Annotated in this window: 53 protein-coding genes, 1 pseudogene and 1 other annotated feature (2 of these 55 running past the window's edge); of the genes and pseudogenes, 14 read left to right on the top strand and 40 right to left on the bottom strand. The window is 33.9% G+C overall.

Features of this window, described 5'->3' with window-relative positions:
* Positions 1–553: the 5' end (the start) of a helicase-exonuclease AddAB subunit AddB gene (addB, locus tag THEWI_RS01315; RefSeq protein ID WP_014062135.1), read on the bottom strand. The gene continues 2,909 nt to the left of window position 1, outside the view; only the first 553 of its 3,462 coding nucleotides appear in the window; the start codon lies at positions 551–553; the stop codon falls past the left edge of the window.
* 190 nt (positions 554–743) lie between these two features.
* Between addB and THEWI_RS01310 the strand changes: the two are divergent.
* The 3 genes and pseudogenes from THEWI_RS01310 (at position 744) to THEWI_RS01300 (ending at position 4,724) form a co-directional block, all read left to right on the top strand.
* Positions 744–2,175, top strand: a pseudogene (locus THEWI_RS01310) (ISLre2 family transposase).
* Between the two features lie 290 nt (positions 2,176–2,465).
* On the top strand, positions 2,466–3,461 hold the full coding sequence (locus THEWI_RS01305) for a sodium:calcium antiporter (protein WP_014062133.1): 996 nt from the start codon (positions 2,466–2,468) through the stop codon (positions 3,459–3,461).
* Positions 3,462–3,545: 84 nt separating this feature from the next.
* Positions 3,546–3,600, top strand: a sequence feature (sodium ion sensor (DUF1646 type); this cis-regulatory element may regulate processes involved in with the transportation of sodium ions).
* Between the two features lie 74 nt (positions 3,601–3,674).
* Complete coding sequence (locus tag THEWI_RS01300) at positions 3,675–4,724, top strand: DUF1646 family protein (protein ID WP_014062132.1); 1,050 nt, start codon at positions 3,675–3,677, stop codon at positions 4,722–4,724.
* Between the two features lie 2 nt (positions 4,725–4,726).
* On the opposite strand, the gene THEWI_RS01295 is transcribed toward THEWI_RS01300, so the two are convergent.
* From THEWI_RS01295 to THEWI_RS01260, 10 genes are all read right to left on the bottom strand, one after another.
* Positions 4,727–5,455, bottom strand: a complete 729-nt coding sequence (locus THEWI_RS01295; RefSeq protein ID WP_014062131.1) for a fumarylacetoacetate hydrolase family protein — start codon at positions 5,453–5,455, stop codon at positions 4,727–4,729.
* Between the two features lie 41 nt (positions 5,456–5,496).
* The gene (locus THEWI_RS14545) at positions 5,497–5,643 is read right to left on the bottom strand and encodes a hemerythrin domain-containing protein (protein ID WP_244262274.1); all 147 of its coding nucleotides are present in this window, start codon (positions 5,641–5,643) and stop codon (positions 5,497–5,499) included.
* Positions 5,644–5,696: 53 nt separating this feature from the next.
* Entirely contained in the window at positions 5,697–6,872 is a 1,176-nt protein-coding gene (locus THEWI_RS01290; RefSeq protein WP_014062130.1) for an ABC transporter permease, read from the bottom strand.
* Entirely contained in the window at positions 6,869–7,561 is a 693-nt protein-coding gene (locus THEWI_RS01285; RefSeq protein WP_003869075.1) for an ABC transporter ATP-binding protein, read from the bottom strand. Before THEWI_RS01285 ends, THEWI_RS01290 begins: the two co-directional genes overlap by 4 nt.
* A gap of 3 nt (positions 7,562–7,564) precedes the next feature.
* Positions 7,565–9,376 carry an efflux RND transporter periplasmic adaptor subunit gene (locus THEWI_RS01280; RefSeq protein ID WP_014062129.1) on the bottom strand — a complete coding sequence of 604 codons (1,812 nt, stop codon included), beginning with the start codon at positions 9,374–9,376 and terminating at the stop codon, positions 7,565–7,567.
* A gap of 90 nt (positions 9,377–9,466) precedes the next feature.
* Positions 9,467–10,837 carry an MATE family efflux transporter gene (locus THEWI_RS01275; RefSeq protein ID WP_014062128.1) on the bottom strand — a complete coding sequence of 457 codons (1,371 nt, stop codon included), beginning with the start codon at positions 10,835–10,837 and terminating at the stop codon, positions 9,467–9,469.
* 1 nt (position 10,838) lies between these two features.
* On the bottom strand, positions 10,839–12,008 hold the full coding sequence (locus THEWI_RS01270) for a DNA polymerase IV (protein ID WP_014062127.1): 1,170 nt from the start codon (positions 12,006–12,008) through the stop codon (positions 10,839–10,841).
* A gap of 17 nt (positions 12,009–12,025) precedes the next feature.
* Positions 12,026–12,496, bottom strand: coding sequence for a tRNA (uridine(34)/cytosine(34)/5-carboxymethylaminomethyluridine(34)-2'-O)-methyltransferase TrmL (trmL, locus tag THEWI_RS01265; RefSeq protein ID WP_014062126.1), 471 nt, complete (start codon positions 12,494–12,496; stop codon positions 12,026–12,028).
* Positions 12,497–12,588: 92 nt separating this feature from the next.
* The gene (locus tag THEWI_RS15200) at positions 12,589–12,702 is read right to left on the bottom strand and encodes an OadG-related small transporter subunit (RefSeq protein ID WP_014062125.1); all 114 of its coding nucleotides are present in this window, start codon (positions 12,700–12,702) and stop codon (positions 12,589–12,591) included.
* Between the two features lie 99 nt (positions 12,703–12,801).
* Positions 12,802–13,911 carry a sodium ion-translocating decarboxylase subunit beta gene (locus THEWI_RS01260; protein ID WP_014062124.1) on the bottom strand — a complete coding sequence of 370 codons (1,110 nt, stop codon included), beginning with the start codon at positions 13,909–13,911 and terminating at the stop codon, positions 12,802–12,804.
* 339 nt (positions 13,912–14,250) lie between these two features.
* Here THEWI_RS01260 and nikR point away from each other — a divergent pair, with 339 nt between their 5' ends.
* The 7 genes from nikR (at position 14,251) to THEWI_RS01225 (ending at position 18,191) form a co-directional block, all read left to right on the top strand.
* Positions 14,251–14,676 carry a nickel-responsive transcriptional regulator NikR gene (gene nikR, locus THEWI_RS01255; RefSeq protein ID WP_014062123.1) on the top strand — a complete coding sequence of 142 codons (426 nt, stop codon included), beginning with the start codon at positions 14,251–14,253 and terminating at the stop codon, positions 14,674–14,676.
* A gap of 12 nt (positions 14,677–14,688) precedes the next feature.
* Positions 14,689–15,381 carry a cobalt transporter CbiM gene (cbiM, locus tag THEWI_RS01250; protein WP_006569315.1) on the top strand — a complete coding sequence of 231 codons (693 nt, stop codon included), beginning with the start codon at positions 14,689–14,691 and terminating at the stop codon, positions 15,379–15,381.
* A complete protein-coding gene (locus THEWI_RS01245) occupies positions 15,378–15,695 on the top strand; it encodes a PDGLE domain-containing protein (protein WP_014062122.1) in 318 nt (105 codons plus the stop codon). The genes cbiM and THEWI_RS01245 overlap by 4 nt, the downstream gene beginning before the upstream one ends.
* The gene (gene cbiQ, locus THEWI_RS01240) at positions 15,688–16,503 is read left to right on the top strand and encodes a cobalt ECF transporter T component CbiQ (protein ID WP_014062121.1); all 816 of its coding nucleotides are present in this window, start codon (positions 15,688–15,690) and stop codon (positions 16,501–16,503) included. Before THEWI_RS01245 ends, cbiQ begins: the two co-directional genes overlap by 8 nt.
* Before the next feature lie 11 nt (positions 16,504–16,514).
* The gene (locus tag THEWI_RS01235; protein WP_014062120.1) at positions 16,515–17,243 is read left to right on the top strand and encodes an energy-coupling factor ABC transporter ATP-binding protein; all 729 of its coding nucleotides are present in this window, start codon (positions 16,515–16,517) and stop codon (positions 17,241–17,243) included.
* Between the two features lie 179 nt (positions 17,244–17,422).
* Positions 17,423–17,653 (top strand): hypothetical protein, encoded by a 231-nt coding sequence (locus THEWI_RS01230; RefSeq protein WP_014062119.1) that lies wholly within the window; start codon positions 17,423–17,425, stop codon positions 17,651–17,653.
* On the top strand, positions 17,634–18,191 hold the full coding sequence (locus tag THEWI_RS01225) for a DUF6036 family nucleotidyltransferase (protein WP_014062118.1): 558 nt from the start codon (positions 17,634–17,636) through the stop codon (positions 18,189–18,191). The genes THEWI_RS01230 and THEWI_RS01225 overlap by 20 nt, the downstream gene beginning before the upstream one ends.
* Before the next feature lie 53 nt (positions 18,192–18,244).
* Here THEWI_RS01225 and feoB read toward each other — a convergent pair whose 3' ends face one another.
* Together feoB and THEWI_RS01215 are read right to left on the bottom strand one after the other, a co-directional pair.
* Positions 18,245–20,215 (bottom strand): ferrous iron transport protein B, encoded by a 1,971-nt coding sequence (feoB, locus tag THEWI_RS01220; RefSeq protein ID WP_014062117.1) that lies wholly within the window; start codon positions 20,213–20,215, stop codon positions 18,245–18,247.
* 18 nt (positions 20,216–20,233) lie between these two features.
* Positions 20,234–20,476: a FeoA family protein gene (locus THEWI_RS01215; RefSeq protein WP_014062116.1), complete on the bottom strand. Its 243-nt coding sequence runs from the start codon at positions 20,474–20,476 to the stop codon at positions 20,234–20,236.
* Positions 20,477–20,722: 246 nt separating this feature from the next.
* Between THEWI_RS01215 and THEWI_RS01210 the strand changes: the two genes are divergently transcribed.
* The 3 genes from THEWI_RS01210 (at position 20,723) to THEWI_RS01200 (ending at position 23,935) form a co-directional block, all read left to right on the top strand.
* Positions 20,723–22,126, top strand: coding sequence for an ISLre2 family transposase (locus THEWI_RS01210; protein ID WP_041589287.1), 1,404 nt, complete (start codon positions 20,723–20,725; stop codon positions 22,124–22,126).
* A 157-nt stretch (positions 22,127–22,283) separates the two neighbouring features.
* The gene (locus THEWI_RS01205; RefSeq protein ID WP_014062114.1) at positions 22,284–22,772 is read left to right on the top strand and encodes an Lrp/AsnC family transcriptional regulator; all 489 of its coding nucleotides are present in this window, start codon (positions 22,284–22,286) and stop codon (positions 22,770–22,772) included.
* On the top strand, positions 22,769–23,935 hold the full coding sequence (locus THEWI_RS01200; RefSeq protein ID WP_014062113.1) for an aminotransferase class I/II-fold pyridoxal phosphate-dependent enzyme: 1,167 nt from the start codon (positions 22,769–22,771) through the stop codon (positions 23,933–23,935). Before THEWI_RS01205 ends, THEWI_RS01200 begins: the two co-directional genes overlap by 4 nt.
* A gap of 77 nt (positions 23,936–24,012) precedes the next feature.
* Here the strand turns inward: THEWI_RS01200 and THEWI_RS01195 are convergent, their stop codons facing one another.
* The 27 genes from THEWI_RS01195 to THEWI_RS01070 form a co-directional block, all read right to left on the bottom strand.
* Positions 24,013–24,885 (bottom strand): DUF1028 domain-containing protein, encoded by an 873-nt coding sequence (locus THEWI_RS01195; RefSeq protein ID WP_014062112.1) that lies wholly within the window; start codon positions 24,883–24,885, stop codon positions 24,013–24,015.
* A gap of 24 nt (positions 24,886–24,909) precedes the next feature.
* Positions 24,910–26,793 carry an OPT family oligopeptide transporter gene (locus THEWI_RS01190; RefSeq protein WP_014062111.1) on the bottom strand — a complete coding sequence of 628 codons (1,884 nt, stop codon included), beginning with the start codon at positions 26,791–26,793 and terminating at the stop codon, positions 24,910–24,912.
* Positions 26,794–27,019: 226 nt separating this feature from the next.
* Positions 27,020–27,472, bottom strand: coding sequence for an Lrp/AsnC family transcriptional regulator (locus THEWI_RS01185; protein WP_014062110.1), 453 nt, complete (start codon positions 27,470–27,472; stop codon positions 27,020–27,022).
* Between the two features lie 256 nt (positions 27,473–27,728).
* A complete protein-coding gene (gene nagA / locus THEWI_RS01180) occupies positions 27,729–28,877 on the bottom strand; it encodes an N-acetylglucosamine-6-phosphate deacetylase (protein ID WP_014062109.1) in 1,149 nt (382 codons plus the stop codon).
* A 35-nt stretch (positions 28,878–28,912) separates the two neighbouring features.
* The gene (locus THEWI_RS01175; RefSeq protein ID WP_014062108.1) at positions 28,913–29,881 is read right to left on the bottom strand and encodes a GNAT family N-acetyltransferase; all 969 of its coding nucleotides are present in this window, start codon (positions 29,879–29,881) and stop codon (positions 28,913–28,915) included.
* A 41-nt stretch (positions 29,882–29,922) separates the two neighbouring features.
* Positions 29,923–31,500, bottom strand: a complete 1,578-nt coding sequence (nagZ, locus tag THEWI_RS01170; RefSeq protein ID WP_014062107.1) for a beta-N-acetylhexosaminidase — start codon at positions 31,498–31,500, stop codon at positions 29,923–29,925.
* Between the two features lie 689 nt (positions 31,501–32,189).
* Positions 32,190–33,107 carry a Gfo/Idh/MocA family protein gene (locus tag THEWI_RS01165; protein ID WP_014062106.1) on the bottom strand — a complete coding sequence of 306 codons (918 nt, stop codon included), beginning with the start codon at positions 33,105–33,107 and terminating at the stop codon, positions 32,190–32,192.
* Positions 33,108–33,124: 17 nt separating this feature from the next.
* Positions 33,125–34,327, bottom strand: coding sequence for an ROK family transcriptional regulator (locus THEWI_RS01160; RefSeq protein ID WP_014062105.1), 1,203 nt, complete (start codon positions 34,325–34,327; stop codon positions 33,125–33,127).
* A 195-nt stretch (positions 34,328–34,522) separates the two neighbouring features.
* The gene (locus THEWI_RS01155) at positions 34,523–35,866 is read right to left on the bottom strand and encodes a GH1 family beta-glucosidase (protein ID WP_014062104.1); all 1,344 of its coding nucleotides are present in this window, start codon (positions 35,864–35,866) and stop codon (positions 34,523–34,525) included.
* A gap of 32 nt (positions 35,867–35,898) precedes the next feature.
* The gene (locus tag THEWI_RS15740; RefSeq protein ID WP_341853090.1) at positions 35,899–36,276 is read right to left on the bottom strand and encodes a fibronectin type III-like domain-contianing protein; all 378 of its coding nucleotides are present in this window, start codon (positions 36,274–36,276) and stop codon (positions 35,899–35,901) included.
* Positions 36,231–38,150 carry a glycoside hydrolase family 3 protein gene (locus THEWI_RS01150; protein ID WP_341853089.1) on the bottom strand — a complete coding sequence of 640 codons (1,920 nt, stop codon included), beginning with the start codon at positions 38,148–38,150 and terminating at the stop codon, positions 36,231–36,233. Before THEWI_RS01150 ends, THEWI_RS15740 begins: the two co-directional genes overlap by 46 nt.
* Before the next feature lie 30 nt (positions 38,151–38,180).
* Positions 38,181–39,023: a carbohydrate ABC transporter permease gene (locus tag THEWI_RS01145; RefSeq protein ID WP_014062103.1), complete on the bottom strand. Its 843-nt coding sequence runs from the start codon at positions 39,021–39,023 to the stop codon at positions 38,181–38,183.
* A 32-nt stretch (positions 39,024–39,055) separates the two neighbouring features.
* Positions 39,056–39,967, bottom strand: a complete 912-nt coding sequence (locus THEWI_RS01140) for a carbohydrate ABC transporter permease (RefSeq protein WP_014062102.1) — start codon at positions 39,965–39,967, stop codon at positions 39,056–39,058.
* A gap of 85 nt (positions 39,968–40,052) precedes the next feature.
* A complete protein-coding gene (locus tag THEWI_RS01135; RefSeq protein WP_014062101.1) occupies positions 40,053–41,486 on the bottom strand; it encodes an ABC transporter substrate-binding protein in 1,434 nt (477 codons plus the stop codon).
* Between the two features lie 152 nt (positions 41,487–41,638).
* Complete coding sequence (gene xylB / locus THEWI_RS01130; RefSeq protein ID WP_014062100.1) at positions 41,639–43,141, bottom strand: xylulokinase; 1,503 nt, start codon at positions 43,139–43,141, stop codon at positions 41,639–41,641.
* A 14-nt stretch (positions 43,142–43,155) separates the two neighbouring features.
* Entirely contained in the window at positions 43,156–44,472 is a 1,317-nt protein-coding gene (gene xylA, locus THEWI_RS01125) for a xylose isomerase (RefSeq protein WP_014062099.1), read from the bottom strand.
* Between the two features lie 32 nt (positions 44,473–44,504).
* Entirely contained in the window at positions 44,505–45,533 is a 1,029-nt protein-coding gene (locus THEWI_RS01120; RefSeq protein ID WP_014062098.1) for a TIM barrel protein, read from the bottom strand.
* A 202-nt stretch (positions 45,534–45,735) separates the two neighbouring features.
* Entirely contained in the window at positions 45,736–46,389 is a 654-nt protein-coding gene (locus tag THEWI_RS01115) for a potassium channel family protein (RefSeq protein WP_014062097.1), read from the bottom strand.
* 15 nt (positions 46,390–46,404) lie between these two features.
* Positions 46,405–47,739: a TrkH family potassium uptake protein gene (locus THEWI_RS01110; protein ID WP_041589167.1), complete on the bottom strand. Its 1,335-nt coding sequence runs from the start codon at positions 47,737–47,739 to the stop codon at positions 46,405–46,407.
* 209 nt (positions 47,740–47,948) lie between these two features.
* Positions 47,949–49,112 (bottom strand): SIS domain-containing protein, encoded by a 1,164-nt coding sequence (locus tag THEWI_RS01105; RefSeq protein ID WP_014062095.1) that lies wholly within the window; start codon positions 49,110–49,112, stop codon positions 47,949–47,951.
* 22 nt (positions 49,113–49,134) lie between these two features.
* The gene (gene pfkB, locus THEWI_RS01100) at positions 49,135–50,064 is read right to left on the bottom strand and encodes a 1-phosphofructokinase (protein ID WP_014062094.1); all 930 of its coding nucleotides are present in this window, start codon (positions 50,062–50,064) and stop codon (positions 49,135–49,137) included.
* Positions 50,061–50,915, bottom strand: a complete 855-nt coding sequence (fba, locus tag THEWI_RS01095; protein WP_014062093.1) for a class II fructose-1,6-bisphosphate aldolase — start codon at positions 50,913–50,915, stop codon at positions 50,061–50,063. Before fba ends, pfkB begins: the two co-directional genes overlap by 4 nt.
* A gap of 132 nt (positions 50,916–51,047) precedes the next feature.
* Positions 51,048–51,497: a PTS sugar transporter subunit IIA gene (locus tag THEWI_RS01090; RefSeq protein WP_014062092.1), complete on the bottom strand. Its 450-nt coding sequence runs from the start codon at positions 51,495–51,497 to the stop codon at positions 51,048–51,050.
* A 1-nt stretch (position 51,498) separates the two neighbouring features.
* A complete protein-coding gene (gene agaD, locus THEWI_RS01085) occupies positions 51,499–52,281 on the bottom strand; it encodes a PTS galactosamine transporter subunit IID (protein ID WP_244262342.1) in 783 nt (260 codons plus the stop codon).
* Between the two features lie 7 nt (positions 52,282–52,288).
* Complete coding sequence (agaC, locus tag THEWI_RS01080) at positions 52,289–53,083, bottom strand: PTS galactosamine transporter subunit IIC (protein WP_003869003.1); 795 nt, start codon at positions 53,081–53,083, stop codon at positions 52,289–52,291.
* A 14-nt stretch (positions 53,084–53,097) separates the two neighbouring features.
* Complete coding sequence (gene agaB, locus THEWI_RS01075) at positions 53,098–53,571, bottom strand: PTS galactosamine transporter subunit IIB (protein ID WP_003869002.1); 474 nt, start codon at positions 53,569–53,571, stop codon at positions 53,098–53,100.
* Positions 53,572–53,745: 174 nt separating this feature from the next.
* Positions 53,746–56,493 carry a sigma-54-dependent transcriptional regulator gene (locus THEWI_RS01070; RefSeq protein WP_014062091.1) on the bottom strand — a complete coding sequence of 916 codons (2,748 nt, stop codon included), beginning with the start codon at positions 56,491–56,493 and terminating at the stop codon, positions 53,746–53,748.
* A 228-nt stretch (positions 56,494–56,721) separates the two neighbouring features.
* Here THEWI_RS01070 and THEWI_RS01065 point away from each other — a divergent pair, with 228 nt between their 5' ends.
* Positions 56,722–57,671: the 5' portion of a transposase gene (locus THEWI_RS01065; protein WP_014062090.1), read on the top strand. 328 nt of this gene lie beyond the right edge of the window; 950 of the gene's 1,278 nt are visible here — the first part of the coding sequence; the start codon lies at positions 56,722–56,724; its stop codon lies off the right edge, out of view.

Genomic DNA, 57,671 nt, shown 5'->3' with positions numbered 1-57,671 from the left:
CTGCTAAAAGAGTTAACTCATCCTCTTGGTCTATATAATTTTGGTGTAAACTCTCTTCAAATTTAGAATATATTAAACTTATGTCTTTTAGTTTTTCTCTTAATCCTAAATTATCTATTGTTTCAGTTATCTCTAATAACTTTTCAGGAGTCACTTCAAATCTTTTAAGCTCTGTTATAACTTCTGAAACTTTTTTGATAAAACCCTGCTGCCTGGAGGCTTTGGAATAAACCTTAAGGTCTTTTTGTATGTCTTCTATTATTTTATAAATAAGCATTGACCTCCCACAAGATTTCATGTGCTGACGGGTAAGGCCTCCAACTTCTGTAAATACCCTATTTACCAAAGTCTTAAAACTTAAAACTTGCGCCCTCATTTTTTCGTCTTTTTCAATTGTATTTAAAAGATATTTTTCTGCCTCAAAGGTAAATTGTTCGGGGACAAGTAGTATAAGAGGGTGGGATTTTCCATCATTCAATTTTCTCTTTATATCATTAAGGCAAAAGGCAGTCTTGCCTGTACCTGCTCTTCCATATATAAATCTTATGCTCATATCGTCCACTCCTTTAAGCGAAAGGACATCTAATATAAATGTTACCACATTATTGATGTTTGGTGAAGAGACGGCAGTGTAAAATTTAAGTAGGTGAAATGAAGCAGGAAAAAGGGGGTCAAATGTAGAAAAAAGACCTCACCACCAAAACACAATCAAAAACAAAATGAAAAGGAAGGTGAGGTCTGATATGTTAGATATTCGACACATAGTGGGTGCAATCCTGCTTTTTGCTAATGGTTTAATAAAAATAATAAAAGAAAGCAAAGACTTTTATGAACTTGAAGAAGGTATACATGAGCTTACGCAGAGAATTTCCAATCAAATTTTTGCATGGGCTTTAGAAGAAATAGATACTCGTCTTATGAAGGAACGTGATCGTAACATATGGGAAGTAGTAGGATTTAGGGCGAAACAGGTTGTTAGTACATTTGGAGAATTTATTTACAGGAGGCGTCTTTACAGAAATAAACAGACAGGAGAGACAAAGTTTTTGCTAGATGAGTTATTGGGTTGGCCATCCCGTTCCCAAATAACGCCAAGGTTAAGAGAGATAGCTGTAAAACTAAGTACAGAAATGCCGTTTAGGCGCGCAGCAGAGATATTAAGTTATCTTTTCCCTGGCATTAGTCCAATGACAATTTGGAAAGCAGTACAGGAATTAGGGGAAATTTTAAAACAAGATAGTGAAGAAAGAAGGAAAGAAGTTTTTGAATATGGAGAGGTTCCTAAAGGAGAGAAGGTTACAAAGAGACTGTATATCGAAAGTGACGGGGTGATAATAAGACTACAAAGAGCAGATAAAAAGAGGGGAGAAATAAAGCATTTAATAGCCTATGAAGGCAAAGAGAAGATAGATAAAGAGCGATATAGATTGAAGAACAAGCTAGTAGTAAGTGGATTAGGTAATAGTGAAGAGATATGGGAAGAGACTTATGCAAAAGTGGGATGCAAATGGGATATAGAAGGTGTAGAGAAAGTATACATAGGAGGAGACGGAGCAGAATGGCCGAAAGAGGGTTTAGAATATTTTCCTGCTGCAGAGTATAGATTAGATCCATATCATCTTAACAGACAATTAACAGAAGCACTTTGGTATGACGAAGAAACTTATGACAAAGTACGTGAAGCTATTTACCAAGGCGACCTACAAAAAACTGAGGGAACATTAAGGGAGGCGATAAAGAGAGCCAAAGGAGAACGTAAGAAAAAACTTACTAAGCTTTTAAAGTATTTGCTGGATAACTGGGGAGGTATAGTAAATTCTCCTGGAACAGAACGATTAGGAGCCATAGAAGGGCAAATACAGCACAATATAGCTAGAAGAATGAAGCGGCTTGGTTGTAGATGGACAATAGAAGGTGGAGACAGAATGTCTCGCATATTAGCGGAAAAGGCAAATGGGGAATTAGAAAACTATACAATGCGTTGGCCTTTTAAAGCAGGAGAAATTAAAAGAAGTAGTACAATCAAAAACAGGGAAGGATTATAAAGCTGAAGACATAGAGAAATGGTTAAAGGTGTCTCTGCCGATTTTAGAAGGTCCATTTGCAGGAAGGCCATGGATAAAATATGTTTTAAAAGAGATAACACGAGCTAATGGTTTGGCAGTAAGTGTTTAAAGCAGAAGGTTAATAGCCAGTATTTGTCATTTGAAAAGTAATAAAAATTAGGATGTTTGTTGTTTTCTTTCGGAGTAATAATTTAACATAAATAGAACATATTTCATATTTAGTAAAGTGAATTACGTGTTGGTGGTGAGGTAAGTTAGGCAAAAAATTTTTAAAAAATTTACCTACGAAAACTTGACACAGACTGAAGAGACTCAAACTATTGAATTATTTTCTCGTTTTGTGGTACAATACATTACTGTAAATGACCTAAAACACTACCCACAAAGGAGTTGTAGAAGTTGACACAAGATATAGTGATGTTGCTTTTTAGTCTCGCCTTTATACTTCTTTCCTGTATCTTATTTACAAACTCAGTAGAATGGTTTGGAAAAAAGTTAAACTTAAGTCAGGGAGTAGTGGGAAGTATTTTAGCTGCTGTAGGCACCGCACTTCCTGAAACAATTATACCAATTATCGCTATACTTTTTTATGGAGGAAGAGAGGCAAGTCAAATAGCCACAGGTGCTATTTTAGGAGCTCCTTTTATGCTTTCTACCTTAGGATTTTTGATAACAGGTGCTGCCATCATAATTTATTCCCTTTTTGGAAAAAGAACGTTGAAAATGAATGCAAATAAAAAAGTGTTTCAAAGAGATTTGACATATTTTATCTTAGTATACGCAATAGCAATTTTCGCTTCTGTCTTTAATCAAGTTAACGAAATTAGAATATCTGCAGTTATATTGGTACTTTTAGCGTACGCTTTTTATGTAAAACGTACTTTTTCAGATGAACAGCAATTGGATGAAAATATAGGAACTCTATACTTTTCAAAGTTTTTAGGAGTAAAAACTAATTTACTCTGGATAACCAGTCAATTAATTCTATCTCTTTTAGGAATAATTTTTGGCGCTCACTTGTTTGTAGGATATGTAAAAGATTTGTCTCACATGATGGGAATTTCACCTTTAATGCTTTCAATTGTCATAACGCCTATTGCAACAGAACTGCCTGAAAAGCTCAATTCTATTGTGTGGGTAAGACAAAAAAAGGATACTCTTGCACTTGGAAATATAACGGGGGCGATGGTGTTTCAGTCTTCCATACCAGTTACTGTTGGTATACTGTTTACACCATGGAACATCACAGGAATAGCTTTTTTAAGTGCCATGTTAGCTTTAACTTCAGCTATTTTAAATTTAATGTGGATAAATTTTAGAAAGTCAGTTAATCCTTTTGTGCTGATGTTTGGAGGAGTATTATACGGAATATTTTTAATCACTGTACTCCATTAATTTATATCTTCATATATCTTCATCTCTGTTGCTTATATAAATACCTGTATGTTATAATTTTAATAAAGTAAATAAAGTTTTTACGGTTGGCAAGTCTTATGACTTGTTCAAGAATTTTCGGCTTCTTGGGTGGGAAGCTCATCTTAAAGGTGAGTTTTTCCACCTTTTATTTTACAAAATAATACAAATAATAATGTAAAAGGAGGATGGATTGTGGTCATTGTTGCACTCTTAGTAATATTATTAATGATCCTAATTTTGCCTCTTGTAAATAGGCATATAGAACACAACATCGAATATTTTCTTTTTGCAATGGGAGTTGCTGCAGCATTTGTATCAGGAGTATTTTCTTATGACCTGATAGCTCACATATTTAAAAATCATCTTTTGTATTTAATAACAGCAGCCGTATTTTTATCAGGACTTTTATTTGAGATATTTAAAGATAAATTTAAAAAATTTATAGGAACAGTAGTAACTCATATTCCGCTTAAAATATTTGTATTTTTAGTAATTATTATCCTTGGCTTGACAGCCAGTATAATTACAGCCATAATAGCCTCAATAATATTAGTGGAAATAATTCACTCGTTGCCCTTAAAACACAAAGACAAAGTGGTGATTACTGTCATTGCCTCTCTTTCAATAGGCATGGGTGCTGCACTAACACCAATTGGCGAGCCCTTAGCCACAATAGTAACCTCAAAATTAAATGAAAGCTTCCTTTACCTTTTTACTACCTTAGGCATTTACATCATACCAGCTGTATTGGCTTTGGGCTTTTTGGGTTTACTTTATATTAATAAATTAGAGAAAAGTAGTCTCATTATAGAAGAAAATTATGTGGAAGAAGCAGAAGAAATTAAAAAAATTGAAAGATTTCAATTTATCTTTATTCAAGCATTTAAAATTTTTGTTTTTATTCTGGCATTGGAACTTTTAGGTGCAGGATTCAAACCTATTATTGATAATTATATAATTCATCTTGATAGCCGACTTTTATACTGGATAAACATGACCTCAGCAGTTCTTGACAACGCAACACTGGCAGCAGCCGAAATAAGCCCTGCTATGACAACAGAACAAATCCAAGCAATATTGATGGGGCTTCTAATAAGTGGCGGCATGTTGATTCCAGGAAACATACCTAATATCATATCAGCAGGAAAGCTGAATATAAAAAGCCGTGAATGGGCTTTGGTAGGAATTCCTCTATCTTTAATTGGTTTAGTTATATATTTTATCATTCATTTTGTAGTCTGATTTTATTTTACTCTATTTGTTAATTTACCTATTCCCTCTATTTCAATAGTTACAACGTCTCCAGGTTTTAAAGGGCCAACGCCAGAGGGTGTTCCCGTCAATATGACATCGCCAGGGTTTAGCGTCATTATGTGAGATATAAAACTCACAAGTTTTGGAACGCCAAATATGAGATGTCTGGTGTTACTTTTTTGCTTTACTTCATCATTTACATATGTAATTATGTCCAAAGAAGATGGGTCTAAGTCTGTCACAATCCAAGGGCCTATGGGCAAAAAGGTATCAAAAGACTTCGCTCTTGTCCATTGACCATCTTTTGCCTGCAAATCCCGCGCAGTTACATCGTTAGCTATCGTATAGCCAAGGACATAATCTAACGCATCTTTTTCAGACACATTTTTCGCTCTTTTGCCTATTACAACAGCCAATTCCCCCTCATAGTCAACCCTCTCTGACATCTTAGGAATAACTATAAAATCATCAGGGCCAATAACTGCTGTTGAAGGTTTTATGAATAATGTCGGTTCCTCCGGCTCTTTGTCCCCCATTTCCTCTATATGATCCCTATAATTTAACCCTACGCATATAGCTTTTGTAGGTAGACAAGGAGGCAAAAGCTTTACTTCCTCCATCTTATAAGAAATAAAGCTTATGCCATCAAATGTAATTACTTTATCTCCTTCAATTATTCCATAACCGTCTGGCAGTTTATCTGTTCTCACAAGTTTCACAACCAAAAACCTCCTCAAACTTGATTTAAAGTATTTTATAATTATTTTATCATATAATCTGTTACAAAAAAACGGCCTGCATTTACAGGCTCAACTACATTTGGCTTTTTATGTACTCTCCCAATTTTTTTATCTACTTTGCTTATGTGATTTATAAGCCAATCCACCAACGTTTTATTGACAAGCATTTAAAAAGGACAAACTCCCAAGAAAAACTAAGAAATTTGTCCTTTTTTGTATTTTACTCGTATCTTAGAGCTTCAATTGGATTTAAATTGGCAGCTTTATTTGCAGGATATACGCCAAAGAACAATCCTACAATTACTGAGAAGGAAAAGGATATTAATACTGTAGAGAGAGAAGGCTTAGCATTTATATTCATAGCTGAGCCTAGTACCATCGACAATACGTATCCTACTATAATTCCCACTATTCCTCCTAATCCGCTTAAAGTTAATGATTCAATTATAAACTGAAGTAATATATCTTTCTTTTTGGCTCCTAATGCTTTTCTTATCCCTATCTCTCTCGTCCTTTCAGTAACAGATACAAGCATTATGTTCATTATCCCTATTCCACCGACTAAAAGGGATATTCCTGCAATTCCTCCAAGGAGCAAGCTCAATGTAGCAGTAACACTATTTACTGTAGATAAAATTTGTGATTGATCAATTATTCTAAAGGCATTTGTATCGCCTTTAAATATAGTTAGCAGTTTGCTGTTTATTTCGTTTTTAGCGAGTTCCACGGTATCTGGGCTTGTAGCTTCTATATATATTTGTCTTATGTCTCTATTTTTCGCAAAGTAGAACATTGTTTTAAGGGGTATAAATATTGAATCATCATCAGAACCTGCAATTGAAGAACCTTTTTGTGACAAAATACCTACTACCGTGAAGTTTTGGCCATTTAATTTTATAGTCTTGCCAATAGGATCAGTAAAGCCAAAAAGCTCTCTCGCTACATTGCTGCCAAGAACTGCTACCCTGTTCCTTCCTTCATCATCCATTGGCAAAATGAATCTGCCAGCTGCTACTTGTATATCGCGTATTGATTGATAATCTCCATTTACTCCATTTACCGTTGTGTTGTCCACTGAATTATTTCCGTACATAGCCGTTACACTGGTAGATATGACCGGAGAGATAGCAGCTATAAAGCTTGAGTCTTTTAAAACAATGGCTTGGTCATAAGTTAAAGAGCTTTCTCCCCCTCTCCCCATTACGTTTACCATTATGAGGTTTGAACCCATACTCTGTATCTGAGAAGTAATACTTCTTGTAGAGCCCTGGCCTATACTTACTAAGGCTATAACAGCTGTGACACCTATTATAATCCCCAACATGGTGAGAAAAGACCTCATTTTATTGCTTAAAATACTGCGTATAGCTATTTTCAAAGCTTCTACATATCTCACGGTGTTACCACCTCGTTTTCTAAAATACGCCCATCTTTTATTCTTACTATTCTTTTGGCTTGTGCAGCTATATTAGGGTCATGAGTTATAAGTACTACTGTATTCCCTCTCTCGTTTAACTCTTTTATTATTTTCATTATCTCACTACCACTTTTTGAGTCTAAGTTTCCCGTCGGCTCATCTGCTAATATTAGATGGGGATTGTTTGCTAGTGCCCTTGCTATTGCTACTCTTTGCTGCTGACCTCCTGATAATTCATTAGGTCTATGGTGCATCCTTTCCTTAAGTCCTACCATCTCTAAAAGCATCTCTGCTCTTTGCCGCCTTTCTTTCGTAGGTACACCTTTGTATATCATAGGCAATTCCACGTTTTCTAAAGCCGTCATTTTTTGAAGCAAATTGAAATTTTGAAAAACAAACCCTATTTCGCTACATCTTAAATCTGCTAATTGATTGTCAGAAAGTTTGCTTGTGTCTATGCCATTTAAAAAATATTCTCCAGAAGTTTTTACATCTAAGCACCCTATTATATTCATTAAAGTAGTTTTACCTGAACCTGATTGACCGACAATTGATACAAATTCTCCTTTTTCAATGTCAAGGTTTATACCATCTAACGCTCTTACTTCATTTTCTCCCATTTTGTAAATCTTTGTTAAATTCCTTATTTTTATTAAAATGTTATCCATCATTTACCTCCCTGTGGAAGTGTTATTTTGCCCTGTCCCATTAAAGCTTCTGCCTTGGTAACTACCACCTTGATTAGTCATATTCCTGTTAAAATTGCCTTCTGACCTAAAGCCACCCATTATACCAAAAGCACTTGGATTACGGTTATTTGCGTTTGTTGAGGAATTAAGTGTTGGAATTAATACTTTGTCTCCCTCCTGTAAACCGCTCACAATTTCTATAAAGTTGTCGTTGTAAATACCTGTTTCCACAAATCTTATGTTGTTCCTGAAAAAGTTCCCGTTATTAGTGCTATTGTTAGTGCTATTGATATTTTGATTTTTTAAATCGTCTGTATAGAGTATTACGTATTTTCTATTTCCGTTTGTCTGAACGGCTTGTATTGGAAGTATTAAAGCATCTTGTTTTTCTGCAACAATTATTGAAACATTCATTGACATGCCTAACATTAATCCTTCGCTTGGATCGACTTCAATAATTACGTTGTAAGAAGAAACTCCATTTTGTATTGTTGGAAGTTGTGACACTTCTGAAACAGTACCTGTAAATGTTTTGTCTGGTAAGTCATCTGTTGTAATTTGTGCTTGTTGCCCTACTTTTATGTGCTTTATGTCTGTTTCGTCCACTGAAAGGTTAATGATGTATTTGTCGTTGTTTGCTATTACCGCAGTTTCTGGTTGACTCTCATAAGTAGATAATTGCGTTATATCTAAAACGGGCACAAAACTCGATTGCTGTGATTGGCTATTTGTATTGCTTATGTTAGTGCTCGCTACAGAAGTACCTAATATATCTCCTTCGTTTATGTTCTGGCTAATGATCTTCCCATCTATAGGAGAATAAATTTTTAAGTTGTTGATTTGCTGTAAAATCTGATTGTAGTTGTTTTGTGCTTCCATAACTTTTAATTTGTCATTTTCTATCTGCATCTGCAGATTGCTTATGTTGTCTGATGAAAGTTTTATTAAAAGCTGTCCTTTCTTTACACTTTGCCCTTGAGAAATATATATTTTATCTACCGTACCTGATGTTTGCGCTGTGACATTGACTGTGTTTTTGGCAGTTAACGTGCCATCTTCTAATGCTGTTTCTATTCCGTTATCTGTGTGTATTGATACTTGTACCCTCATTCCATCGCTTAATGCCCCCGGATTATCAAGCCCTACTGTCACATAGTAGTATTGCACTGTATTATTAGGAACCGGCTGCTCTGAAACGTATTCAACAGTACCTGTTACAGTTGTAAATGAGTCGTATAAAAAAATATCCGCCTTTTGCCCAACTTTTATATTCTTTATTTGAACACCATTGAAAGGAACTTTTACAGTAACATGGGAGTAATCTGCAATGGTTGCAACAGGTGTCCCAGGTGTGACATTCTGTCCTTCTTTTACAAGTATACTGTCTATAATCCCGCCAGAAGGAGAAGTTATGTTTAAATTTGCAATGCTACTATTGTAGTTCTGTGTGTCTTGATTTAATTGCTGCTCAGCTAAGTTAAGGTTTATTTTTGCTTGTTCCAGCTGATTGTTTAAATCGTCATCTTCAATTTCGTATAATAGGTCTCCTTTCTTTACAGTGTCTCCTACTTTAAAATACACTTTCTTTACTGTTCCACTGCCTTTTAACGTAATTGCTCTTACATCACCATTTAAGTTCCCTGTCCCAGTGACTTTCATAGAAATATTACCACGAGTAACTGTAACATATGAAAGCTGCTGGGGTTGTGATGATTTTGCCCTGTTTACAAAGTAAAAAGTGACAATTCCAATGATTAATACTGCAACAATCACATATAAATATTTCCTCTTCATAAATCCACCTCTTCTAAAAATTGATGTTATAATTAAAATAGCAGAAAAATGTTATGTAAAAATTAAGAATATGTGATAAATTTGTGTACTCTAAACTTTAATATATTTCCATCTACCGGCTTTAAATCTATAGCTATACATTACTGACCTTACAACAAAGTCGATACATATACCAATCCATATTCCATATACTCCCATACCAAACACTTTACCAAGAATATATCCAATAGTCACTCTAAAGAGCCATAATCCAATAAAAGCCGTGAGAACAATATAAGGAATATCGCCTGCAGCCCTTAATACTCCTGCCATGACATTTAATATAGCAAGCAAAGGTTCCACAACAGCAAAAATCCTTATAATATCAGAAGCTATTTTTATTACAATAGGATCAGTAGTATAAAGCGCTGCAAGCTGCCTTGAAAATATAAACATAAAAACACCTATGACAGAAATTACAGCAACAGCAATGTTTCTTGAAACTTTTGCGTATATTTCCGCTAACATAAAATGTTTTGCACCGAGACTCCGACCTACTAAACTGGTTGCCGCTATTGAAAATCCAAATATAGGCATAAAAGCAAGACTATTAGCATTCATACCTATTTGATATACAGCAATTGCAATAGTCCCCATTGTGGAAACGATAACTTGCATTACAAGGAAACCACCTTGCATTATTACCTGCTCTAAAGAAGCTGGTATTCCTACTCGTATAATCCTCATCATCATGTTAAAGTCAAGTCGAATCTTTTCTTTTATATCAAGATTAATTCGCCTTTTGCCAAAATATAAAACATATAATTGCAAAAAACCTCCTATTATTCTTGAAATTGTAGCAGAAAGTGCAGAACCTTTTACTCCTAAAGGAGGTATTAAATATCTACCGTGATAAGTCACTCCAAATACAAGTGTGCTATTTAACAAAAGATTTATCACATTTACTGTAGCAGTTATGTACATTGGGGTTTTGGTATCCCCTGCACCTCTTAAAGCCCCGCCTATGATGATATCAATTATCACAAAAGGTAGCCCAAAAAGCACTATTCTATAGTACATTAAAGCCAATTTAAAAACATCAGTGGATACACTTCCAAAGAAGGTTTTAACAATAGGTACTGCAAAAATATAGCCCAAAGTAGTGAGTCCTATGAAAATAGCAATACTCATAATAAGTGACTGCATAACTGCAAGGCGAGCCCCTTCTTCGTCTTCTTCACCAATAAGCCTCGCTACAATTACTGTGGAACCAGTGGCAAGCCCTGAAAAAATTGCTTGAAAGAAAAAAATAAGGGAATTAATCATCCCAACAGCCGCAATTGCACTGGCACTTATTCGACCTACAAATATAGTTGACACCATTCCAACTGTCATTATAAGCATTTGTTCTGTTATAGAAGGCCAAGCCAATTCTATAATTTCTTTAGCAACATTGCGCTTATGCCTCTCTTTTGCTTCCAATTTAATCCCTCCGTTGCTTCGTTTCCTCATTTAAAAGTTCACTTGCTTTTTTCACTACTTCCTGCCCCATCTTTTTATTTATTTCTCTAACTACATTTTCTGCCTTAATAAATTTAATAACCCTTTTATCCAAAAAGGACAATTGCTCATATTTTACTGCACTCAAGTTAGAAACAGATAGACCAATAAGCCTTATATATTGGTCTAATTTTAGACTTTCAATAATTTCGTAGGCTACATCGTATATGTCCTCACCTAATCGTATATATTTATTTAATGTCTTGCTTTTGGTATGAACTGCAAAATCTGGTGTCTTTATCTTAACAGTAACCGTTCTGGCATAAAGTCTCTCTCTAACTAATTCTTCCGATATTATGTCGGAAAATAATTTCACATAATGAAGTAAAAGCTTTTTGTCCTTTGTATCCTTTTCCAGTGTTTTTTCCTTTCCTATAGACTTAATCTCTCTCATAGTTTCTACAGGCCTCTCATCAATGCCCCTAATTCTATTATATATCTCTAAACCCAATTTCCCAAAAATCTCAATAAGACTTTCCTGTGATAGTTTTAATAGGTCATCTATTGTATTTATTCCCATAGCTTTAAGTTTTTGCTCAGACTTTTCTCCTATCCCATAAACTTTGGAAACAGGAAGTGGTTTTAAAATGTCGGGAATCATATCTTCTGTTATGACCATAAACCCATCTGGTTTATTCCAATCTGAGGCAAGTTTTGCAAGAAATTTATTATAGGAAACTCCTGCAGAAATAGTAAGTCCTGTCGTTTCCTTCACTTTCTTTTTTATTTCCAGGGCAATAATCTCTGGATTTTTGTCAATATATGTAACATCAAGATAGGCTTCATCTATAGAAACAGGTTCCACTAGAGGAGTTATACTGTACAGGATATCAAAAATTTGTTTTGAGACCTCTTCATATCTTTTTCTCCTTACAGAAAGAAAAATACCGTGTGGACATAGCTTTTTTGCCATGTACATCGGCATTGCAGAATGTATTCCGTACTTTCTTGCCTCATAGGAACAAGTTGAAACTACTCCTCTTTCCGACAGACCTCCTACAATAACAGGTTTCCCTTTGTATTCTGGATTATCATGTTGTTCTACAGATGCAAAAAAAGCATCCATATCAACATGAATAATCTTTCGCTTCATAATCATCCCTCAGTTTTTTATTTCATATTAGGAAAACCCAGTTGTCTCAAGGCCTCGTACAGTACTATAGCTACAGAGTTGGACAAATTTAGAGACCTTGTAGATATCACTTCATGCATTGGTATTCGTATACAGTCTTCGTAGTATTTTTCAATCAACCACTTAGGAAGTCCTGCAGTTTCTTTCCCAAAAAGTATATAAGAATTGTCTTCATATTTTACTTCATGATAATACTTTTTAGCCTTTGTGGTAGCAAGATAAAACTTTTTCCCCTTGTTTTGTTCAAGAAATTGTTCGAGATTATCGTAAACAGTAAGGTTTAAAAGAGGCCAGTAGTCTAAGCCAGCTCTTTTTACGTATTTTTCGTCTATACTGAAACCTAAAGGTTTTACAAGATGAAGACTGCTGCCTGTAAGCACACAAGTTCTTGCAATATTCCCTGTGTTTTGTGGTATTTCAGGTTCAACAAGTACTACATTAAGTGGCATCACCAAAACCTCCATGCAGTAACAACTTTACAATTTTATTATATCACAAGAGCTTTATAATTAAAAAAGAATGAAAAATTTTTCCATTCATCTCACTTATTAAATATTTTCACTAAAAATTTAATCATCACAAAAAATATGACTAACATCAAAAAAGTCATTCCTATTCCCACAATAGCAGTTTTAAATACATTAAGTAAGTCCATTTTGTTCACCTCTTTCAAATTTTAGCTCCTCTAATGAGAGTATCTAAAAACCTCTTCCCTGTAGTCCAAACTCTACACTTTTAATTGCATAACTTTCAATTACATAATAGAACTTACAAGTGCTATTACAATACCTCCTGCTATGATAGAACCTAACTGACCTGCAACATTTGCTCCTACAGCCTGCATTAAAATAAAATTTGTAGGGTCTTCTTTTTGGGCCATTTTCTGTATCACACGAGACGACATTGGAAAAGCTGATATTCCAGCAGCTCCTACCATTGGATTGACTTTATTTTTTAAAAACAAATTTAAAAACTTTGCAAACAATACTCCTCCTGCTGTATCAAATATAAATGCTATAAGTCCCATTCCAAATATCAAAAGAGTTGTAGGTGTCAAAAATTTGTCGGCAGTCATAGTAGAACCTATTGTTATCCCAAGTAAAAGTGTCACAAGATTGGCAAGTTCATTTTGTGCAGCTTTTGAAAGCCGTTCTACTACCCCACTTTCTCTTATGAGGTTGCCAAACATCAAAGAACCTACAAGAGGAACACTAGTTGGTACTAAAATTCCTGCAACAAATGTCACTGCTATTGGAAAAAGTATTTTAGCTGTTTTTGAAACTTCATTCATGCGCAAATCCATTCTAATTTTTCGTTCTTCTTCACTGGTAAGCATTTTTATCACAAAGGGCTGGATTATTGGAACTAATGCCATATACGAATAAGCTGCAACTGATATAGGACCCAAAAGCTTTGGTGCAAACAAATTAGCTACATAAATAGATGTAGGGCCATCTGCAGCGCCAATTATGCCTATAGCAGCTGCTTCTTTTAAATTAAAGCCCAGCATATGCGCAAAAATTATAGTTAAAAATATTCCTAACTGCGCTGCTGCGCCAAAAAATATCATTAACGGTTGCTTAAGAAGTGGTGAAAAATCTACCATTGCCCCAACTGCAATAAAAATAAGAATAGGAAAAAGTTCTGTACTTATTCCAGCGTTGTATAGAATTGTAAGAAAACCATTTTCACCTATAGCAGATGAAAGCGGAATATTGGCTAGTATTATGCCAAACCCTATAGGCAAAAGTAACATTGGCTCGTATTCTTTTTTTATCGCAAGATATATAAGGATACCTCCAATGATAAACATTATAATATGGCCTGGTGTAAGATTTAATATACCTTCTATAAAAGCGTTCATTATCTATACTCCCTTCTTTTGTAAATATACATAAAAAAGCAAAACCTCTATAGTGATGAACACTATAAAGGTCTTGCTCAAAACTCCGTCCAGAGTTTCTAACCTGCCGGAGAAAATTTCTCGTGATGACGACAGGTTAAACCACACATTGTGGTGAGCTACTCCCCTTTATTTATTTTATTATATATTAAATCGTTATCACAATCAACTTTCAAGTTCATTTTATAACCTCAACTTTAAAGCAATATTAATTGAAAATTAAACTAAAATTAATTTTTAAATTGACTCCACCATAAAATAGTGCTATTATTTTTAAGAAGATGACACTACTTTAGGGGAGTGATAAGTCTGGAAGAAATAACACGTTTTGGAGTTTCAATGGAATCAAAACTTCTTTATCAATTTGACGAGCTTATAAAGAAAAAAAACTACAACAACAGGTCCGAAGCCATAAGAGATTTAATAAGAGATTTTATAGTGGAAAATCAGTGGGAAGCAGAAGATGCAGAGACCATTGGAACAATTACATATGTTTTTAATCATGAAGTGAGAGAAATAAGTGACAAACTGACAGATATGCAACACAAACATTATCAAAACATAATCTCAACAATGCACGTACACTTGGATAAGCATAATTGCCTCGAAGTAATGGTAGTAAAAGGCACTGCAAAGGAAATTACAAAAATTGCAGATGAAATAATAAGCACAAAAGGAGTAAAGCATGGAAAACTGGTAATGACAACAACAGGGGAAAATTTGTAAGGGGGAATTTTTATGCACATACCAGAAGGATATTTAAGTCCTCAAACCTGCGCCGTTATGGGTGCTGCTATGGTACCAGTGTTGACAGTTGCAGCAAAAAAAGTCAACGAAAGTTTTGACAAAAAGGACGTTCCTGCTATGGCAATAGGGTCAGCTTTTGCCTTTACAATAATGATGTTTAACGTGCCAATACCAGGAGGTACAACTGCCCACGCAATTGGCGCCACACTGCTTGCAATAACTTTAGGACCTTGGGCGGCAAGTATATCTCTTACGATAGCCTTATTTATTCAAGCATTGCTTTTTGGAGATGGAGGAATTTTGGCTCTCGGAGCAAATAGCTTTAACATAGCATTTATAGCTCCTTTTGTGGGATACGGAATTTATAAACTTATGTTGTCACTTAAGTTAAATAAAGTCATATCATCTGCTATAGGGGGATATGTAGGAATAAATGCTGCAGCTCTTGCCACAGCAATAGAACTTGGACTTCAACCATTGCTTTTTCATACAGCAAATGGAACACCACTATACTTTCCCTATGGATTAAACGTAGCAATACCTGCAATGATGTTTGCTCATCTTACTGTTGCGGGCATTGTAGAAGCAGTTATAACTGGCCTCGTAGTATATTACTTACAAAAAGTAGATGAAGAAAATATACTGTATAAATTTTCATACAAACTTAGAGGTGATAATAGATGAAAAAATTCTACATTGCGGCTATAGTCATAATACTCCTTACTCCTCTGGGGCTTTTGGCTCCTGGTTCTGCTTGGGGAGAATGGGGCCTTGATGAAATTAAAAGTATGATAGGATATGTTCCCAAGGGAATGAACCGATTCTCAGAAGTTATAAAAGCAATACTGCCTGATTACAGTATACCTGGGTTTGATAGCAATTTCTTTCAACAAGCTATAGGTTATATTTTCTCTGCAATTGTAGGAATCGCAGCCATTTTGCTGATATTTGCAATATTAGGGAGGATTATGGGGAAACCCCAGAAGAAAAATGGATAATTTTTTAGAAAAGACAATCTTAAGTATACAAAATGCATTTGAAGATATGTTTTATTCTGACACAATTTCTGCTAAGAAAGGTATTATGCAGTCTCTTGATACGAGAATAAAACTTGTTTCTGTTTTTATATTAATCATTATTGTCAATTTTGGAAAGACAATACCTTTTATGACCATATTTCTTACTTATACACTTTTGTTGGCTTATTTTTCTAAAATACCTTTAAAAGCATATGTTGTGAGGGTATCAGCAGTCTCAATATTTTTTACAGGTATTGTCCTAATACCTTCACTTTTTAATGTAGTAAAAGAAGGACAGCCTTTAGTATATTTCACAAAAAATTTTTATATAACAAAAGATGGATTAGAAAGTGCTATTGTTTTTATGATGAGGTCATTTATATCTTTATCTTTTGTGTATATATTAGCTCTATCAACAAAATGGGTAGAAATATTAAAAGCATTGAGAGTTTTTAAGCTTCCCCACATTTTTACTGCTACACTTGAAATGGCCTTACGTTACATCTTTTTGCTTTTAGAAATTGCTACGAACATGTTTCTTGCAAGAAAAAGTAGAAATGTAGGAAAAATTAGCAGCAAAGAAGGAAGAAAATTTGTCGCTTCTGCTATGGCAAATGTTTTAATAAAATCTCAGCAACTGAGTGATGATGTTTATAGTGCCATGATTTCTCGAGGTTACAAAGGAGATTACAAAACACTAACTACTTTTAAAATAACTTTTTATGATTATGTATGGATAATTTTTAATATGTTCTTTTTAATTGTTCTATGGAGTATTCATTTATAAGGAGGTTTGCATTGAACACAGTATTTGAATTAAAAAACGTGTATTACTCTTATATTAAATCAGTACCGGCACTTATAGACATAAATTTTAGTGTGATAAAAGAAGAAAAGTTAATTCTTCTCGGTGCAAATGGCAGTGGAAAATCCACTCTTTTAAAATTGATGGACAATTTAATTTCTCCTGACAGCGGTGAAATATGGGCATTTGGCGAATTGCTGGGGGATAAAAAAACTTTTGATGAATATGAATTTAGAAAAAAAGTAGGCTTTGTGTTTCAGGATTCTGATGTACAACTTTTTAACACTACCGTTTTTGACGAAGTAGCCTTTGCACCACTTCAAATGGGCTTAAAGGAAGGCGAAGTCCAAAAAATAGTGGAAGAATCTCTTATTTCTTTTGGACTCGAAAAATTAAAAGATAGACCCCCTCACAGATTAAGCGGAGGAGAAAAGAAAAAAGTCGCATTAGCATCAGTCATGGTCATAAATCCTGAAGTTTTGCTTCTTGACGAACCTACAAATGGCCTTGACCCACGATCAAAAAGATGGCTTTTAGAAAAATTAGAAGAATTAAATAAAAATGGTACCACAATAGTAATCGCAACACATGACCTTGATATGGCAGCAAAGTTTTCTGACAGGATAATAGTGTTAAACGAAAATCACACAATAGAAACAATAGGCAAACCTGATGAAATTCTTAAAAACGAGGAGTTACTGCTTAAAGTTAATCTTATTTAAAGAATCCCCCTTAATGGGGGGAAATTTTTTATCTTATTTGCCCTATTTTTTCTGCATTATTTTTGTCATATTTCTTGTTTTAACACTGATTTCATTAACTATTTTAACTTTTATTTTACAACAAAGTATACGTTCTACTTAAATAATGCTATAATATACTAAAGGATGGTGAATTCGGCATGCGAAAAGTCAATTTTTATGAATATATTAATAAGACTAAGTCAGAAAAAGAATTGATATATAAAAATATACCTAATGAAAAAACGATAAGAAAAAGATTAAGAGATTCTTCAGAAGAGGAAATCCTACTAAAGCTAGACAAAATGAGGTTTGAAAGATTAATAAAAGAGGGAGTAATTGAAATAATAGGTCCCAGGAGGTATAAGATCAATGTCGAAAGATACAAATAGAGAATCCAGACTTTTCCATGTGCTCGAAGTGATGGCAACAATAACAAAAGAATTATTGAAATATGGAATTAAACCTATAATTGTAGGAGGAACTGCCGTAGAATTTTACACTACAGGAGGATATAATACTATTGATATTGACGTAGTAGCACCAAGACATGATATAATTGCAAAAGTGTTGGATTTATATGGCTTTAAAAAAACAACCGGAAGACATTGGTATAATGAAAAATACGATATAGCTATAGAACTACCCGATAATGTATTAGATGGTTCTATTGATAAAGTGTTGGAAGTTGATATAAATAGTGAAAAAGTATATATAATTGGAATAGAAGATATTATCATTGATAGATTATGTGCCTACAAGTTCTGGGATTCAAAAGATGATGGTATGTGGGCAAAAAACATGTTAAACATACATTGGAATGAGATAGATTTTGATTATTTACACGAAACTGCAATGAAAAAGGGAGTTGGGGACGTACTAAATGTGATAATTAATGCCATAAAAAGCAATAAAACAAATGTGGAGTAGGTTTTATCATTATATATGGCATAATTTTATCACCTATTCACCTTATACCATGTTTATATAAAAGTAAGAATTTGATTTAATATTCCTCCTGCCAATATTGCAACGAAAATGTCAACAAAAACTACCCACCATGTCTTTTTCCAGCCAATTGTTCTTTTTAATGCTGCAATTGTAGCAATACATGGAATATAAAGCATTGTAACAACACCAAAGACAATCATCTGCTTTGGGCTTAAAATCTCTGTTATATGACTTGTCCCAGACAGTGTGAGAAGCATTATAAGTGTGAGCTCTTTTCTCAAAATCCCAAAAATCAATACTATTCCTACTATTGATGGCAATCCTAACCACTTTACTACAATAGGATCCGTTAAATAAGTCACATATTTAAATATACCTGTATATTTAAATATTTCAAGCACAAGACTTCCAGCAACAATTATGGGAAGTGCTACGTACAAAAAGTCTTTTATCCTAAACCATATTTGCTTTAATGTGGGTTTTAATGCGGGCATTCTGTAGCCAGGAAGTTCCATTATCAAATCATAGGGTTTTCCAGGCGCTATTTTATTTGCAAAATACGCTGCTATATAAACTACCAAAACATCTAAGGCAAAAACAGAGAGTGCGTATTGTGGCCCCATGAAAACGCCTATTGTTCCTAAAATTATCACGATCCTTGCAGAACAAGGAACTAAAGTTGACATAAAAGAAGCAATAAATATCTCTCTATCAGTTTCTAAAATTTTTGTCCCCAGTACTGCCGGAACATTACACCCAAATCCCATTAATATTGGAATGAGAGCTTTACCATGAAGTCCTACTTTGTGCATAACTTCATCCATTAAAAATGCAATTCTGGCAAGGTAACCCGTGTTTTCAAGTATTGATAAAAATACATAAAATGGGAGTATATAAGGTAGTACGATGGTTATAGCAGAAATAAATCCTTCAGCAAAACCATTCCATAAAATGTCTTTGTACATATTTGGCATATGCAAATTATATACCAGAGGTTTTAAACCATCAAAAAAGTTCTCCAACACACCAGAAAAATACTCTCCAAATTTAAATATGCCGTAAAATGATATGAATACAATAGCAAACATTGATATATAACCAAATATTTTATGAAGAGCAACATTGTCAATCAAATCAGTCCATGTAATTCTATTGTGAATCTCTGACACCGTCTGACTTGCTATAAAAGAGGCAATGTCATACCTGTCTGCTGTAACTAAAGTCACAAGAGGACTATCTATCTTCGCCTTTAAATCTTCTAATTCTTTTTGAATTTCTTCATAAGCTTTTTTCCCGTTATGCTCTCCTTTTAGTTTTTCTATTATATCGCTATCCTCTTCTATAAGTTTAAGAGAAATCCAAAGAGGATGAAACAAATTTATAATCTCTACATTATATTTTAAAAGGATGTTATAAATTCTCATTACATATTCGCTCACTTCATTTCTGTATTTGAGAATTTTTTCTTGTTTTATGTCATATTCTTTTGCAGTCGTTTCTTTATGTGAATCAACAATTTCCAAAACCTTATCTATCAATTCTTCAAGACCTTTCCCCTTTGTAGCGATAGTTTTTACAACAGGAATTCCCAAAAGTTCTTCAAGCCTTTTTACATTTATATCTATACCCTTTTTAATGGCATAATCCACTTGGTTTAAAGCCATAACCATAGGCACATGAAGCTCTAATAGCTGCACGGTAAAAAACAAATTTCTTTCAAGATTAGAAGCATCCACTACATTTATTACAACATCTGGTTTTTCAAAAGCTATAAACTCACGAGAGACAATTTCCTCTTGAGAATAAGCAGAAAGTGAATAAATGCCGGGAAGGTCAACAATTTTTATAGTTCGTCCTTTAAATCTCAATACCCCTTCTGCCCTTTCCACTGTTTTTCCCGGCCAGTTGCCAATTATCTGAGTCAAACCTGTCAGTTGATTAAATATAACGCTTTTACCCACATTAGCATTTCCCGCCAAAGCTATGACTATTTCATTTTTCATCGCATATCGCCCTTTCTGTTAGATGATTTTTACGTATATTTTTGAAGCAAGACCATATCCAATCACAATGTGGGAATTTCTAACCTCCAGCTCAACAGGCCCCTTTAAAGGACCCTTTCTAACTACCTTAACTTTTGTCCCCGGAACAAGCCCCATTTCATTCAATCTTTGCATAGCTGCTCTTCCGGCTTTTATTAATGCAATCTCTCCTTCATGATTTTCCCTTAGTTCTGTAAGATTTGTAATAGCATTTTCTGCCATTTGTCATGCCTCCATAATTGAAAATAATTATCAATATCTCAATAAAATTGTAACATTATTTATAGCTGCCTGTCAACTCAGAATTCACACATTCGTTAATTTTCAAACCTTTTTATTTGATTTTTTATACTTCAATTTATGATAGTGTAAAATTATCGTAGGATTTTTTGAGTGAAAAAAACAAGAGACAACCCCTGTGATAAAATAGAAATAGGAAACAAAACATCACAGAAAGGGGTGTCTCTTGTGAAAAAATATATTTTTGAAGATATTATACTACAAAATGCTCTAAATTTCACTAGAGAAGTGATAGAAATTTTTGGTGATTTATTAAACGAAGGAATGGATATTACAAGACTTGTAGCAAGAATAAAGGAAATCACGGACAAACTAGGTAGTGAAGTAATAGAAGCAATTATTGAAGAGTTAGATAGGATAATAAAAGAAGACAAGAGAAGGAAAGAAAAATGGATAGTAGAAAGAAAAGATAAAAAGAGGTTAACGACAATTCTTGGAGATATTGAATATGAGAGGACATATTACAAATCTAGGCAGGATGGGAGATATACATATTTGGTGGATGATGCATTAGAGATAGGGCGGCACGATAGGATAGAAAAGGGAGTAAAGATAAAGTTAGTAGAAAACGCGATAGAAGAATCATATGAAAGAAGTAGTAAAAAAGCATGTCCAGAGGAGCTAAGTAAACAGACGGTATTAAACGCAATAAGGGAAATAGGGGAAGTAGAAGTAAAGAGAGAAATAAAAGAGAAGAAAGAAGTAAGGGTATTATACATAGAGGCAGATGAAGACCATGTACCTTTACAAGAGGGTGGAGATGAAACACCTCGATTGGTGTACATACATGAAGGGAGGGAAGAGAGAAACGGAAGAAACGTACTGAAAAATGTGTATTACAAGGCATACGTAGGAGAGAAAGCTGAAGACATATGGATAGATGTAGCAAATTACATAGAAGAAAATTACAAGGAAGAGAAGATAGAGAAGATATACATAGCAGGAGATGGAGCGCCGTGGATAAAAGAGGGATTAGAGTGGATAGTAAAATCAAGGTTTGTGTTAGACAGATATCATTTAAACAAATACGTATTAAAAGCTACATCGAAAGAGCCAAAATACAGGGATAAGATATGGAGAGCAATAAATGAAGGAGATAAAGAAGAACTAAAGAAGGTATTTAATGAACTAATAAAGGTAACAAAGGAAGAGAGAGAAAAAGAGAAGGTAAAAGAGGCGAAGAGGTACATACTAAATAATTGGGAAGGAGTAGAGATATACAGTAAAGACAAAGATGTAATAGGGTGCAGTGCAGAAGGGCATATAAGTCATGTATTTTCTTCTAGATTAAGTAGGAATCCATTAGGATGGAGTAGAGAAGGATTAAAGTTAATGGCGAAATTAAGAGTATTCAGCAAGAATGGAGGAGATTTGAGAGAAATAGAATGGGGTAAGAAAGAGAATATAAATGAAGGGAGCTACAAATTAACGAAGAAGCAAATAAAAGAGGCGGTAAGGAGAGTTAAAACGTCTACAAATGAAAAAATAAATAATATTACAGTTTTGAATATGGGAAAAGTGACGCCAATATACAGAGTTTTAAGAGCAATAAAATATGCACAAGTTATATAAAAAGCATGATAAGCTGAAGGCTGAAATTAACTAAGTTTCAGGGGTTGTCTTAAAAAATCCTACAGTATCTTGACACTATCTCAATTTATTAAATTATTGAATTATACATATATTTGTATTATAATGTGCATAAAATACTTTTTTAGGAGGTGCAAAAATGGATAAAACCATAGAAATCCTTGACCTTTTGTGCGAAAACAGTCGCCTTACAGAAAAACAAATTGCAACAATTACAGGGCTTAGTGAAGAAGAAGTCAAAAACACAATAAAAAGTCTTGAGGACAAAAAAGTGTTGTTAAAATACACTGCTCTCGTGGATTGGGAAAAAACTGACCGAGAAGTCATAACTGCCCTCATAGATGTGAGAGTAGCACCCCAGCAAGGACATGGATTTAATGCAATAGCTGAAAGAATATGTCAGTTTGAGGAAGTAAAATCTGTATCTTTAATTTCGGGAACTTATGACCTTTCCGTTGAAGTAGAAGGTAAAACAATGAAAGAAATAGCCTTCTTTGTCGCTGAAAGACTTGCCCCTATTGATGGCGTATTAAGCACTACCACACATTTTATTTTAAAAAGATATAAAAAAGACGGAGTTTTTTATGAAGAAGGACAAGACGACAAAAGATTGGTGATAACACCATGAATACAGACAAATACATATCCAACGTAGTAAAAAGTATTCCACCATCCGGAATCAGAAAATTTTTTGACCTTGTGACTAATTCAAAGGGTATAATATCATTAGGAGTTGGCGAACCGGATTTTGTAACTCCTTGGAAAATAAGAAAAGAAGGCATTGACGCCTTAGATAGAGGTAGTACAACATACACCTCAAACTTAGGACTTCTTGAACTTAGAATTGCTATATCATATTTTTTAAAAACTCATTATAATTTAACCTATGACCCAGAAAAAGAAATAATGGTGACTATTGGTGCTAGTGAAGCAATTGACCTTGCTCTTAGAGCTCTTTTAAACGACGGTGACGAAGTCCTAGTCCCCGAACCAAGCTATGTATCATATGCCCCTTGTGTAACTTTGACAAGAGGTATCCCTGTATTTGTTCCTACCGACGAAAAAAACAATTTCATACTAACCCCTGACGACCTAAAATCAAAAATAACTTCAAAAACAAAGGTATTAATTCTTCCTTACCCCAATAACCCTACAGGTGCTATCATGAAAAAAGAAGAATTAGAAGAAATTATAGACATAATAATTGAAAATGATTTGCTAGTCATTTCTGATGAAATATACAGTGAATTAACTTATGAAGGAAAACACGTAAGCATAGCCTCCTTGCCTGGCATGAAAGAAAGGACTATACTTATAAACGGTTTTTCTAAAGCTTTTGCCATGACAGGTTGGAGATTGGGATACATTGCAGCAGAACACGGATTTATTGAAGCAATGAATAAAATCCATCAGTATACAACTATATGCGCTCCAATTACAGCACAGTACGCTGCAATAAGGGGTATATATGAATGTGAAGAAGATATAGTAAAAATGAGAAAAACATATGACAAGAGAAGGAAATTTATTGTAAACGGATTTCGCGAGATGGGCCTTGACTGTTTCGAGCCAAAGGGAGCTTTTTATATTTTCCCATCGATAAAAAAGACAGGTATGACTTCACAGGAATTTTGTGAAAAACTTTTAAAAGAAGAAAAGGTTGCTGTTGTGCCGGGAGATGCTTTTGGCCCAAGTGGTGAAGGATTTATCCGTGTCTCATACGCTTATTCCATTGACAAAATAGCAAAAGCTCTTGAAAGAATAGAAAGTTTTGTAAAGAAAATATTGTAAATGTAAAATCATATATTTCAAAAACCTCTCAAGCTGTATAGATTTTATTAACAGCCTGAGAGGTTTTTAAACCATCTTTAGCTATCCTTTACTTTTTCTCTCAAATAGTTTAAGACATTTATATCTACAACATCACCTTCACAAATTCTTTCTTCAAAGTTTTCCCAACCGCAAAAATCTTTATAAGCCATTTTTGTAGCTTCATCATATTCTCCTGTTATTTCTCCCTTGTAATACCCCAATTTCTTAAGGGCTTGTTGGATTTCAGTAGCTAACTTTTCATCTACCATTACCATCTCTTCCGGTTTAGTTTTATTAAAGTACAATTCATGTAAGTCTAATAGATGAGATAACTTGCCAATCGGATCCGGATCATCGTCAACTCTTAAGTCTATATACCTGTCATTATATCCCCCATAGCTTCCCTTTTCTTTGACAATAAGTAACGATGCCGATTGTCTGCCTCTCCTGTCACCACCGGCCTTCTGAGCCGCATCTAAAGCAGCAACCAATCTTCGCGCAAGAGTTCCATTCGTATTAACAAAAGTCTCAGCAAGAGCTTTTACAGTATCCTCACTTACTAAAATATTACCCTGACAAGAAAAATTCTCTCCTGTAATATGTCCTGCCCAATCAAAACACCTTTTCCCTGTAAAAGCGGCAGAATTACCTTTGGCATCAACTATGCCTACTTGTCTATCTTCCCTATCGGGGTCTAGCGCCAGTAATGCATCAAGAACCTGCTGTGCAGAATACCCTTTCTCAAGAAGTTTTATTCCTAATTCTCCAAAATCAAGATTGGCTAAAGCCTGAGTCGCTATAGCTCCAACCCCAGCTTTTGCCCAACCAACTGCAGACCCCACTGCAAGGAATTTAGATTGGACCGCTACACCTAATTCACCCGTTTCAGGGTCCCGAGCCACTATAGAAAAAGTCGCAATTCTTTTCATAAATCAATCTCTCCCTTCTTAATATTATTCTGATACTTCATCACTTCTTGAGTTAGTATAAAGCGTGTAAGCAATTATCAAGATAAGCACCAAAGCTAATAATGATGCTAAATTATTGTTCAAAAGTCCACTGGCTATTGCAAGTTTATCAGCTATTCCCGCTGTAGTAAACAATGCAAGGATAATCCCTACCAAAGCATCTCCCGCAACAAGTCCTGAAGCATATAAAGTCCCACTTTCAACACCATTACTTCTATATTTTTCTACAATGTTTCTTACAAATCCGCCAATAAATATTGGAACTGATAAATGTACTGGTAGATATAGCCCTATGGCAAATGGCAAAGACGCAATGCCCATAAGTTCTACAATTATTCCTATTGCTGCACCAATAAGAAGAAGTCCCCAAGGTAAATTACCGGCAAATACGCCTTTAACCAATACAGCAATTACCGCCGTTGCTGGTGATGGTAGTTCACTGCTGCCAATATGATATGCATTATTAAGTAATGTCAAAACAAAACCTGACATACCAGCAAAAATTAGAATTCCAGGAATCATTATAATCTGTTGAGCTCTTGGAGTTGCACCTACAATGTATCCTGTTTTTAAATCTTGAGACGTATCACCTGCAATAGCAGCCGCAACTGTTACAATAGCACCTATTACAACTGTTGTAACCATTCCCTTAATTCCAGTATAGCCTATTGATTTCATAACAATAGCACTGATAAATATAGTCGCAATCGTCATTCCAGATACTGGATTTGAAGAACTCCCTACAACCCCTACTATTCTTGAAGAAATAGAAACAAACAAAAACCCAAATAATGCTGTGAGAAAAGCTCCCATTATATTCATTTCCATTTGAGGTATTAATGCAATTAATACTACTATTGCCAGAAAAGTAATAACTATATAAGGAAAAGGAATATCCATTTCTGTGCGCAAAATTTTCTGTGAGCCATTTGCTTTTATCTTAGAAAAAGAACTCAAAATGGCGTCTTTTACTACAGGAAGTGCCTTAAAAAATTCAAATAACCCACCTACTGTTAATGCTCCCGCGCCAATATATTGAATATAGTCTGCCCACATTCCCCATGCATCTAATTGAGAAAGAGGAGTTTGAGAAGGAAATATCGGTGTATTTACATAAGTACCTATAAAACTGAAAAGAGGAATAATTACCAACCATGCTAATAAACCACCTGCCAAAATTATTGCCGATACCCTGTAACCAATCAAATAACCTACCCCTACTAAAGCTGGAAGAACATTTCCCCCTATAACCCCACCAGGAAGTTTTGGAATCGATGTCTCAATAACATCAGGGAAAAGGCCAAGACCAGATTGCACAAATCTATATATTGCAGCTATTATACCACCTTTAAACACCATTTTTGCAGATACTCCACCCTTGTCACCTGCAATAAGAATTTCTGCGCAAGCCGTACCTTCAGGATAAGGTAGGATTCCATGCTGCTCTACAATTAAGTATCTTCTGTAGATAACCATTCCAATTACGCCTAAAATTCCACCAAATAAAGTTATTAATGAGATTAATAACATGGAAGGAATATAATCAAGAAAATATAGTGCTGGTATACTAAATACCACACCTGCCGCGGCAGCTTCACCAGCAGAAGCTAATGTCTGAACTATATTGTTTTCTAAGATAGTACCTCTTCTTAAGACTCCTTTTAATATCGACATGGATACAACAGCTGCCGGAATTGAAGCACTTACTGTCATACCAACTTTAAGACCAAGATAAGCATTCGCAGCACCAAAAATAATAACTAATATTACTCCTAAAATTACTGATGTGGGAGTAATTTCTGGTAAATAAACATCAGCAGGTACATATGGTTTAAACCCTCCTTCATTTTTTAAATCTTCTTTTTGCATTCCTACTTTCCCCCTTTATAATTTTAATTTGATAAATTTTTTACTAAAAAAATATTGCTAATACTATAATCATGCTATATTAGCAATATTTTTTCTTATTATTGCTAATATAGCATACTAAATTAAAATTGTCAATAAATATTTAAAAGTCAATTATTTATCAAAATATTTAAAAATAAAAGCATGGTTAATTTTTAAACCATGCCCGTAAAATGTTATTATTCTTTTAAGCTTTATTCATCCAATTATACGTATCTTTAAAAAGTTTAAGTTCAATCGACAGGTCACATTCTTTAATTCCTTTAATCTGTGGCAAAAACCCTGTCATAAATTTTATCAAATCATCATTGGACTTCATATATATTTCCACTATAAGGTCATACCTTCCTGATGTATAGGCTATAAACCTTACTTCTTCTACCTTAGCAAGTGTTTCTGCAACCTCTTGCAAATAAACTACGTCCACCTTTAAACAAAGAATAGCCATTACTTCAAAACCAACCTGTTTGGGGTCGGGAATAGCAACAACACGCAAGATATTATTTGCAACCAGCTGATTATACCTTAATCGTATAGTACTCTCTGGCTTTCCAAGTATATGTGCGATTTCTCTAAATGATTTTCTTCCATCCGTTTGCAGAATTCTCATTATTTCAAAGTCCAATTCATCAAGTTTCATTAAAAAACTCCTCTCTTTAAAAATAAAATACATCATTCATTACTTTACCAGTATTTAAGTCTATAAAAAATTATAAAAAAATAAATTAATTCAGTCAAACAAATTGAGATAGCAAATCATTAAAAATAAAAATTTGCCCCTACTTTTAGTAAAAAACTGGGGCAAATTAGATTTAAAATATTATTTCAAAAAATCTTTCCATGTGTTAAATTTTTAAAAAATGTTTCTCACTACTTTTTGATAAAATTAATTTACTTTACTCTTTGAAAACCTTTCCCTCTATTATTGTCATATAAACAGTCAAATCATTGTTTAGCACAACTATATCTGCATCTTTGCCAACTTCTATGCTCCCTTTTCTATCATCTACTCCAATTGCTTTTGCAGGATTTAAAGAGGCCATCTTGCAGGCTTCAAAAAGTGGTACTCCAAGAGAAGTAATATTCTTTACAGCTTTATCTAACGTCAAAGTACTTCCTGCTAATGAACCACTTTCTAATCTTGCTTCTCCATTTTTTACAAATACCTTTTGCCCTCCAAGTTTATATTCTCCGTCTCCCAATCCGCAAGCAGACATTGCATCTGTTATAAGTATCACTTTATCCGTCCCTTTTATCTTAATCAAAAGCTTTACTGAAGCAGGGTGTGTGTGTATAAAATCTACAATTATTTCACTGTATATTCTGTCGTCTAAAAATACTTCCCCTAATGCACCAGGTTCCCTATGATGTAGCCCTTTCATGCCATTATAAGTGTGAACTGCAATTGTAGCACCATGATCTACTCCATTTTTCATCTCCTCATAAGTGGCATTTGTATGTCCCAAGGATACTTTTACACCCTTTTTAGTGACATGTTCTACAAAGCTTCCATCCGGGTCTTTTTCAGGTGCTAATGCGATTACTTTAATGTTACCTCCCGCTATTTCCAAGAATTCGTCAAATAAGTTTTTATCAGGTGGTATTATATATTTTTCATCCTGTGCTCCTTTGTGTTCTTTGCTTATAAAAGGTCCCTCAACATATGCCCCTAAAATTTGTGCTCCAGCCGTCTTCTTTTTCATCGTCTCATCTATGTTTTTTAATGCATTTAAGATATAATTTTTATCCATTGTCATTGTAGTAGCGCAAAAAGAAGTAACTCCATGCTTTGCAAGGTGAATCGAAATAGCATTTAATGCTTCATAATTAGCATCCATTGTATCATGTCCAACACCGCCGTGAATATGTATGTCTATAAAGCCAGGCACTATTTTTTTGCCTTCTACATCAATTACCTCTGCATCATTAGTACTTAAATTTTTACCCATCTCTAAAATTTTCCCTTTAGAAATTAATAAATCACCATTATAAATTATCTCATCATGTGTATATATTTCCCCATGTTTTAATAAAATGCTTTTCATAGAAATCACTTCCTTTCAATAAAAACTTGCCTCTCTTATTTCAATTCTTTTTTATATACTGTGTATTTTTTCCAAATTTTGCACTCCAATCTTGAATAAAAGTCAACCAATTCAGTCCAATCTATCACCACATTTCTAATTCCTCTATTATACAAAAAGTACATGCCAGCCTGAACAATTGCCAACCCCAATCCTTTTCCTCTCTCCTTTTTATCAATACCTAAGGGTCCTATACCTCCTAGCTCTTGGTTAAATAAAGGAGCCCAATACACATTTTGCGCAATAAAAGGAGAATTAATGTCATTAATTCTACAAAAACCTATTATTTCGCCGTTTTTCTCAGCTACAACAAATTCCCGCCCTTCACCTCCTCGTTTGAAATAATGTATAGCCTCATATTCCCACCGACCTGGAAAATTCTTTTTTAAAAATGAAAGAAATTTATCTTTTTCTGCCAAATCTAACAGTTTAAATTTAACATCTAGTAAATCTGGTAATATCACTTCATTTTTCTTAGTTAAATCACAATACATATCGTACTCTTCCCCATAATTAACGTATCCTCGTCTTTCAAACCATTCCCTCGTTTTTTCGAACTCAGAAGGTATGCCAGGAAAGTAATGCCATGGATCTTGGCCTAATAATACAGTTTTAACAGCTGCTTCATTTAAAGCTTTTTCTGCCCTCTTTAACAATTCGCTGCCAATTCCTTTATTTCTGTAGTCGTGATCAGCCAAAATAACTTGAATATGTCCAACACCTTTTTGGATTTTTAAACATTCCATATCTTCTTTCCATATCTTCGATACTATAAAGCCTACTGTCCTGTCGTTTTTTGTATCAATGGCAATCCATGACCCTTCTAAAAGTACAGTTACATCTTCAAAAGTATTTTGTCGCAATAACTCTTTTCTCATGGGAAAATTATCGCCTATTTCTTTATTCCAAAGAAAAAATATTTCTTCTGCCCTTCCCTCTGTCAAGTTAATATATTGAATATCCATGTCAACTCTCCTTTTTTACTATTTTATTTTAATTATTTGGTTTATAAAGAAACTGGCAATTCTCCTTTTGCCACATAATTACCACTTAAAACCTCTAGCACACTTTCTACAGAAAGTGGAGTATATTCATAAGCACAAACATATGTAGGCACATCTTTAAATTTTAATAAATCATATGGATTTCTTAAGGCAACAACAATGATATTTTTATTCACTTCCAACAATGAGTTTACAAGCCTTACTTGGCCTTCATTTAAGCTAGCATTATAAGCGCCTACTACAACAATTTCTTTATCTTTAGACTCTTCTCTGATAGTATTTATAAGGTCTTCATCAGGATTTACAGGAATAGTTTTTTCAACCCCCCCAAATTTTTGTACAAAAGCTTTTGCAAAAGATACTTTATCCATTAAAGTATCATCCACACCTGAAATTGGGACCGTTTCAGGAGAAACTGCCAATATTTTTTGTTTCTTTATTGGTAAAAGGTTATTTTCGTTTTTAACAATAGTGATGCTATTCAAACTTATGTTTTTTGCAATTTCTTGATGTTCTTTACACCCCACAATAGTTTTAATTTTATTTTCATCTGGATATGGATTTTCAAAAAGTTTGTATTTCTCTTTTAATTGGATTATTCTTTCAACAGATTCATCTATTCTTTCAATTGATATTTCACCTCGTAAAACTGCCTCTTTGATTTCACTAAATGCCTCTATCTGCAGTTTTTTCGTATGGGAAACAAGGACTATATCTGCTCCTGCTTTTATGGCCATCGCAGCTGCTTTGGCCGTGCCAAAATATTTTGCAATTGCATTCATTTCCAAACAATCAGTTATAATTACTCCATTAAATCTAAGTTCCTTTCTCAGTATATTGGTGAGAATATTATGGGACAATGTTGCAGGCAATTTATTTTTCTCAAGAGCTAAAAAGAGAATATGGGCTGTCATTATGGCTTCCACTCCATTTTCTATTGCTTTTTTAAAAGGATATAACTCAATTCTATATAATCGCTCTTTATTGTGAGACACCAATGGTAAATCAAAATGAGAATCTACTGAAGTATCCCCGTGACCAGGAAAATGCTTCGCTGTCGCTATAACATTTTCTTTTTGTACACCTTTTATATAATTAATTCCGAACTCCGCTACTTTTTCTGGATTTTCTCCATAAGACCTAACCCCTATTACAGGATTAGATGGATTATTATTAACATCAAGGACAGGAGCAAAATTAATATTTATGCCCAATGCTCTAAGCTCTTTACCTGCTATCTCCCCTATTTTATATGCATTTTCAGGATTGTTTGTAGCTGCTATAGCCATATTACCTGGCAAGTAAGTGGCATCTTTATAAATTCTCGTAACCATTCCACCTTCTTGGTCAATAGCAATTAAAGCTGGAATACCTGTATGCTTTATCATATTCATTTGGATATTGTTGCATAAACTTTGAAGTTGTACTTTATCTTTTAAATTTCGAGAAAATAAAATCACATTACCGATTTTATACTCACTAGTCAGCTCCTCAATATGGTCATCATAAATCGGCGATGGGAAACCAACCATCAGCATCTGACCTATTTTTTCTTCTAAGGTCATGTCATTAACCTTCATAACTTTCAACCTCTCGCATAATATTTTTATAAAAACATTTCCAATAATTAATTTCTACATCTTTTTAATAAATCCTCTTTTGTTTTTGGAGAAATGCAAGGCAAGTAGAAAGATTACTTGACAAATTAAGTGAAAAATAGAAGCTCAATGAAGGTGTACCTCTTGAAAATAGAGGAAGTATAAAAATTGAACTGAATCATATTTCTAATGAATCGATAAAACAGCTAAACAATGACAACAGAATTCTTTCAGTAGCTTTAAATTTGTTCCACGAAGAACAAAAAAGGAAAAACCTATGCCTGTAATTTTAATTTCCGAAAAATGTAATAACAAGAATAAAAGCAGACGCTTTAGAAATCCTTTCTCAAGATTACCTTTCCGATAAAATAAAATATTACAATGAACTCTATACAGTTTTTTACAATTTCTGTCCATCATTCGCTACAGATTATTTTTACATATGAAAAATATCTAAAAAGAGAAGATATTGAAGAACTAAAAGGCGTAGAGGATATTTTCCCAAATGAATTTGTCATATTCAGAGATGCCTTTGGCAGTAATAAATCTCTGTTCCAGTTTTTCCAGTAAGGGCTAGGTCATGTCACCTTAATAAAAATAAAAGGCGAACGCTCAGAAGTAGCAGAATTAGCTGCTAAATTATTATAAAATCAGGGCTAATTGCCCTGATTTTATAATGCCTTTTTTAATATTTCCTCTATAATCTCGTGAGATTTTAAAGTACATTTTAATTCGTCATTTACATTATTTCCTTCTAATACGTCCTTTAAAAAGCTTTTTACAGCAGTCTCAAAACCTCTTCTATAGGATGTAGTATCCCAACTGCCAAAATTGTAAATTGCTATTTTGCCATTATCCATTATCTTTGCGCTTTCCATATCTTCCACAATTGCACTATTGCTATGTCCGTGTATTTCTAATCTTTCATAATCTTTTCCACTATTTCTATGCATAACACCTATTGCTGTAGAATTATGGGATTTTAATACTACTTCTATGTATTTTAATGAATCTTCTTCTTTTGACATATTTACCTCTATACTTTCAACATCTTTAATTATATAGCATAAAGTGTCTACTACATGAATAAAATCGTCATAAAGTGTAAACTTTACACTATTTTTTATGTCATTATGTCTATTTTTCTCCATAATGCAAAATTCAGGTTTTAATCCTTCAAACAAAGCTAAGGCTTTTCGATACATAGGAGCATATCTTCTATTAAAACCCACTTTCAAAATAAGAGGTTTGTCCATCGCCAAATTTATAAGTTCTTTTGTTTTATCTATCTCTTCAGCTATAGGCTTGTCAACATATACGTGAATCCCGCTTTCCAGCAGTTTTTTTACTATCTCATAATGGCTTTCTGTGGATGTATGCACAAAAGCGCAATCTGGCTTTAATTTAATCGCTTCCTCTATATGTGTATAAACATCACAACCATATTTTTCTTTATATTTTATAAGCTTTTCTTCACTTCGTCCAACAATACCTACAATATTTAGTTCCTCTAAATTAAAAATAAAAGGAAGATATGCTTTATTAAAAATATTCCATGGACCTATAATAATAGCTTTTAGTTTTTCCATGTCAACACCTCATGTAATCAAAGTCCCGGATATGCAAACAGTTCTGAAATAACCAAGGAAACTGCTCCAATTGCTCCTGCATGAAATTGAAGTTTAGAGGTTTTGATTTTTACTTTATAATATCTATACACAAGACACTTTTTTTCTACTTCTTTCAAAACCTCATCCAAAATCAAATCTCCTGCTAAAGACAACGTATTTCCAATAATCACAAGTTCTGGGTTAAATGTATTTATTACATTGACAATTCCCACACCCAATTTCCTTCCAATTTCTTTTAAAGCCTCTACTGCTATTTCGCTTCCTTTTTGAGCATAATTTATAATATCAAGAGCATTAAGTGTATTAAAATTATCTTTATTTATATAATTATCAGATTTTCCCATTATCAACTGTGTATGTATATAATCGAATAGTGCTTTTTCTGAAGCATAATTTTCCCAACATCCTGTATTTCCACAACTACATTGATGGTCATGTATATTTATTGTCATATGCCCCATTTCTCCTGCCAGCCCTACTGTCCCTCTGTACAGTTCTCCATTGATTATTATTCCTGTCCCAATTCCAATTCCAGCACTTACATATACAAAATTATTATATTTGACACCTGCTCCAAACCACTTCTCCCCTATTGCTCCTACATTTGCTTCGTTATCTATGTGTACTTTAATTTTGAATTTATTTTCTATAATTTCTTTAAGAGGCACATTCTCCCATTTTAGATTAGGTGCCATCAATACAGTACCATTTTTGTAATCTACAATGCCTGGCACACCAATCCCAATACCTAAAATTCCCCTGATAGTATTAGGTGCATTTAAAATTGCTTCGTCAATCAATTCTATTAAACGCTCAATAATAGCCTGTTGACTTTCACCAATTTTTACATCAACTTTCTTTTCCCAAATGACATTTGCCATTAAATCAGTCAAAACAATTAATATATAGTTTACATCCAAATCAATACCTATTATACAGCCAGCATTGTTATTGATGCTTAATATGATTGGTTTTCTACCACCTTTTGATGCACCAGGCCCCTCTTCTCTGACAAAACCTTCGTTTATAAGTTCATCAACAAGAAAAGATACAGTTGACTTATTCAAGCCCGTTATACCTGCAATTTCTGCCCTAGAAATATTGCCTTTTTTGCGAATAGTATTTAATACTATAGATTTATTTATTTGCTTTACCAATAACTGATCCGCTGTAATCATCTGTTCACCCTTCTATTGCCATTATTATTTTCTAGTGTAAATTATACCATATTAAATTTTTAAAAGAAAATTGAAATAATTTTTTATTTTGTAGTTCTCCTTATTAATTAATTATATAGCTAGTATAGATATAAAATGAAAATATTTCAGCATCGCTATGAAAATACTTTGCCTCATCTTTGCCAAAATATCGACTTAATATTCAATACTATTACTCAATATTACCTCCTTATACCACAATGCACTGTCTTTTAATATTCTCTTTTGCGTCTCATAATCTACATAAACTATCCCAAACCTTTTAGAATATCCATGGACCCATTCAAAATTATCCATCAGCGACCATACAAAATATCCTTTTAAATTGCCTCCCTCTTCTATAAATTTTGCTGCCGCTTTTAAATGCTCTTTTATGTATTCTATTCTTTCATCGTCGCGTACTCGTCCATCCTCTGTTACTTCGTCTTTAAATGCTGCTCCATTCTCTGTTATATACATAGGCAGTTTTGTATATTCTCTATCTAATCTCTTTAAAAGGTCATACAAAGACTCTGGGCTTATCTCCCATCCCATCTCTGTCCTCTTACCTGGACCCGGCACATTCTCTGCCTTTAACATGGATTCTTCATCATATTTTACAATGCCCCTTGTATAATAATTGACTCCAAGGAAATCTATCGGAACACTTATAGTCTCTAAATCTCCTTCTTTTATAAAGTCAAATTCTCCAATTATTTTACTATATAATTCCATCATGTCCTCTGGATAATTGCCTTTGAATATTGGATCTAAAAACCATCTGTTAGAAAATCCGTCAGCATATTGGGCTGCTAATTTGTCTTCTTCTTTTTCGCTGGCAGGATATACAGGGGTTAAGTTTAGTGTTATGCCTATTTTACTCCCTTTTATATTCATTTCTCTGAAGGCTTTTACTGCTTCTCCATGGGAAAGTAGTATATGATGAGCTGCAATTAGTGCTTCTCTGTAGTTTTTGTGTCCAGGCGCATGTTCTCCTATCCCATAGCTTAATATTGATGCACACCATGGTTCGTTGTGGGTTATCCATAAGGGTATTGCATCCCCTAATTCTTCAAATAGCTTTGTGGCGTATTCTACATACCATTTTACACTGTCCCTATTTAGCCAACCTCCTCTTTTGTCATACGCCCATTTCGGTAAATCCCAATGGTAAATTGTTGCAGCTGGCGTTATATCTCTCTTCAATAATTCATCTACTAATCTCTTATAAAAGTCCATTCCCTTAGGATTGTATTTCCCTTCTTCTGGGAATATTCTTGGCCATGCAATGGAAAATCTATAAGCTTTAACGCCTATTTCTTTCATTATCTCTACATCTTCTTTATAACGGTGATAATGGTCACAGGCTACATCTCCTGTGTGACCATTATAGGTTTTCCCTTCTGTTTTTGAAAATGTGTCCCATATGGAAGGAGTTCTTCCATCTTCATTCACAGCTCCTTCAATTTGGTACGATGATGTAGCTACACCCCAAACAAATTCTTTTGGAAATTTTATCAATATTATCACTCCTATCTCTATTATTTGGCTTTCTATTTATTCTCTACCATTACCTCCGTAATAAATTTTTTAGCTATTTTTTCTTTTTCTCCTATAATTTCAAAATAATACCTCAACCTTATATCTTCAGAAGAGCTCCCTATCATTACATCTACACGTCCCGGTTCTACCACATACTCCATATTCTCATCATAAAAACCCAGTTGTTCAATAGAAAGTTTGAAAATAACTGTCTTTTCTTCACCAACATCTAAAGTAATGCGTTTGAATCCTTTAAGCTCTTTAACAGGTCTTGTAACATTTAAACCTTCTTGATGTATATAAAGTTGAGCAACCTCATCTCCCTTTAACGGACCTGTATTTTTTATATCAACAGAGATTTCAACCAATCTACATAGTCTCCCTTCCAATGACTGCGTCCTCCAGAAGGTTTATGATAATAATACACTGGTAACTGCCCTACAGATCGAGGAATGGAAATAGGTAATTTACCTCCAGGATTATAGTCACCAAAAATCACATCTGCAATAGCCCTTCCCCCCTCTTCACCAGGCAACCAAGCCTCAATAATTGCTGGGATTTTTTCAGCTATCCAAGAAATAGACATTGGCCTTCCGTTTATAAGTACCACTATTACTGGTGTACCAGTTTCATAAACTGCTTTTATCAATTCTTCTTGCACACCTGGCAAATTAAGGTCTGCCCGATCTCTTGATTCGCCAGAAGTACAGCCATCTGTTAACCCTGATTTATCTCCTACTACTACAACAGCAACATCAGCCTGTTTTGCAATCTCAACCGCTTTTTTAAAACCATCCTTACTATTGTCAAGAACATCGCAGCCTTTTGCATATAAAACTTCTGTATCAGAAGAAACTTTTGACTTAATTCCCTGCAGCACAGTCACAATAGGTACATAAATATCTTTTGCTTCTAAACTTTCTGGTAAAGGTGTATTAAAAACATTATCTGTCTCTCTCATTTCAAGTAATGATTCAATATGACAAGGATATGCATAATCACCAATCATATTCCGGATACTGTCAGCATTAGGACCAATAACTGCAATAGATTTCAAATCTTTTTTTAAAGGCAGCAAATTATTTTCATTTTTCAGCAAAACTATAGATTCCTGTGCTATTTTATAAGCTAGTTCTCGTTGTTCATTTGTATCAAAAATCTCAACAGCCTTTTCTTCATTTACATAAGGATTTTCAAATAACCCTAACTCAAATTTTAATTTTAGAACTCTTTTTACAGCTTCATTTATAAAATTCACATTAATCTCGCCACTTTCAATTAACTCCCTAATCGGCAATCCATAACAGTCGGTACTCGGTAGTTCTACATCAACACCAGCTTCCAAAGCTAATTTTGCTGCTTCTTTTTTATCTGATGCCACATGATGGTACTCGTAAAGCTGGTTTATAGCAAAGTAATCAGATACTATAATTCCATCAAAGCCCCACTCTTTACGTAAAATATCGTTTAGCAATTTTTTTGATTTGTGGCACGGTACCCCATCAAGTTCGTGGTATCCTGGCATAATCGAGCTTAATTTCGCCTCTTTTACTGCTGCCTCAAAAGGATAAAGAAAAACTTCTCTAAGCTCCCTTTCAGGAATATGAGCAGGAGCCCAATTCATGCCTCCCTCTGAATTTCCATATCCCACAAAATGTTTTCCTGTAGCTACAATGCCTTCCTTTAAACTTTCAGTTTGAAGCCCACGAATATATGAAACACCCATGCTCATTACTAAATAAGGATCTTCCCCAAATGTTTCTTCTGTTCTTCCCCATCTTGGATCTCTTGTAACATCCAATAAAGGCGCAAGAGCTTGCCTTGCTCCAACAACTTTCATCTGTTCCCTTATTACAGAAGCCATTTTTTTAACAAGTTTAGTGTTCCAAGTGCTTGCTACACCTATAGTTTGAGGAAAAATAGTAGCACCTTTCGCCATATATCCGCTACAAGATTCCTCATGGATCAAAGCAGGTATGCCAAGCCTTGTATTTTCAATTAAAAATTTCTGAATCTGATTTGCTATCCTCACTGTCTCCCGTGGTGATAAATTACTTGCTCCACCAAGGCGGGTGATCTGACCTATCCCATTTTTCATTAACTGCTCTGCTTTTGTATATGAAAATTTCATTTTATCATCTAAAATTTCATATACCCATATACCACTTAATTGCGCTATCTTTTCTTCAATTGTCATTTGATTTAATAAATCCTCTATTCTTTTATCTATTGACTGAGCAGGGTCTAAATATAATGGCTTCACTTTAAAAAACCTCCTTTTTTAAAAGTCATTTTACTCTTTTATAGCTCCCATTGCAATTCCGCTTACAATATATTTTGAAAATATAGCATAAACTATTATAATAGGAACCATCGTTATTGCAAGGCCAAGGTATATTGCCCCATATTCTGTCCTGTACATGTCTCCTCTTAATAATTTAACAACCATGGGAAGAGTGTACTTTTCAACTTTTGAAATTAACATAAACGGGGTAAAAAAGTTATTCCAGGAAGCAACAAAAGATAAAATTCCCATCGTAAAAGCACCAGGCTTTGCTATAGGTAAAATAATTCTATGAAAAATCCCCAGTTCTCCACTTCCTTCGATACGGGCAGCTTCTATTAAATCCTTTACTATCGTAGATTCTAAATATTGTAGTGCAAAAAACACCATTGGAGGTGAGGCAATAGCTGGAATAATTAATGGAATATAACTATTTAATAGTTTTAAAGATGCCATATATTTATAAAATCCAATTATTGGCACTAATTGAGTTGGAACAATTGTCAAAAGTACAACAGTATTATATAATGTTTTTTTCCATTTAAAATCATATACATGAATTGCATAAGCCGTCATCATTGAAAAATAAACGGTTAAAAAAGTGACAGGAGCAGATATAATAAGGCTGTTTAAGAAGCCTCGCCATATGTTTACTCCCATACCCGTAAGATGATTCCAATTTATTACTAGATTATTACTTGGCAACAAACTAACTCCTTGTTGTATTTCAGGTGTGGAACGCGTAGCATTAACAAGCAAAAGCCATATAGGCAAAATAGCAAGTAGGAAAAGTATAATTAAAAAGATATACACTCCTATTTTTATAAATTTCATTCGAAGTTTATAACTCATAGTCCCATCCTTTCTTAATCTAATTTTTATCTTTATTCTCTCTCTTTTAGCAACCTTATTATAATAAACGCTGCAACAGCAGTTATAAGAAAAATCATAACACCAACAGAAGCAGCAGCCCCAATATAACCATCGCCACTTGAAAATTTCATATACATCAAGACGCTCATTGTTCTTATAGCTCCATCAGGCGCTCCCGTCCCGTCAGTTAATAAATAAGGTATATCAAACATCTGCATTCCACCTGATAACGAAGTTACGAGTACATATATTAGCACTGGTTTTAAAAGAGGAAGAGTAATTTTAGTAAACATTTGCCATGAATTGGCACCATCTACTAAAGCTGATTCGTAATATGAAGGTGAAATTGAAGATAACCCTGCCATTAGAAAGATTATTGTTACTCCATACCACATCCACCATTGAATAAACGCTACAATAAGCTGGGTCCAAGTAGTACTCCTAAAAAAGTCAAAAGCTTCTTTTAAAATTCCTGTACGAACTGCTATCTGATTTACAGGTCCATATAGAGAGAAAAAATTATAAAAAAGTGCAGCTACTGCAACTGGCATAAGTATATTTGGCAAATAATAAATTGTTCTCCATAAACCAATAAATTTAATTTTCAACCTATTATTAACAAACCAAATAGCTAAAAGCATAGCAATACCTAATTGGGGAATAAAATTTATAAGCCAAATTTTCCAAGTATTTATAGCCGATTTCAAAAAATAGCTATCAGAAAATAATTGTTTAAAATTCGCAAATCCAACAAAGTGATATGATGAATTCATTAGAGTCATATCTGTTAAACTTAAATAGAAAGTATAAAGAAGTGGATAGAGATTAAAAGCTAAAAAGATAACTATAAATGGCAAAGTAAAAATATAACCATAATAGTTTTTATTAATCTTGCTTTTCGACTTTAAATTAGCAGCTTCCATATTTGTATTCCCTCACTTTTATAAAATTACTAAGAAACCTAGAGAAAATGCCAACAAAACGTTAGCATTTTCTCTAGCTAATATATCAATTAACTTGAACATTGGGAAGAGCATTTTTAACATTGTCTTTAAATTGCTTTACCGCTTCCTCTTTACTTACTTTACCAGAAGCGTAAGCATCCAATGGATCCCATAATGCACGTTGAATCACATCATCCGTACCTTGAATATTTTTGAGAGTATTAGCAAGATCAATGCGTTTTGCTGCTTCTGCAAATACTTCATAAGGATTTTGTCCCCCAACAAATTTACTTGCAGGAGTATCTTTCATTTGAGGTATTAATTCTTCTACTACTTTTTTGCTAGATACAAAGTCTCCAGCTGGCTGTTTTAAATCGTTACCAACGCTTGGATCTATCTTCTTTAGGTATTCATTCGTATAAACACCTAGTGCCCAATTTTTCAATGTTTCCTCATTCAAAGTAGCAAATTTTATAAATTCCTTTGCTAATTCTATATTCTTGCTGTCCTTAGGCACTCCAAACCAAGTACCTCCCCATTGATATGGTAAAGGCCCTGGGATAAGAGCCCAATCGCCTGAAGTATCATGCCCTACTGTTTTGCCTTCCTTGTTTTGTTTTGCTACAGCATTAGGTTGCAATACGTATGACAATCCCCATGTTGGCAGAAAATATGCAAAAACTTGTTTTGGATTACCTTTTGCATCTACTAATGAGTCGTTCATACCAGCAAACCAGCTTTCAGACCATTGTTGTGTTTGCGCTTCATATCCGTTTTGTCTAAATAATTTGGCAATATCAAATAATTTATCAATTTGTGGATCTATAACCAATTTATTATTCACTATCCATGGTTGTGACCTATTTGCAAAGAATAAATTTCCAAAGTCAGCTGTAGAAGCTACCATGTAAGTATTGCCATTAGACTTTTCTTTTATTATTTTTGCTGCTTCTGCAAATTTGTCAATGTCAGACATTAGTTCTTGGATCTTTGCAGGATCATCCGTTCCAAAGTATAATTTCGCAAGACTTCTACGATAATACATAACACCAGGAGTAGCTTGGTAAGAATAGGCTTTTATAACACCGTTTTGATCTGTCCCCATATCTATAGTAAATTGATAAGTTTGCAACTCTTTTGCTGCAGGAAGCAAATCAGATATGTCAGCCAAATAATTACTTTCCACAAAACTTCTCACAAAACTTGCTTCCAGAGCAACAACATCTGGAACATCTCCCGACTGTAATGCTGATTTTAGTTTTAATTGATATTCTCCTTCTGTCATTGGAATCATAGTAAACTCTATTTTCACATCTGGATGTTTCTCTTTAAAAGCTGTTGCGAAAACCTTTGCTTCATTAGTAAAAGACCAAATTTTTAATACTTTTTCCGTAGGATTAGTTGAGCCTCCTTGTGCTGTTTGCGTTTTTGTCCCACACCCCGACAATACACTCGCTAACATAATCACCATTGTAATTAAAGCAATAATTTTCCTCATTTTTTTCATATTCCTCCTCTTTTTTATACCTTAAAAATTTTCTTTTTCAAACAATTCCATTCTTAATAATTTCTTTAAATTTTGTACCACCACCTCCTCTGCCACTATGTTTTTTTATTTTTGCAAGTATAGTTTAAATAAAAATTTTAAAATTAGTTTATACTGTTTATCTCTTTAAACGTTTCTTTAAGCTTCTCGTACAGACCTCTATAAACCTTATATTCTTCCTCATATTTACTCATATTTTCTCCTATTGGATACACACTGTCATTGACTTTGATAAGTTTGCTACATGCCTCCTCGACATCTTTAAATACCTCATATCCTACAGCCGCCATTATTGCTGCGCCAAAAGCTGGTCCTTCAGTTGCATTTACCATGTCTACTCTGACACCAAAAATATCTGCAAGTACTTGCCTCCACAATACGCTTTTTGCACCGCCACCGCTTACTCTTACTTCATTTACCGGTATATTGAGTTCTTTTATTATCTCAAGTGAATCTCTAAGCCCAAATGCTACACCTTCAAGTATTGCTCTTGTCATATGCCCTCTATTGTGTGTCATGTTTAATCCTATAAAACTTCCTCTTGCGTAGGGGTCACTGTATGGAGTTCTTTCCCCCATTAGATAGGGTAAAAATATTAGTCCGCCGCTACCTGGTGTTACTTTTTCTGCTTCTTCTAAAAGCTTTTCATATGTTATAGATGAACCATTAAAGTTGATTATGTTATCTACCCACCATTTTAAACAAGCGGCTGCTGAGAGCATTACTCCCATTACATGCCATTTGCCATTGGCGTGACAGAAAGAGTGTAACCTATTTTCTCCGTCTACTACATATTTGTCTTGACTTGCAAATACAACTCCTGAAGTGCCAAGTGCAACTGATACTATGCCACTCTTTACTGTACCCGTCCCTACTGCTCCACTTGCTTGGTCTCCTCCTCCACCTACAACTATTGTCCCTTCTTTTAATCCTGTTAAATCAGCTGCATCTTTTGTGACATATCCAGTTACCTCCGTAGATTCATAACATTTTGGCATCCAATTATAGGGTATGTCCAATATATCTAACATCTCTTTTGACCATTTTCTGTTTTCTACATCAAACAATAAGGTACCTGATGCGTCTGATACGTCTGTTGCATATTCACCTGTCAATTTGAATCTGATGTAATCTTTAGGCAAAAGTATATGATGAATCTTTTTATATATATCAGGGCGATGTTTTTTTACCCATAATATCTTTGGCGCTGTAAATCCTGTTAATGCTTTGTTCCCTGTATATTTTGTCAATCTTTCTTTGCCTAATGTTTGGGTAATATAATCACATTCCTCTTGCGTCCTTTGGTCATTCCAAAGTATAGCAGGCATTAGTACATTGTTGTTCTCATCTAAAAGTACAAGCCCATGCATTTGGCCACTTAAACCTATGCCTTTTATATCACCATTTTTTACACCAGTTTTAATTATTAACTCACGTATGCCATCTTTTGTGGCATTCCACCAGTCTTCAGGATTTTGTTCTGACCAACCTGGCTGAGGGTAATATACTGGATATTCTTTTGATGTGCTTCCTATTACATTTCCCTTTTCCTCTATTAAAATTATCTTTACGGCTGATGTACCCAAATCTATCCCAAGAAAATACATATTTTAGCCCTCCGTCATTCACTAAATAAATACTGATTTAATATTGACTCTAACAACTCTTGCTTGCCTGATTTGTTCTCAATCTTTGGATTGTTTAATGCATATTCTTCAAGAGTTTTAAAGTTCGCTTTTCCATTTACTATTTCTGCTCCTATGCCTTCTCGATAACTTTTGTATCTTTCTTCTATAAATCTATCAAATACACCATCTTTAACAATCTTATACGCTACTTTAAATCCTTTTGCAAATGCATCCATACCCGCTATATGCCCTAAAAATAAATCTTCTGGCTCAAAGGAGGCACGCCTTACTTTCGCATCGAAGTTAAGTCCACCTTTGTTAAAACCTCCCATCTTTATGACTTCATACATCGCAAGGGTTGTCATTCGTATGTCTGTTGGATATTGGTCTGTATCCCATCCTAAAAGCATATCTCCCATATTTGCATCTATAGACCCTAACATATTGTTAATTCTTGCATATCTTAATTCATGTTGAAAGTCATGTCCTGCAAGTGTGGCATGGTTCGCTTCTATGTTTAATTTGAAGTATTTATCAAGGTCGTACTTCTTTAAAAATGCATGTACACTTGCTGCATCAAAATCATATTGGTGTTTTGTCGGTTCTTTAGGTTTTGGCTCAATTAAAAACTGCCCTTCAAATCCTATCTCTTGTGCATATTCTACTGCCATATGTAAAAATCTTGCTAAGTTATCAAATTCCAATTCCATATCTGTATTGAGTAATGTTTCATATCCTTCTCTTCCACCCCAAAATACATAGTTCTGTCCTCCAAGTTCTTTTGTTATCTCAAGGGCTTTCTTTACTTGCGCCGCTGCATATGCAAATACGTCTGCATTACAGGAAGTAGCTGCACCATGTACAAATCTCGGATTTGAAAAAAGATTTGCTGTACCCCATAATACTTTTGTTTTACTCGTCTTTAAGTAGTCTTTTATCATTACAACTATTGTATCTAAATTTTTGTTTGTCTCTCTTAATGTCTCTCCTTCCGGAGCTATATCTCTGTCATGAAAGCAGAAAAATGGTACGTCGAGTTTTTCAAATAATTCAAAAGCTGCTTCTACTCTCGCTTTGGCAATATCCATAGGATCACTTAGATGGTCCCACGGCCTTTGCATTGTAGGTGCTCCAAATGGATCTGTCCCACTCCATGTAAATGTGTGCCAGTATGCCACTGAAAAACGCAAGTGTTCTTTTAAAGGTTTTCCGTCTATTATTTCGTCAGGATTGTAAAATTTGAATGCATATGGGTTGTTTGATTTTGGCCCTTCATATTTTATTTGTGGTACATTCTTGAAGTATTCCATTTTGTTCTCCTCCTTCTGAAAAATATAATTATTTAAAATTTTGCCCCAAGTGCTTTATATACTTCTTTGTAGGCTTTTACAGCATCCTTGGTTCTTTTTGCCTCATATAGACGCTCGGTATTTATTTTGTAAGCTAAATCATAAATAAATTCCCAATGAATCACACTCTCTTTAACAGCTTCTATTGCATCTTCTGTATAGGGTAAAAGGTCAAAGCCTATTCTCTCGCCATTTTTGCCATAACCAATAAGTTGTAATTCTTTCGCCAGTTCTAATGTCTCCATAAATCGTAAGGCACCAACCATATTATCGTCGTCAAAAGTTCCCCATCCACTGTTTGCATGCTGATGACCTAATTTATTTTCCATAGCTAATAGCCTTGCATATTCGGCTAAATTTTCACCATTCATTATAAGATGTTGCCAATCCATGTTGACCTTTAAATTACTTGTATCTACTCCCCTTTCTTTAACTTTATTGATAACATACAGTGTCATACCTATGCTTCTCATAGCTACTTTCATGGCAGGTTCACTGTTTTTATGCTCAAGAAATATAGTAACTCCTTTTTTATTTGCATGTTCTGTAAGAATGGCAATTGCGTCTATGAAGTCATTCCACATTCTTTCATAATCAGTCTGAAAAGGATAATTATATCCTTCACCACCCGGCCAAATTATAAAATTAGCACCAACTGAAGACGCTAAGTCTATACCATCTTTAGCAATGTTTATAGCTTCCTTGCGTATTTCAGGAAAAGGATTTACTAAAGAACCTAAAGAATACTTGGGATTTGTATGATGGCCAAGAGCTATACAATATATGTCTTTCCCTTCACTAGCTAATATTTCTTTTATACTGCTTACATTATTTTCATTTATCTCATTTGGGTAATGGTATTCATAGCCATCAATAAAATCACCTAATCCTTTGAGAACTCTTTCTGTTCTTGCTTCCATTGTCTCATTTGAAAGCTTGGGGTGGTACCCAGTGCCTACAAATCTTGTTGGTGTATGTCCAAATGCCCATATTCCGACACTGTTTTTTAATTTTCTCTCCATTTTATATAACCACTCCTAAATAGTTTATTGATTCAACAAACTTATATTATATATATTCGACGTATCTTAAAAAAATCCTTCTTTTTTTGAGTAAAAAAATTAAAAAAATAATCGGTAATTTATTAAACTATTGTAAATAAATAAAAGCCATGGAGTGTGATACAAATCTCCAATGGCTTTTTTATAATATTCTGTCTATGTCCTATAGTTTTATCTCAAATTTTTTAATGTCTGTATTTTTACCACAAACAGCTAATACATCCCCTTCATCAACAACATAATCCGGTCCTGGTGATAGTATAATCTCATCATTCAACTTTTTTGCAGCTATGACATTTAATCCATATTTTTCTCTCATGTTTATATCCCTTAATGTTTTATGAAACCACTCTTCAATTGGAAGAATTTCTGCTATGCTATATTCCTTAGAAAACTCAATAAGATCTAATAAATTGCTTGAAAAAATATTTCTGGCAACCCTTATACCCATATCTTTTTCTGGCATTACAACTCTATCTGCTCCAACTTTGTAAAGAACCCTTGCATGTAATTCATTGTGAGCTTTTGCTATTACATACTTTACACCCATCTCTTTGATAAGCATTGTTACCATAATACTTGATTCCATATTACTCCCTATAGCTATTATAGCCACATCAAAGTTTTTCACACCAAGTGACTTAAGTACATTTTCATCAGTAGCATCAGCCTGTACTGCATGAGTTACCAAACCAGTCATAGATTGTACTAACTCTTCATTCTCATCTATAACCAGTACATCATTGCCCATTTCATATAAAGTTTTGGCCAAACTTATACCAAAGCTTCCTAACCCAATAACAATAAACTGTTTCATATTTCCACCTCTATTTTAGCCTACCATAATTTTCTCTTCCGCATACTTCATTATAGGTTTAGGTTTCTTCTGCCTTTGTGCCAATGCTAACGCCAACGTTAAAGGACCAACTCTTCCAGTATACATTGTAAATATTATAATGATTCTGCCAATTGTAGTCAATTCAGGTGTAAGCCCGAGTGATAGCCCCACAGTTCCAAAAGCTGAGGTTGCCTCATATAATACAGTAATAAAATTAGATGTTTCAGTAATAGATAAAACCATAGTAGCAGAAAAAACAATAAAAATACTTATAAAAAATATAGCTACAGCTCTATAAACTATATGTCTGCTAATAGTGCGCTTATAAAGTACTGTCTCTTCTTCACCCTTTATTACTGATAATACCGTATATAGTATAACCCCAAAAGTGGTTGTCTTTATACCTCCACCTGTTCCAGCAGGGGAAGCTCCAATAAACATGAGTATTATTGTCAAAAATTTAGACGCTATAGTCATGTCAGAAAGCGATAACGTATTAAAACCTGCTGTTCTGGGTGTCACAGCTTGAAATAATGATGCAAGTATCTTTGTAGGAAAATCTAATGGCTTTAAAGTTTTTGGATTATTGTATTCAAATAAGAATATAAACAATGTTCCAGCAGCAATCAAAAACAATGTAATAGTTATAACAATTTTTGAATGCAATGTAAATTTATTAAAATGTCTATGTTCGTATATATCAAGCAAAACGTAAAACCCTAATCCACCAAATATTATCAAACCCATTATGACCAGATTTACCACCCAGTCAGATACATAACCCGTTAGACTCCTAAAATTGCCCATAAGATCAAAGCCAGCATTATTAAATGCAGAAATAGAATGGAAAAAGCCGTAATACACTGCCTTTTTTAATCCCATCTGGGGTAAAAATCTCAAAGTCAATATAACTGCTCCAATACTTTCAAATAAAAAAGAAAACATTAATATATACTTAGCAAATTTTACAATGCCTCCAAGACTATTTGTATTAAAAGCTTCTTGCATTACCAATCTCTCTTTAAAGGTTATTCTCCTACCAAGGATCAACGCGAAAAGCGTTGACATGGTCATAATACCTAGACCACCAATTTGTATAAGCACCATTATCACTATTTGCCCAAAAACAGACCAATATGTTTTTGTGTCAACAACTGTAAGGCCCGTAACACATGTGGCTGATGTGGATGTAAAAAGTGCAGTTAGAAAATCTGCACCTTCTCCACTTTTAGTTGCCACAGGTAACATCAGTAATAAAGTTCCAATTAATATAATAGCTGCAAATCCTAAAGCAAGTACTTGAGTAGGCGTTAGTTTTATTTTTATTATAAAAAATCACCTTCCTATGGAGAAAAGGCCCATTGAGGCCTTTATAATCGATTTTACTGATAAAATGTCTAAAACAAAAAATTTTTATAACGTTTAAATTATAACAAATTACTGTCATCGAGTCAACCTTCCTACTTCTCTCGATTCAGTATTCATTTCACTTATAAAGCCATGGAGCAATCTCTCCATGGCTTTAATAAAATTTTATATTAAACATATTCATAAATTATAACACCTTTAACAACTCTATTTACTCTTCCTTCAGGGTTTGGATTGTCTGGTGTTATTCCTAAGTTTAAGGACTTATAAAAAGCTAACATTTGTGCATAAATAATATATAGAGGTGTTAAAAAAGCTTCTTCTACATTGGTAAAGTCCTGTCTCAATTTGAATATATAATCTATTCCATCTATTTGCAAATCTTCTGGCAGAAAAGCCATTAATTTTCTTTGCCCGGGTTCATTTGCTATCTCTTTTATGAGGTCTAAATCATATTTTTGTGTATAAGGATTGTTTGACACAAAAAACCCTAAAAGTGTTTTATCATTTATCACAGATTTTGGTCCGTGCCTAAATCCTAAAGGCGTATTAAAATTAGTATTGACTTCTCCTCGTGATAATTCTAAAGATTTTAATGCAGCTTCTGCTGCACATCCTTTTAAGTTGCCACTGCCTAAGTATATCAATCTGTCATAGTCAATTTTTGATATCTCTTCTACTATACTCGCCTCTTCTTCTATTATTCTCTCTGCTTCTTTTGCTAATTTTTCAAATAAGTCTTTTTTGCTCTCAATTTCTTCTATGTGTGGCAGCATTAAATCTGTTAAAAGCATACATGTAAAACTACTTGTCATGGCAAAGCCTTCATCATTTGATTCTTCCGGCATAAATATGTTTAAAGAATTTTTCTTGTCAATTGTGCTTTTTGCCATTTTGCCATTTTTATTACAGGTGATGTTTAAAAAATAAACATCTTTTATAATTTTTTCTGCTAACTCTATTGTAGCCACACTTTCTGGACTGTCGCCAGACCTTCCGTGGGAAATTAAAAGAGTAGGTTTGTCTTTAAAGAAAAAGTTCTCTGGTGATGCAACAATATCCGTTGTGTCAATCGCTTCTACGTCTTGTCCCAGCATTTTTCTTAAATAACCTTCACTGCTATAGCCTACAAAGGCAGATGTTCCTGCACCAGTTAGTATGATTTTTAAATCTTTTAGTTGTAATATTGGGTTTAAAAATTCAGCAATTTCTCTTTTTTGATTTAAAAGAATATTAAAAAGTTCTCTCCATACTTTCGGCTGCTGATTTATTTCTTTCGCTGTAGCATAGCCTTTCCTTTCTTTTAATTGTTCTTCACTGTAACCTAATAACATGTCCGTACCCCCTGTTTTTATTTTAAAGTTTTTGTAGTTTGACATTATTTTTTAAATATTCTACGTCTTCTATCGTAACATATCCTGTCTTGTAATACATGGCATTTGCCGTTCCGCATGCAGTTGCTAGTCTCGCAGCATCAACAATATCAAGTCCTTTTTTTACGCCAACTGCCATACCTGCAACATATGAATCTCCTGAACCTACAGGACTTGCTACTTTTATTTTAGGTGGTATGAGTCTAAATACTCCTTCCTCACATGCAACAATAGAACCTTCGCTGCCTAAAGATATTGACACAATTGGTATTCCAAACTGTTTGAGCTCTAAAGCTGCTCTTTTGATTTCTTCAATATCTTTTAATTCTTTATTAAGCAGTTTTTCTACTTCTTCTTTGTTAGGTTTAATCATAAATGGTTTTGATTTGATTGCTTTTGAAAGGTATGCACCGCTTGTATCTAAAATTAGTTTTGCACCATTTTTCTTTGAGATATTTATTAGTTCTACATAGATATCTTCAGGAACACCAGAAGGTGCACTTCCAGAGGCTGTTATGATATTGCAACTTTTTGATAGTTCATTAAAATTGTCTAAAAATTTTTCTATATGCTCTTGAGATATATAAGGTCCTTTTTCTAAAATTTCCGTCTGAGTTTTTGACACAGGGTCCAAAATTGCTATGCAGGTACGAGTCTCTCCTTCTATTTTGATAAAGCTACATTTGACACCTATTTTGTTAAGCTCTTCTTCTATGAATTCTCCTGATTTACCGCCTAAAAATCCTGTTGCTGTTACCTCTTCTCCTAAGGTTTTTATGACTTTTGTTACATTGATTCCCTTGCCACCTGCCACGCTGTTTTCTTCCTGGGCTCTGAAAATTTTGCCTACTTGAAAATTGTCCACTCTGTAACTTCTGTCAACTGAGGGATTTAAAGTGACTGTCAATATCATGCTCTTTCACCACAGCCAAAAAGTTTTATTTTTTCTTTTACGATTTCTTCTATCGCTTTTTCTCCAGGTGCAAGGAATTTTCTTGGATCGCTCTCATCTGGGTTATTTTTAAATACTTCTTTTATTGCATTTGCAAAAGGAATTTTTAATTCTGTGGCAATGTTTAATTTGCATATACCCAGTGCTATAGCTTTTTTTACCAACTCATCAGGAACTCCTGATGCACCATGAAGTACCAATGGAATGTCTACTAAGCTCGCTATTTCTTTTAACCTTTCAAAGTCAAGTTTTACTTCTCCTTTGTACATCCCATGGGCCGTGCCAATTGCTATAGCTAATGAGTCAACTCCTGTCTTCTCTACAAAATCCGCTGCCATTTCAGGATCTGTAAATGCACTTTTCTCTTCTTTTACATATATATCATCTTCTACACCTACTATACTTCCAAGCTCTGCTTCTACAGTCACACCTGCTGCATGAGCTACTTCGACAACCTTTTTTGTAAGTTCCACATTTTCTTCATAGGGAAGCATTGACCCATCAATCATTACTGAAGTGTAACCTGCCCTTATGCATTTTACAACGAGTTCAAAGGAATTTCCGTGGTCTAAATGTAGTGCTATTGGTATGTCATATTTTTCTGATGCGACTTCTGCCATTGCCGCTATATAGTCTTCTCCTGCATGCTTTATTGTGCCAGGTGTTGTCTGTAAAATTAAAGGTGATTCCATCTCAGCTGCAGTTTTTACAACCGCTTTTAAGGTTTCAAGGTTGTGTATGTTAAAGGCTCCTACAGCATATTTGTTTTTTTTAGCATCTTCAAGCATCTTTTTTGTATTAACTAATGGCACTTTGTTCACCACCTATTCAAACTCAGTATAAAACCACTAAATATATTTTAAATATTGAACCTATTTAACTGTTCTAAAAAACTATTCTGCACCAGGCATTTAAAGCACCCTAGTGCAGAATAATAATCTCTCTTAAATACCCTCCCTCATTTTCTCTGTTCCTTCATCATCTTTATGATGTTCATTATACTGTGTAAAATTTAATACACTATTTTTAGTAGTTTTCACAGCAAGATTAGCCAACTCAGAAATTGACAATTTATCCTTTTGCAAAACTATTTCTAATAAAGCGCTTAAATTACACCCTGCTACCAATTCTATTTTTTTATCACCCGAAACAGCAAATTCAGCAGCTACTTTAAAAGGTGTTCCTCCAACAATATCACATATGATTAAAACTGGTGAATTAGGATATTTGTCCAATATTTCCTTGATCTTATATTTCAAACTTATATCAGAATCATTTTCCTTAAAATCTATTGCATACACACCATCAATAATCCCAGCTATAAGCTGAATTGAACTTTTTAGCCCAGTTGCATAATTCCCATGTCCTGTAATGATGGTCACAGTATCATGCATATCACAAAACCCCTAAATATGAGAAGAATATCGCCATAAAGAATGTTATTAATATCAATATAACTGGGCTTACTTTTTTCTTTTTTAAGAGATAAAACATTAGTAGAGTATATCCTAAAGGTAAAATATTAGGGAAAATTTTGTCAAAAAATTCTGTTTGCAATGAGATAACATGGTCTTTATTTATTGGAATCTTAGTTAATACTTCAATATGCACATATGTGGCTATTAATCCTCCAATAACAGTAACACCAAGTATAGAAGCTGCTTTAGAAAATATTTTTGATTGCTCTTTAATGAGGTCTATAGCGTTTACACCTAAAGTATAGCCAAGATGAGTTAAAGGAATACGTAATAACCAGATGCTTAGATACACTGCAAAAAACAAAATTGGTCCAATTAAGCTTCCTTGCATAGCAAAAGAAGCACTAATACCTACCATTATCGGAAGTAAAGTAAACCAAAAAATAGCATCGCCAATACCCGCTAAAGGACCAAACAAGGCTACTTTTAATCCTCTAATTACTCCTCTATCCTCATGATTTTCTTCCAAAGAAAGCAACAGTCCCATTAAAAATCCTACTAAATTAGGATGAGTGTTTATAAATTCTAAGTTGTCCTTCATAGCCTCTGAAAGGCCTTTTTTATCATCTTTATATATCTTTCTTAAAAATGGTAATTGTGCTAAAGTGAACCCTCCTGCCTGCATTCTTTCATAGTTAAAACTGGCTTGTAAAAGTGAAGAAAAAATTGCTAGTTTTGTTATATCTTTTTTTGTCAACACTTTTTTATTAGATTCCGTCACTATAATCATCTCCCTTCGTTGCTACTACATTATTTAAAACAGGCTGATCTTTTGTACGGAAATACTCGTAAAGTGCTAAAGCTGCGCCTATTACCGCAACAGGTAATAAATTTGAAAAAGGTAGGAAAGAAGCTACAAAAAACCCTATTATAAAATATGGCGTGTATTCTGCTTTCATCATAACTCTAAGCAACATACCAAATCCTACCGCTGGTAATATTCCGCCTGCTATTTGGAATCCATGAGCCAACCAAGCTGGCATTGATTGCACAACTGTTTTCATCAAATCCTGTGCAACATATACACTTAAAAAGACGATTATTCCATAGCTTAGCGCAACAATAGAAGTAGTTAAAATATTTATTTTGGCAAGTCCTTTTACGTTTGCTTCTTCTGCATACTTATCAGCTTTTGCCATGAAAAACGAAAAGCTAGAGTAATAGAATAAAATAATATACTGCATTAGAAAACTAAAAGGTAATGCTAATCCTATTGCTGTCTTAGGATCTGCACCTGTTGTAAAAGCAATAACTGTTGTCATCAATCCTGCTAAAATTGGATTGGGTGGTTGCGTTCCTCCAGCGGGTGTTAATCCTGCAAATGCCAATTCGGTTAACCCACCAGCAATTAAGCCTGTGTGTACGTCACCAAGTATCAATCCTGTTAAAGTTCCAACAATTATCGGTCTAAAAAGGAAAAATGCTTCAAGCCAAAAATCCACACCTACTATTATCGCCATTAAAGTTAAAAGCAAAGCTTGCGTCAATGTAATGCTATGCATTCAATCAAACCTCCTCATTGTAAATATTCTTTTTTATCGTCAGGAGTATCTTGTATATACACTTCCACCCCTTTCGAACTAATATAGTGCAAATCTTCTAAATCATTGTCATCTACATATACTTTTTTACTTAGCTGTTTTTTACCTGGTGAAAAATGCATGTTACCAACATTCACTTCTTTTATAGGTACTCCCCCATCTACTAATTTTCTAACAACTTGCGGAGTTTTACACACTATAAAAATTTTCTGAGATGGAGAAGCTTTATGAATTATATTTATAGTGTGTTCTATGGTAAAAAAGCGAATCCCTACACCTGCCATTTCTGCTGTCATCTTCATCAGCTGCTGCTGTAAAGGATCATTAGCTACTTCATCATCTACAACAACGATCAAATTTGCTCCTAAAGATTTTACCCAAGTAACTCCTACTTGCCCATGAACTAAACGATTATCTATACGTGTTAATAAAATATTAGGAACTGACAATAACTCCCCTCCTTTCAGTTTGAATTTGTTTTCACTATATTTCTTTAGCAAAAAGCATGCCAAAGAGTGTAATTAATTTTAACAGCATTGATATACAAAAAAGCATTCCTATCGAAGGAATGCCTAGAAATCAAATATAATTTCGTTTATTTTAAAAGTTATTGCAAGGTTATTTTATACTGGTAAATCTTTTATTTTTGTAACTATCAAGTCATATATAAACCCTATTTCCGTCGTCGGTATATCCACTTTATAAGTTTCTTCTATGACACTAAAAGATGATTTAACAAAATCTATGAACTGTCTATGACACTGTTCAAATTCCTCCAAATTACTGTAAGATGTTATGGGTTCTTTCATCACTAGTCTTTCAATCATTACACTGACATGTATATACAAACTTATTTTCAAATCATTGGAAAATCTAACCCCAATAAATCTTTCTAAATCTGAAATGGCTTTTTCAACCTGGACAATTATTTTATCAGGATTCAATATGGTCAAATGTTGTAATACATTTTGTAAAGAGAAAAGTCTGACTATTGTCTGATTAATCTGCTGTATAGTTTCGTCATCAACAATACCTCTTAATATTTTACTTAACAGGACCTCTCCTTTGCCAGCAATTAAATCTTCTAAAGACAAATAGGGTATCTCTTTTATTCCAGGGTCTGCTGTTCCAATGATTAGCTTAACATTAAAATTTTTGAATATCTCATCTTTTATCCCATTTCCTTTTAACCTGCTGTAATCATATGGAATAATCTCAATATCTTCATTTGTAAAACATTCTTTTAAAAGGTCTTTTATTTTCACTGCTGTGCCGATTCCTGTTACGCAAGTTGTTAGAATAGCATTTTCTCTATTTTTTTGAGATTTAATAAATCTATAACTGCTGCTATTTTTCTGTATTGCCTCTGTTACAATTTGCTCTAGTGGTTGATTTTGCAATATTCTATTCCCAACGTCTAAAGCCAATTGAGTAGTAATATTATTAATAATTGCTATGTCTCCCTCGACAATGTCAGTCAAAGACTTGTATATCTCCTCTAAAGAACCCATGTCTACTAATATAATAATCCCTTTGGAGGTATCTATATTTTTTAAATAATCTTGAACTTTTAGCATAATCTCTTGTGTCGACATCTCAATTGGCATATCAAAAGCTTCAAAAACAAACTGTCCCAAAAGCCTATTGGCGACACTAGCTATGCTACTGGCAGTTGAATAACCATGGGCTATTATTATGGAATTTATGAGATTTGTATTGTCACTTTTAGTTAAGCTTTTAATATAAAGTGTAAAATAAATTACAGCAATTTGGTTGAGTTTTACGTCCAAGTTAACTTCAATAAGTTCTACCATTTTGTTAGCTACTATAAATTCTTTTGGGAAAACATTTTTTAAGACTCTTAATACCATTGTTATATTTTCAGAATACTTTTCATAAGTTGCATCGCTTAATAAATAATTAATAAAATGAGTCAATACCAAAACTGAATTACCATAATATTTAATTCCGTACATGTTTTGTATTATATTTAACACATTTTCTATTACATTTTTAATAGCATTGAAAACTATTGAATCTATATAGGTGTTGTCGTTTTTAAAAATTATTTTATCTGTAAACTCATTTAAATAAATCAAAGCATCTTTTTTAAAACTGTCAGCATTTATTTCCCTACTACTATATTTCTCAAATAGCACAAATATTTTGCTTACTACTTCATATACATCTTTATTGTCTTCTTTGTCCCATATCAGAGCTTCATCTTTTCTATTGTGAGAAATTAACATTCCGTTAAAATGAAAATTACTTTTTATTATATCTAAATCGGCCTGCATTTCTCTTGGTAGGTCATATAGATGGATTCGCAATATATTTGTTTTCTCTCTTATAACATGGTTATAGGCTTGAGCACAGCTGTATTTTATGACATTCATAAGCTGGCCAATGTTGCCAGAAATTTTGGTTTTAAGAAGTACATTAAGGACTTGTTTGCTTATTAAAATATCCATTCCCAGATTTTTGGCCTCATTTTTGTAAAAGTTATAGATAAGTTGTAACCTTTCATGTAAAGGCCTATCATAGAGAGAGGGGATGTTTACAACTAATGGTATTCTTCTTAAAAAAGTCTTTGTAAGAGTTTGCTCAGGGTCTTCCGTTGTGGCAAAAATAAACCTTACTTTTGCTGTCCTCCAATTGCCCGTCTCACCAAGCCTTCTAAATATGCCTTTGTCTAAAAACAAAAACAGTTTTTCCTGCCCTTCTGGCGAAAGCCTGTGAACTTCATCCAAAAACAAATATCCTCCATTCGCTTCTTCTAAAAGGCCGGGTTTGTCTTTATCAGCACCTGTAAATGCTCCTTTTACATAGCCAAAAAGGTTTGCTGACAATAGTTCAGGATTATTGGCGTATTCAGCACAATTAAATATTACATAAGGAGCATTTTCTTCTATAGCACCAATGGATTTAGCATATTCGTAAATAAGCTGCGCAATATAGCTTTTACCTACTCCTGTATTTCCAATTAGCAAAATAGGTAGTCCATTGGGAGGATAAGAAGCCGCTGATTTACATAATTTCACTTGTGTTTTAAGACTGCCGTTATATCCTATAAGCTTTGTAAAAGGGTCATCGTTTGAAACCTTTACAGTTGAATCCAAGGTTTTAGCCGTTTCTTTGAATTCTTTTGCCTTCTTTTCATAAACTTCTTTGTCTAAAAAATAAACAGGCCTTGTGTTTATTTTTATTATTTTGCCTTCTTTATAAAGTTCATTTAATAAATGGCTTGCTACATTCCTTCTCAAATTCAATTTTTTGGCAATTTCTTGGGCAGTCAATCCCTTCTTTTCTTTAATATTTATATCTTTTGACAAATCCTTTATCAAATTAAATACTCTTTCTTTGTTTGTCAAGGATGATCTCCCCTTTAAGGCGAATTAGTAAACTATCGCACACCTCCATACTGTATTTATAAATAGACTTGTGCAAAATTCAAAAGCCTTCATTTAAGCCATTCTACAGACATACTTTTTTTCTATCACTCTTGAATTTTTTATCTTTTATGTAGGATTTCCCCTCCCATTTGTCGAATTATTATATATACCGCATGAAAATATTTTTTAAGGAGGGGGAAATCCTACATGTACCAGCTTCAATTACTTTTAAATATACCTGAACTCTTTACTTCTCTGTCTAAAATTGATTTCTATTCTTCTATGTTTAAAAATCTAGACTTGTCTTCAATACCTGAATTCCCTTCCTCTAGTCCTGGCCGTAAGGGTTATTCTCATCATGCAATGTTTAGAGCTTTTATTGTTATGAAAGCTGAAAGATTCGGTACAATTTCTGACCTTTTAGATTATCTCCGCAATAATCTTATCATTGCTCATCTTTGTGGCTTTAACATCCTTAAACCTCTTCCTTCTTATTGGACTTTCCGCCGTTTTATTAATGAGTTCTCTCATGATTATTTGACCTCTATCTTTCAAAATCAAGTCAATATCCTCAAAAATATGGGCATTATCTCTGGTGAGTTTATTTCCATGGACTCTACCCCTATTAAAGCTAACACTAAGTTAAATAACCCTAAGTCTTTTTCTAAAAATAAATTCTCTAAAGATAATCAGCCTAAGTCTGATAAGGATTGTAAATTAGGCGTTTATTCTGCTTCTAATGATTCTTCTAATAAACGTTATAAGTTTTATTGGGGCTATAAAAATCATATTATTGTTGATGCTATCTCTGGATTACCTATCGCTGAAACTACTACTCCCGCTGATGTCCCTGATTTTGAAGTTGCTTTGTCTTTACTTGAAAAGACTAATAAGTGGTTTAACCTTAAGTATGTTAATTTTATTGCCGATAAGGGGTATGATGTTAAGAGAGTTTATAATTTTGTTAGAGATACTCTCCATGGTCATTGCTTTATTCCTCTTAACAAGCGTAATTCTAAAAGTCCCCCACTGACTGATGATGGTTATATGGTTTGTGAAGCAGGTATTAAAATGCTCAAAGACGGCAAGCAGTATTTTGATGGTTTTATTAAGCAAAAATTTGTTTGCAAGTTCTGTAATTCTAAAGATGACTCTGC

It is taken from the genome of Thermoanaerobacter wiegelii Rt8.B1 (assembly GCF_000147695.2).
Taxonomy (GTDB): domain Bacteria; phylum Bacillota; class Thermoanaerobacteria; order Thermoanaerobacterales; family Thermoanaerobacteraceae; genus Thermoanaerobacter; species Thermoanaerobacter ethanolicus.
The sequence above is the reverse complement of the archived record's forward strand: the minus strand, read 5'-3'. Positions and strand labels throughout refer to the sequence as shown.

Bases quoted from the DNA above. Each gene is read 5' to 3' on its own strand.
- THEWI_RS01145 (WP_014062103.1), bottom strand. From the start codon at position 39,023: ATGAGTTATAAACTTCGAATGAAATTTATAAAAATAGGAGTGTATATC.
- THEWI_RS01090 (WP_014062092.1), bottom strand. From the start codon at position 51,497: ATGCATGATACTGTGACCATCATTACAGGACATGGGAATTATGCAACT.
- THEWI_RS01190 (WP_014062111.1), bottom strand. From the start codon at position 26,793: ATGCAAAAAGAAGATTTAAAAAATGAAGGAGGGTTTAAACCATATGTA.
- trmL (WP_014062126.1), bottom strand. From the start codon at position 12,496: ATGCCACTTAATGTAGTACTTGTTGAACCTGAAATACCACAAAACACA.
- THEWI_RS01160 (WP_014062105.1), bottom strand. From the start codon at position 34,327: ATGATTACAGCGGATCAGTTATTGGTAAAGCAAATAAATAAATCTATA.
- THEWI_RS01175 (WP_014062108.1), bottom strand. From the start codon at position 29,881: ATGGATATTCAATATATTAACTTGACAGAGGGAAGGGCAGAAGAAATA.
- THEWI_RS15200 (WP_014062125.1), bottom strand. From the start codon at position 12,702: ATGGACTTACTTAATGTATTTAAAACTGCTATTGTGGGAATAGGAATG.
- cbiQ (WP_014062121.1), top strand. From the start codon at position 15,688: ATGGATAATTTTTTAGAAAAGACAATCTTAAGTATACAAAATGCATTT.
- THEWI_RS01120 (WP_014062098.1), bottom strand. From the start codon at position 45,533: ATGGAGAGAAAATTAAAAAACAGTGTCGGAATATGGGCATTTGGACAT.
- feoB (WP_014062117.1), bottom strand. From the start codon at position 20,215: ATGAAAAATGAAATAGTCATAGCTTTGGCGGGAAATGCTAATGTGGGT.
- THEWI_RS01285 (WP_003869075.1), bottom strand. From the start codon at position 7,561: ATGGATAACATTTTAATAAAAATAAGGAATTTAACAAAGATTTACAAA.
- THEWI_RS01280 (WP_014062129.1), bottom strand. From the start codon at position 9,376: ATGAAGAGGAAATATTTATATGTGATTGTTGCAGTATTAATCATTGGA.
- THEWI_RS01105 (WP_014062095.1), bottom strand. From the start codon at position 49,112: ATGTTATTAGGTTACAGTGAAGAACAATTAAAAGAAAGGAAAGGCTAT.
- THEWI_RS01245 (WP_014062122.1), top strand. From the start codon at position 15,378: ATGAAAAAATTCTACATTGCGGCTATAGTCATAATACTCCTTACTCCT.
- THEWI_RS01195 (WP_014062112.1), bottom strand. From the start codon at position 24,885: ATGAAAAGAATTGCGACTTTTTCTATAGTGGCTCGGGACCCTGAAACG.
- THEWI_RS01215 (WP_014062116.1), bottom strand. From the start codon at position 20,476: ATGGCAGAAAATGCTATTACAAATCTTACAGAACTAAGGGAAAATCAT.
- THEWI_RS01165 (WP_014062106.1), bottom strand. From the start codon at position 33,107: ATGGAAAAACTAAAAGCTATTATTATAGGTCCATGGAATATTTTTAAT.
- nagA (WP_014062109.1), bottom strand. From the start codon at position 28,877: ATGAAAAGCATTTTATTAAAACATGGGGAAATATATACACATGATGAG.
- THEWI_RS01230 (WP_014062119.1), top strand. From the start codon at position 17,423: ATGCGAAAAGTCAATTTTTATGAATATATTAATAAGACTAAGTCAGAA.
- THEWI_RS01225 (WP_014062118.1), top strand. From the start codon at position 17,634: ATGTCGAAAGATACAAATAGAGAATCCAGACTTTTCCATGTGCTCGAA.
- pfkB (WP_014062094.1), bottom strand. From the start codon at position 50,064: ATGATATTGACAGTCACTTTAAATCCCTCAGTTGACAGAAGTTACAGA.
- xylB (WP_014062100.1), bottom strand. From the start codon at position 43,141: ATGTATTTTCTTGGGATAGATTTGGGTACATCAGCCGTAAAGATAATT.
- cbiM (WP_006569315.1), top strand. From the start codon at position 14,689: ATGCACATACCAGAAGGATATTTAAGTCCTCAAACCTGCGCCGTTATG.
- xylA (WP_014062099.1), bottom strand. From the start codon at position 44,472: ATGGAATACTTCAAGAATGTACCACAAATAAAATATGAAGGGCCAAAA.
- THEWI_RS14545 (WP_244262274.1), bottom strand. From the start codon at position 5,643: ATGCTTGTCAATAAAACGTTGGTGGATTGGCTTATAAATCACATAAGC.
- THEWI_RS01205 (WP_014062114.1), top strand. From the start codon at position 22,284: ATGGATAAAACCATAGAAATCCTTGACCTTTTGTGCGAAAACAGTCGC.
- nagZ (WP_014062107.1), bottom strand. From the start codon at position 31,500: ATGAAGGTTAATGACATGACCTTAGAAGAAAAAATAGGTCAGATGCTG.
- THEWI_RS01115 (WP_014062097.1), bottom strand. From the start codon at position 46,389: ATGAAACAGTTTATTGTTATTGGGTTAGGAAGCTTTGGTATAAGTTTG.
- THEWI_RS01135 (WP_014062101.1), bottom strand. From the start codon at position 41,486: ATGAGGAAAATTATTGCTTTAATTACAATGGTGATTATGTTAGCGAGT.
- THEWI_RS01200 (WP_014062113.1), top strand. From the start codon at position 22,769: ATGAATACAGACAAATACATATCCAACGTAGTAAAAAGTATTCCACCA.
- THEWI_RS01140 (WP_014062102.1), bottom strand. From the start codon at position 39,967: ATGGAAGCTGCTAATTTAAAGTCGAAAAGCAAGATTAATAAAAACTAT.
- agaC (WP_003869003.1), bottom strand. From the start codon at position 53,083: ATGCATAGCATTACATTGACGCAAGCTTTGCTTTTAACTTTAATGGCG.
- THEWI_RS01260 (WP_014062124.1), bottom strand. From the start codon at position 13,911: ATGAACGCTTTTATAGAAGGTATATTAAATCTTACACCAGGCCATATT.
- THEWI_RS01270 (WP_014062127.1), bottom strand. From the start codon at position 12,008: ATGAAGCGAAAGATTATTCATGTTGATATGGATGCTTTTTTTGCATCT.
- THEWI_RS01185 (WP_014062110.1), bottom strand. From the start codon at position 27,472: ATGAAACTTGATGAATTGGACTTTGAAATAATGAGAATTCTGCAAACG.